Here is a 54,735-nt window from a genome sequence, read left to right as displayed (position 1 = left end):
GGGAGGTGGGCCTTTTCCGTGCCCGGCACCGCCGCGGGGTAGGAGGGCGAGGGCGGTCAGAAGGCGGCGGCTGGGAAAGAGTCCGCGCCATTGACGGCGTCACATTCGCTCGGTACCCAGAAGACAGGGCCCGCTTCCCCTCGGCCCTCTTCTGGAGGTGGCGTATGGCGGCTTCGGTGCGGCACGAGACGCGGGCGCTGCTGAGGGCCCACCTGGCGGCCGCCTCGTCGTACCGGCATCTGACCCGTCACTGTCCGGTCTGCCACCGGCTGCTGCGGCTGGCCATGGACTCCGCCCCGCACACCGCGGAGGCCCCCGAGGACGCCATGGAGGACCAGGGTCCCGTCGGCGCATGACGGTACGCCCAACGGCCGTTCCCCCAAGGGCCGATGGAGCGTGCGGCCCCTCTATCGCACCCGGGACAGTACAAACAACCCGTGCGGTATGTGACGGGTGTCACCGCATGAGTTTCCGAAACGACGCCACTTACCCCCTTCCTACAACTGGTCAATTTAATATGTGCAATTGCACCACCCTGCGGACCCGCCCGGGACGCCCTCCGGGTGCGTGCACAGCAGATCCGACAGCGCCGCCCAGACTCCGACAAGGCTGCTCACAGAGCCGCTGGTTACGGTGGGCCAAGGCCCCACAGGACCCCATGGACGCACAAAAAAGATCGCACTGGACCCGGCGGAGTCCAGCGCGATCTACGACGCACCCTGTGTCGCTTGCCTGAGAAGTTCTTGTCGGCCTGGGCGTGGGCCCTGTTGGGGCAGGTCCCGCGTCGCTTGGAGCTAGGGTTTCGGGCACCTCGGCCAGTTGGGGGACCGGTCGGTTTGCCCGCTATTCAGTTGGGTCAGGCCTCGCTGCGCTGCTGGGGGATGCCCGCCAGCAGGGCGCGCACCTCAGCCTCGCGGTAGCGGCGGTGTCCGCCGAGCGTGCGGATCGACGTGAGCTTGCCGGCCTTCGCCCACCGCGTGACCGTCTTGGGGTCGACGCGGAACATCGTGGCGACCTCAGCCGGGGTCAGCAGCGGCTCGGCATCAGGGGTGCGAGCGGTCATGAGCGGCCTCCTCGGGAGAACCGAACCTTCTCGGTTCTTTCCTCTAAATTCTGCACCTTGACCCGCGTTGCCCGAAATGGCGGACGCGAGTCGAGTCGGTTATAGGACGAACGGCTTGTCCTCGGCACTACAACTACACCATCTGTCCAGCCGCGTCGGCCAAACCGATGGAATTGCCCTCCCAGGTAGGCATCAGCCGCGGAAGCCGATGGACCATGCCATAGCGGACAGTCACGCCTCTGTGACGATCAGTCACAGGACGATCAGGAGTCACCAGACCCCCCAAAGCACGTAATGCTGAGAATCCGCCCACAGTGCACCACACTTGGACGGATGGAGCCTTCCCCGGACTCCTTGTCCTATTTTGGCACGAGGAGTGGCAAGAGGCGCAAGAGCCGTGTAAGTGCTATCCGTCACCCTTGACGCAAAAGCCCGGATCGAGATCCAACGTCCAGTGCGTTCACTGAAGTGCCGTCAACGTACGTTGTTTCATGGCTTCTGGGCCGTGATGTACATCACTCACCGCACACACGTCACGCAGGTGTCATCCGGTTGTAAACAGCATCAGACACCCCGTCACTCAGTACGGATCAGCGGGCATCAGTACTCAGACCCGCACTCAGACCGGCACTCAGTTCGCCGACCGGCGGTCCCGTACCGTCCGCCACCGCTCCACCAGCCGCCCGTACGCCTCCCCGGCCGCGGCCCCGTCGCCCTGGCGCAGCGCCTCGATGCCGGCCGCCACGTCGGCCGCGGAATGGTCGTCCTCGAGATCCCCGGCCGGCAGGGTGTGCACCAGACCGCCGTAGTCCAGCTCGACCAGCGAGCGCGGGTGGAACTCCTCCAGCCAGCGGCCGACGTCCACCAGGCCGTCGATCAGCGGCCCTTCCTCCACGGTGTCCTTGAGCGTGCGCAACGCCCGGGCCACCCGGCGCCGGGCCTGCACCATCGGCGTGCGGTAGCGCAGCATCGGCGGGATCTCCGCGGTGCCCTTCTCGTACCGGCGCTCCTCGTCGGAGACCAGCACGAACCAGTTCAGCGGCACCTGCCAGGTCGCGGTGCGGATCCAGGGCCGGGAGTCGGGGTTGCGGACCAGCCAGCGCTCGTAGTCCATGGCGGCCTGCCGGCGCACGACCGGCGGGAGCATCGCGTCCAGGACCGGCTTCGGCAGTTCGTCGGAGAGCTCCTGCAGGGCCTGCCAGCCGCGCAGCCGGGTCCGCCACGGGCAGACGCAGACGACGCCGTCGACCTCCAGGACGAAGGCGTCGCCGCTCTCCTGCACCGGCACCGCGACCGGCGGGGTGGGCAGCAAGTCGGCCAGGGAACGGCGGAGTTCGTCCTGGTACGAGGGGCGCTCCGGGCGGCGGGCGTAGCGCGTCCAGTGGTCGCGCTCCCGGTCCGGGAAGGCGGCCAGCGGCTCGTACACACGCAGGTACGTCGCGTAGGGGACGACCACCGAGGACACCTTGGGCACGCCTGCTCCCTCCCCATCGGACCGGGCTCGAAACCAGCGGAACCCACGGCGGAGCCATGACAGAGCCGGCCGGGGCCGGCCGCGGAAACCACAGCAAATCGTCCCACGCTCATACGTGCGCACACGGCACGGGAGAGTGATCCTGAACACTGCGCGGATGGTGTACGGGCAATGGCTCTACGCTCATGCCAGGCCCCCGCCACCCTTACGGGAGCCCCAGCTTCCACCCGCCGCGACACACGCGACACAACCGGGAGTCACCACAGTGACCGACGTTTCCACCGGCGTCCTGCACACCCTGTTCCACTCGGACCAGGGCGGTCACGAGCAGGTCGTGCTCTGCCAGGACCGCAAGAGCGGCCTCAAGGCCGTCATCGCCATCCACTCCACCGCACTGGGCCCCGCCCTCGGCGGCACCCGCTTCTACCCGTACGCCAACGAGGAGGAGGCCGTCGCCGACGCCCTCAACCTCGCGCGCGGGATGTCGTACAAGAACGCCATGGCCGGGCTCGACCACGGCGGCGGCAAGGCCGTGATCATCGGGGACCCGGACCGCGACAAGACCGAGGAGCTGCTGCTCGCCTACGGGCGGTTCGTGGCCTCGCTCGGCGGCCGGTACGTCACCGCCTGCGACGTCGGCACGTATGTCGCCGACATGGACGTGGTGGCCCGAGAGTGCCGCTGGACCACCGGCCGCTCCCCGGAGAACGGCGGCGCCGGCGACTCCTCCGTGCTCACCGCCTACGGCGTCTACCAGGGCATGCGGGCCAGCGCCCAGCACCTGTGGGGCGACCCCTCGCTGCGCGGCCGTGCCGTCGGCATCGCGGGCGTCGGCAAGGTCGGCCACCACCTGGTGGAACACCTCCTGGACGAGGGCGCCGAGGTCGTGATCACCGACGTACGCCCGGAAGCCGTCCGGCGCATCGCCGACAAGCACCCTTCCGTGCGCGTGGCCGCCGACACCGACGCCCTGATCCGGGTCGAGGGCCTCGACGTCTACGCCCCCTGCGCGCTCGGCGGCGCCCTGAGCGACGCGTCCGTGCCGGTGCTGACCGCCCAGGTGGTGTGCGGTGCGGCCAACAACCAGCTCGCCCACCCGGGCGTCGAGAAGGACCTCGCCGACCGCGGGATCCTCTACGCGCCGGACTACGTGGTGAACGCGGGCGGGGTCATCCAGGTCGCCGACGAGCTGCACGGGTTCGACTTCGACCGGTGCAAGGCCAAGGCGGCGAAGATCTTCGACACCACGCTGGCCATATTCGCACGTGCGAAGGACGACGGGATTCCGCCGGCCGCGGCGGCCGACCGGATCGCCGAACAGCGGATGCACGAAGCGGCAACGGCGGGTGGACGCTGACCTGACGCCGGGTTTCCGGACGGATTTCCGGTACCTGCCGGCGGACAGTTGGAGAGAACTCTCACGTTCGTCGGCGGGTCGTCCGCCAGGAAGTGGTTAAAATCGTGGTTGACCAGCGGGGACGGGGCGCCTCGCGGGTCATGGAGTCAGGCGCGTGGTGCGGGCGACGTACCGTATGGGCGCGGGCTCAGGTACCGTGGAAGCCCTACGGACCGGTCTCTCCGAGGAGAGTCCGTTCCGGATCATGAACGCGTGTCAGACTCTGGGGCCGTCGAGCCCCGTCACCGAGGGGGTCGAGCCATGGGGCGCGGCCGGGCCAAGGCCAAGCAGACGAAGGTCGCCCGCCAGCTGAAGTACAACAGCGGTGGGACTGACCTGTCACGTCTGGCCAGCGAGCTGGGCGCATCGACTTCGAGCCAGCCGCCGAACGGCGAGCCGTTCGAGGACGACGACGAGGACGAAGACGACCCGTACGCCCAGTACGCGGATCTCTATAACGACGACGATGACGACGAGGACGAGGACGACCAGTCCGGTCCGACGTCCCAGCATCGTCGCGGAGCTTGACGCACCACTCCCAGTGGGCTCAGCGGTTCTCGCAGCAACTGCACTTCACCCGGTCCGGGGTCCTACGCCGGACCGGGTTTCGTGCTGCCATACGGCTGACAGCTGTCCGTGAGGCCGCCCGTCAGGCGTAGTCCCCCACCAGTTCGGCTCCGGTGGTGTGCTCGCCGCGCTCGGTGATCTCGCCGGCCACCCAGGCCTCGACCCCGCGGTCGGCCAGGGCGGTCAGCGCCACCTCCACCGATTCCTGCGGGACGATCGCGATCATGCCGACGCCCATGTTGAGCGTCTTCTCCAGTTCGAGCCGATCGACGCTGCCGGTGCGGCCGACCAGGTCGAAGATCGGACCCGGGGTCCAGGTGGCGCGGTCGACGGTGGCGTGCAGGTGGTCCGGGATCACCCGGGCCAGGTTCGCGGCGAGTCCGCCGCCGGTGATGTGGCTGAAGGCGTGGACCTCCGCCGTGCGCATCAGGGCCAGGCAGTCCAGCGAGTAGATCTTGGTCGGCTCCAGGAGTTCCTCGCCGAGGGTGCGGCCGAGCTCCTCGATGCGGGCGTCGAGCGCGAGGCCCGCCTGGTTCAGCAGGACGTGCCTGACCAGGGAGTACCCGTTCGAGTGAAGCCCGGAGGACGCCATGGCGATCACCGCGTCACCCGTACGGATACGATCCGCGCCGAGCAGCCGGTCGGCCTCCACGACGCCCGTACCGGCGCCGGCCACGTCGAAGTCGTCCGCACCGAGCAGGCCCGGGTGCTCGGCCGTCTCGCCGCCCACCAGGGCGCAGCCGGCCAGCACACAGCCCTCGGCGATGCCCTTGACGATGGCGGCGACCCGCTCGGGGTGGACCTTGCCGACGCAGATGTAGTCGGTCATGAACAGCGGCTCGGCACCGCACACCACGATGTCGTCCATGACCATGGCGACCAGGTCGTGGCCGATGGTGTCGTACACACCCAGCTGCCGGGCGATGTCGACCTTGGTGCCCACGCCGTCCGTGGCGGAGGCCAGCAGCGGGCGCTCGTAGTTCTTGAGGGCGGAGGCGTCGAAGAGGCCGGCGAAGCCGCCGAGGCCACCGAGGACCTCGGGGCGCTGCGTCTTCTTCACCCACTCCTTCATCAGCTCTACGGCGCGGTCGCCCGCCTCGATGTCGACACCGGCAGCCGCGTAGGAAGCACCGGAAACAGGGCTCTCAGACATTGCCTGGGATCTTTCGGGTTGATGACAGGGCTTACGGGCGACGGATCGCGTCGGCCGCGGCCGTGGCTGCCGGACCGGCCGCCAGCTCGGTCTCCAGGAGCTGCTTGCCGAGCAGCTCGGGGTCCGGGAGCTCCATCGGGTACTCGCCGTCGAAGCAGGCACGGCAGAGGTTCGGCTTGGCGATGGTGGTCGCCTCGATCATGCCGTCGATGGAGATGTACGCCAGCGAGTCGGCTCCGAGCGAGGTGCCGATCTCCTCGATGGTCATGCCGTTGGCGATGAGCTCGGCGCGGGTGGCGAAGTCGATGCCGAAGAAGCACGGCCACTTGACCGGCGGCGAGGAGATCCGGATGTGGACCTCGGCGGCGCCCGCCTCCCGGAGCATCCGCACGAGCGCGCGCTGGGTGTTGCCGCGCACGATCGAGTCGTCGACGACGACCAGGCGCTTGCCCTTGATGACTTCCTTCAGCGGGTTCAGCTTCAGGCGGATGCCGAGCTGCCGGATGGTCTGCGAGGGCTGGATGAAGGTCCGGCCGACGTAGGCGTTCTTGACCAGGCCGTTACCGAAGGGGATGCCGGAGGCCTCCGCGTAGCCGACGGCGGCCGGGGTGCCGGACTCCGGGGTCGCTATCACCAGGTCGGCGTCGACCGGGGCTTCCTTGGCGAGCCTCCGGCCCATCTCCACGCGGGAGAGGTAGACGTTCCGCCCGGCGATGTCGGTGTCGGGGCGGGCCAGGTACACGTACTCGAAGACACAGCCCTTGGGCTTCGCGTCAGCGAATCGCGAGGTGCGCAGGCCGTTCTCGTCGATGGCGACGAACTCGCCCGGCTCGATCTCGCGGACGAAGCTGGCGCCGCAGATGTCGAGCGCGGCGGACTCGGAGGCGATCACCCAGCCGCGCTCAAGACGGCCGAGGACGAGAGGACGGATCCCCTGCGGGTCGCGGGCGGCATAGAGGGTGTGCTCGTCCATGAAGACGAGGGAGAAGGCGCCCCGGACCTTCGGCAGGACCGCGTGCGCGGCCTCCTCGATGGTCAGCGGCTTGCCGTCCTCGTCGACCTGGGCCGCGAGGAGCGCGGTGAGCAGGTCGGTGTCGTTGGTGGCGGCGACCCGGGTGGACCGGCCGCCCGGGTCCTTCGGGAGTTCGGCGACCATCTCGGCGAGCTGCGCCGTGTTGACGAGGTTGCCGTTGTGGCCGAGCGCGATCGAGCCGTGCGCGGTGGCGCGGAACGTCGGCTGGGCGTTCTCCCACACGGAGGCACCGGTGGTCGAGTAGCGGGCGTGACCGACCGCGATATGACCCTGGAGCGAACCGAGCGAGGTCTCGTCGAAGACCTGGGAGACGAGTCCCATGTCCTTGAAGACGAGGATCTGGGAGCCGTTGCTGACCGCGATTCCCGCGGATTCCTGACCCCGATGCTGGAGGGCGTAGAGCCCGAAGTACGTGAGCTTGGCGACCTCTTCGCCCGGAGCCCAGACACCGAAGACGCCGCAAGCGTCCTGGGGGCCCTTCTCACCGGGGAGCAGATCGTGATTGAGGAGACCGTCACCACGTGGCACGCCACCGAGTGTAGGCGAGATCGACCACTGGTCCGAATTGGGGATACACAGCCGTAATGGATCTACGCCCGCGGACGCGGTTGTGGGTTTCTCCATTTTCGCAGGTCAGCACGGTGAGAGGTTTCTCCAGGCGGCGTCGGTTCGTGCGGACCGGTGCCGGCGCAACCCCCAGACACGGTATCCCTGAGTGAGGTGTCGCACATCATTCGGGGGGCGGCACCCCTGTCGCGTGTCATGCCCTGGACAGCTGGACACGGTCGCCGCCGTCCGCGGTGAGGGTGAGTTTCCCGTCCTCGCCCTTCATGGTCAGCGGCCCGGCGGTGAGCGTGCGGGCGAGCGCACGCTCGAAGGTCATCCGGGCGTTGTCGCAGGCCATCCGGGTGGTGCGGGCATGGCTCAGCCGGATCCGGTCGTCCGTGATCTGAGCCGTGGCGCTGAACTGGTTGCACCCGAAGCTGCCGGCCGCCCGGCCGTCCTCGATCTTCACGTGGGCGCGCGCCGGGGCGCGGTGGGTGGTGCCGTCGACGGTCACGCTGTCGACGGTCCAGTCGATCCCGGTCACGGGCGGTTGACTCGCCACGGAGACACCTCTCTCACTGCCACAGGCCACCGCGAGCGGGACGAGCAGGGCGGCCGCTGCCGCCGTCAGGGTCATACGGCGCATGCGCTGTTTCAACCCGTACATGCCGTTTCGACGGCGCGCACCGGTCGATCGGTTCCCTCACGGGTTTCCTCACCCCATGACGGGCAGGTACGCCCCGAGGTCCGCCCGCTCCCCGCTGGCGCTGACCCTGGCGTCCGCCACGGCCTCCTGCCAGGCCAGCCGTCCGGCGGCCAGCCGGATCCAGGTCAGCGGGTCGGTCTCGACGACGTTCGGCGGGGTGCCCCGGGTGTGCCGGGGTCCTTCGACGCACTGCACCACGGCGTACGGCGGCACCCGCACCTCGGTGGAGCCGCCGGGCGCCTTGACGGCGAGCGCGTCGGCGAGCAGCCGGGTGCAGGCGGCCAGGGCCTGCCGGTCGTACGGCACCTCCAGCCCGGCCACGGCCGCGTTGAGGTCGTCGGTGTGGACGACCAGTTCGACGGCCCGGGTGACGAGGTAGTCGTCGAGGGAGAGCGCGCCGGCGCTGGTGGCGAGCAGCCGGGTGCCGGGGTGTGCGTCGAGCAGGGCGCGCAGGCCGGCGTCGGCGTCGGCGAGGTAGGCGCCGAGGTCGGGGTGGTCGGCGGCGAGGCGCCGGGTGAAGTCGGCGATGGCGGCGGCGTTGCCGGAGGTCCCGAACGGCCAGTCGAGGAGGACCGCGTCGGCCTTCGCCGGCTCCGGCTGGTCCAGAGCCCGGTGGACGGCGGTGACCGCCATCCCGATGTGGGCGGCGAGGTCCCGTACGGTCCACCCCTCCAGCCGGGTGGGGAGCGCGAGCTGCTCGGGGGTTAGGCCCTCGACGGCCGCTCTCACATGGCCGAACTGGGCGAGAACCGCGGCACGGGTCCTGGCCGGGTCGTAACTGCGGGCACGCTTCTTGGCCTGAGGCATGGCGGTGAGCCTATGCGACCCCCTCTCTGTCAGTCTGGGTTGACAAGGAAAGGGGTGTCAATCCAGACTGACACACATGAACGCAGGAGATCTCTCAGAACGCCTCAGGTCGCACGACCCCGCGGTGGGACTGCGGGCCGTGGGTGCCCTGCACCGGCTGGCCGAACAGGTCGAGGCGGCGGCGGTCGCGCGCGCCAGGGAACAGGGATGGTCCTGGGAGCAGATCGGGGACGCCCTCGGCGTGTCCCGGCAGTCCGTCCACGCCAAGTACGGGAAGTGAGACGACCATGTTCGAACAGTTCGCGGCAGAGGCCCGGGCGACCGTCGCATCGGCGCTCGAAGAAACCACGCTGCGCGGCGACCGCCGCATCGGTACCGAACACCTCCTCCTGGGGGTGCTGCACGATCCCGGCGCGGTCCGGGCCCTCGGCACCGATCTGGAGACCGCTCGCTCCGCCCTCGACGCCCTCGACCGGTCCGCGCTGGCCGTCGTCGGCATCGACGTCCAGGGGATCGAGCGGGCACCGGTTCCCGCCTCGCGCAAGCGCACCCCCTTCACCTCGGGCGCCCGCGCGGTCCTTCCTCGCGCCCTGGCCGAGACGAAGAAGGCCCGCAGCCGCCGCATCACACCGGAACACCTGCTGCTGGCCCTGCTCGACTGCGAGCGACCCGATCCCGCGGCGGAACTCCTGGCCGAACTCGACATCGACCGCACCGCTGTCCGGGCACGCCTGACGCAGCCGGGGTGATCACCCGTGGGTGTGATCCGCGGCGAAACCCGCCCCGCACCGCCGGAGCCTGACAACACTGGTCTTCGCCTGGAAGGGGGTGCAGCATGACGGCCGAGCGCGCGTCTCAGATGTCGGTGGAGGAGTTCGAAACGATCGCCTCCGCGGCTCCCGAGACCGTCACGTTGGAGTTCGCCAACGGACGGATCGGGGTCAAGAAGGCGGCGGACGGGGACCACAGCACCATGGTGTCCTGGCTGGCCCGGCGCTGTATGCAGACCAGGCCCGACCTGGACCTGTACTACGGCCGAGGGCTCCGGGTGGAGGCCTGTCGAGAAGGCAGGGCGAGGCCGGACGCAGTACTCGCGCCGGAGGCCCACTTCGCGGGACACGGCGAGTGGGCCGACCCGGACGGCGCGCTCATGGTCGTCGAGATCACCTCGTACGACTCGGACACGGACCGACGGGACCGGCACGAGAAGCCGACCGCGTACGGCCAGGCCGGGATCCCCCTGTACCTCCTGATCGACCGCGACTCCTGCACGGTCACGGTGCACAGCGGCCCGGACCGGCAGATCGGCGGCTACCGCGCCGTCCACACCGCGAAGTTCGGCGAGAAGGTGGTCCTCCCCGAGCCGATGGGCATCGAACTCGACACGGAGATCCTCAAGAACTACGTCCGTTGAGCCGAGAAGGCCCCGCCCAAAAACATCCGGGCGGGGCCTTCGTCGTCGTGCGGCCGGCTACGCCAGCAGCGCCTCGATCGTCCCCTCGTGTGCCTCACGGAGCTCGGTCAGGGGGAGTTCGAACTCGCCCTGGATCTCCACCGAGTCCCCGTCGACGACACCGATGCGGGTGACCGGAAGGCCGCGCGCGCCGCACATGTCGTTGAAGCGGACCTCCTCCGAGCGCGGCACCGCGACGATCGCGCGCCCGGCCGACTCGGAGAGCAGGAACGTGAACGCGTCGAGTCCGTCCGGTACGACCAGCCGCGCGCCCTTGCCGCCGAGCAGCGCGGACTCGACCACGGCCTGGATCAGACCGCCGTCGGACAGGTCGTGCGCCGAGTCGATCATGCCGTCGCGGGAGGCGGAGATCAGGATCTCGGCGAGCAGCCGCTCCCGCTCCAGGTCGACCTTCGGCGGCAGGCCGCCGAGGTGGTCGTGGACGACCTGGGACCAGGCCGAGCCGCCGAACTCCTCACGGGTGTCGCCGAGGAGGTAGAGCAGCTGGCCCTCCTCCTGGAAGGCGACCGGCGTGCGGCGGGCCACGTCGTCGATCACGCCGAGGACCGCGACCACCGGGGTCGGGTGGATGGCCGCCTCGCCGGTCTGGTTGTAGAGCGAGACGTTGCCGCCGGTCACCGGGGTGCCCAGCTGGAGGCAGCCGTCGGCGAGACCGCGCACGGCCTCTGCGAACTGCCACATGACCGCCGGGTCCTCGGGCGAGCCGAAGTTCAGGCAGTCGGAGACCGCGAGCGGCTTGGCACCGGTCGTGGCCACGTTGCGGTAGGCCTCGGCCAGGGCCAGCTGGGCGCCCGCGTACGGGTCGAGCTTGGCGTAGCGGCCGTTGCCGTCCGTGGCGATGGCGACGCCGAGGCCGGTCGCCTCGTCGACGCGGATCATGCCGGAGTCCTCGGGCTGGGCGAGGACCGTGTTGCCCTGCACGAAGTGGTCGTACTGGGAGGTGATCCACTTCTTGGAGGCCTGGTTGGGGGAGCCCACCAGTTGAAGGACCTGCGCGCGGAGTTCCGCGCTGTCGGCCGGGCGCGCGAGCTTGTTCGCGTCGTCCGCCTGGAGTTCGTCCTGCCAGGACGGGCGGGCGTAGGGGCGCTCGTAGACCGGGCCGTCGTGGGCGACCGTGCGCGGGTCGACGTCGACGATCTTCTCGCCGTGCCAGAAGATCTCAAGACGGTCGCCGTCGGTCACCTCGCCGATGACGGTGGCGATGACGTCCCACTTCTCGCAGATCTCCAGGAAGCGGGCGACCTTGGCCGGCTCGACCACCGCGCACATGCGTTCCTGCGACTCGCTCATGAGGATCTCCTCGGGCGAGAGCGTGGAGTCGCGCAGCGGGACGTCGTCGAGGGTGACGGTCATGCCGCCGGAGCCGTTCGAGGCGAGCTCGGAGGTGGCGCAGGACAGACCGGCCGCGCCGAGGTCCTGGATGCCGACGACGAGCTTCTCCCGGAAGGCCTCCAGGGTGCACTCGATGAGGAGCTTCTCCTGGAAGGGGTCGCCGACCTGGACGGCGGGGCGCTTGGACGGCTTGGCGTCGTCGAAGGTCTCGCTCGCGAGGATCGACGCGCCGCCGATGCCGTCGCCGCCGGTCCGGGCGCCGTACAGGATGACCTGGTTGCCCGCGCCGGAGGCCTTGGCGAGGTGGATGTCCTCGTGCCGCATCACGCCGATGGCACCCGCGTTGACCAGCGGGTTGCCCTGGTAGCAGGCGTCGAAGACGACCTCGCCGCCGATGTTGGGCAGGCCCAGGCAGTTGCCGTAGCCGCCGATGCCGGCGACGACACCCGGCAGGACGCGCTTGGTGTCGGGGTGGTCGGCGGCGCCGAAGCGCAGCGGGTCGACCACGGCCACCGGCCGGGCGCCCATCGCGATGATGTCGCGGACGATGCCGCCGACACCGGTCGCGGCGCCCTGGTACGGCTCCACGTACGAGGGGTGGTTGTGCGACTCGACCTTGAAGGTGACCGCGTAGCCCTGGCCGACGTCGACCACGCCCGCGTTCTCGCCGATGCCGACGAGCAGCGCGTCGCTCTGCGGCGCCTTCTCGCCGAACTGGCGGAGGTGGACCTTCGAGGACTTGTACGAGCAGTGCTCGGACCACATGACCGAGTACATGGCGAGCTCGGCGCCGGTCGGGCGGCGGCCGAGGATCTCCACCACCCGCTCGTACTCGTCCTTCTTCAGGCCGAGTTCGGCCCAGGGCAGCTCGACGTCGGGGGTCGCGGCCGCGTGCTCGACCGTGTCCAGAGGCGTCCGGCTCATGCGCCCACCAGCTTCTTGAGGATCGAGGTGAAGAAGGGGAGGCCGTCGGTACGGCCCGTGCCGATCAGCGGCTCGACGGCGTGCTCGGGGTGCGGCATGAGGCCGACGACGTTCCCGGCCTCGTTGGTGATGCCGGCGATGTCGCGCAGCGAGCCGTTCGGATTGAAGTCGACGTACCGGAACACGACCCGGCCCTCGGCCTCCAGCTTGTCGAGCGTGTACTCGTCGGCGACGTACCGGCCGTCCATGTTCTTCAGCGGGATGTGAATCTCCTGGCCCGCGCGGTAGTCGGCCGTCCAGGCGGTGTCCGCGTTCTCCACCCGCAGCTTCTGGTCGCGGCAGATGAAGTGGAGGTGGTTGTTGCCGAGCATCGCGCCGGGGAGCAGGTGCGCCTCGGTGAGGACCTGGAAGCCGTTGCAGATACCGAGGACCGGGAGGCCGGCCTTCGCCTGCTCGATGACGGTCTCCATCACCGGCGAGAAGCGGGAGATGGCGCCGGCCCGCAGATAGTCGCCGTAGGAGAAACCACCGGGAAGAACCACCGCGTCGACCTGGTGGAGGTCCTTGTCCTTGTGCCAGAGAGCGACAGGTTCCGCACCCGCGAGACGGATCGCGCGCTGGGTGTCACGGTCGTCGAGGCTTCCCGGGAAAGTGACGACGCCAATACGAGCGGTCACTTCGCCGCCTCCGCGACTTCCTCCACCTTGACGGTGAAGTCCTCGATCACGGTGTTGGCGAGGAAGGATTCCGCAAGATCATGGATGCGGGCGAGCGCAGCCTCGTCGACCGGTCCGTCAACTTCCAGTTCGAATCGCTTTCCCTGACGTACGTCGGAGATGCCCTCGAAACCCAGGCGCGGCAGCGCACGCTGGACCGCCTGGCCCTGGGGGTCGAGGATCTCCGGCTTGAGCATGACGTCGACTACGACGCGTGCCACTGGCACTCCCGGTGTTGTGGTGCTGACTGCTGAGCAGATACCCGTGATACCCGTCGGTGTCCCCGACCGGTGTCTTCAGACTACCCGCACAAAATTTCTACGCGGGTAGAGTTGTAGGAAACTACGTGAGCCGCATCACGATCGGGTGACGGCGGCGGATCCGCACGAAAAGTTCTGGGAAAGTTCCCCGGGTTCGCCCGTGACATCTATTGCGCCGGGACACGCCGGACGGATTTAGTCGGGCTTCACTTTGTATTGCCAGGCACTGTACAAATGAATTGGCAATAGCCGATACTCGGCACGTCATCTCCCGCCATCGCGGTCATCACCGATGTGCTGACGATGAGCTGTATAGACGTGCCACACGAAGGGACCGAATATTCGTGGCGCAGAAGGTCGTGGTCACTCTCTTTGACGACATCGACGGCTCGGAAGCGGCGGAAACGATCGCCTTCGGACTCGACGGCAAGTCGTACGAGATCGATCTGAATCAAGCGAACGCCAAGAAACTGCGCACGGCCCTGGAGCCGTACGTGGTCGCCGGCCGCAAGCGGTCGAAGTCGGGCAAGGCGTACAAGCAGACGGAGGTCGCCCCCGACCCGGCGGCCGTCCGCGCCTGGGCGCAGGCGAACAAGATGGATGTCCCGGCCCGCGGCCGCATCCCGAAGAAGGTGTACGAGGCGTTCAGCGCCGCCCAGTGAGAGGGCGGCCGGCTGCCCTCAGGGTGCGTCAGCCGCCCCTGGGGGCAGCCGACTTGCGCTACCCCCCTGCTGATCAGCTAATGTCTGGAGCACGCCGAGGGACACGGTCGAAAAGCCGGAGCCCACGGAGTACACGCGGGTGTAGTTCAGTAGCAGAACATCCCCCTTCCAGGGGGAAGGCGCAGTGTGCAATTCCTGTCACCCGCTCTGCACCGCCGGTCCTGAGCATGCTTGTGGATCAGGTAGGCTGGTGCTCGCACCGATCGGTGGGAGCCGGTCGGGAGCAGTGCGGACGTAGCTCAGTTGGTAGAGCGCAACCTTGCCAAGGTTGAGGTCGCGAGTTCGAGCCTCGTCGTCCGCTCCAGCTCATGGAGGAAACCCCAGTCATATGACTGGGGTTTTTTCATGCGCCCACCCGCACTGACATTTGTCATGGCGAGTGATGACACCGCGCACTGCTCCCGGGCCACGGCAGCGGAGACGCTGGAGCCATGGACTACGAACACGTGATTGAGGTCACAGATCTCCGGCGTGTCTACGGGGGCGGGTTCCAGGCGGTCCGCGGAATCACCTTCTCCGTGGCCCGCGGGGAGATCTTCGCGCTGCTCGGCACCAACGGCGCCGGAAAGACATCGACGGTCGAACTGCTGGAAGGACTCACGCCGCCGGACGGGGGCCGGGTGCGGGTGCTGGGCCACGATCCGCACCGGGAGCGGGCCGCCGTACGCCCGCGCACCGGCGTGATGCTCCAGGAAGGCGGCTTCCCCTCCGAACTGACCGTCGGCGAGACGGTACGGATGTGGGCCGGCTGTACGACCAGAGCCCGGCCCGCGGCCGAGGCGCTCGGCCTGGTCGGGCTCGGCGGCAGGGCGGAGGTCCGGGTCAAACAGCTCTCCGGCGGGGAGCGCCGCCGCCTCGACCTGGCACTCGCGCTGCTCGGACGGCCCGAGGTGCTGTTCCTGGACGAGCCGACGACCGGACTCGACGCCGAAGGGCGCCGGGACACCTGGGAGTTGGTGCGCGCCCTGCGCGATGCCGGGACCTCCGTCCTGCTCACCACGCACTACCTGGAGGAGGCCGAGGACCTCGCCGACCGGCTCGCGATCCTGCACGAGGGGCGCATCGCGGCCGCCGGGACACCGGCCGAGGTGACCGCGGGCCGGCCCGCGCGGATCTCCTTCGAACTGCCCAACGGGTACTTCCTCGGAGACCTGCCGCCGCTCGCCGCACTCGGCGTGTGCGGACACGAGGCCGAGGGCCGGGCCGTACGGCTGCGGACGCGCGAGGTGCAGCGCACCGCCACCGGAGTGCTGACCTGGGCCGAGCGGACCGGGGTCGAGCTGGGCCGCCTTGAGGTGCGGTCGGCCTCGCTGGAGGAGGCGTTCCTGGGAATCGCGAAGGAGGCGGCCGTATGAACGCGCCGAACGCGCCGGCTCTCGGGGGGATCCGGGCGACGGGCGCCGTGGTCCGTCGCCGGCTGGGCGCCCTCGCCCGTGCCGAACTGCTGCTCCTCGGCCGCAACCGCAGTGCGGTGCTCGTCGCGCTGCTCGTGCCGCTCTCCCTGCCGATCACCGTACGGCCCGCGATCGCCCAGTTCGACCTCAAGGGCAAAGGGCTGAACATCGGCATCCTGATGCTGACCGCCGCGATCGGCTTCTCCTTCCTCTTCGCCGTGTACACCTCCCTGGTGAGTGCCTACGTGGCCCGCCGCGAGGAACTGGTCCTCAAACGGCTGCGCACCGGCGAGCTGTCCGACGCGGAGATCCTCGCCGGGACCGCCCTGCCCGCCGTCTGCCTGGGCCTGGCGCAGGCGCTGGTCCTGACCGTCGGCTGCACGGTGCTGCTCCACGCGGGCGCGCCCGCGGCGCCGTACCTCACCCTGCTCGGACTCGTCCTCGGGCTGCTGATCAGTGCCGCGCTCGCCGCGCTCACCGCAGCCTTCACCCGGACCACCGAGAGCGCCCAGGTCACCGCGCTGCCCCTGGTCTTCGTCTCCATGCTGGGCTCGGGCATCGCCGTCCCGGCGGACGCCCTGCCCGACCGGGTCGCCAAGGCCGGCGAACTCCTCCCGCTCTCCCCGGCCGTCCGGCTGGTCCGGGCCGGCTGGACGGGCGAGCTGAGCGCGGACCAGACCCTGGTCACCGTCCTCACCGCGCTGGCCTGGACCGTGGTCGCGGTGTTTGCTGTACGGCGGTGGTTCCGCTGGGAACCTCGGCGCTGAGGGGAACGGGACCGGGATGAGCGGGGCAGGTGCCTGGTGGCGGGGGAAGACCACACCCGCCAAGGTCGAGACGTACACGCGGTGGTCGTTCCACTTCTTCGCGGTGGTCGAGGTCGCGGCGATCGGGCTGCCGGTCTTCGCGCAGGCGGGGGCGGACCTCGCAGGCTGGATGATGGCGATGGTCGTCGGCCATGCACTGCTCTGCGCGGTGACCGCCTCCCGGGCCCTGGACTGGACGCGGGGCCGCCGGGACCAGCCGGTGCGGCTGCTCTGGGCACTCGGCACGGCGACCTACGCCATCGCCGTCGTCGTGCTCGTCCTGCGCAAGCACGGCTCCGGCCCGGACCTGGGCGCCGCCGCCGGCACCGTCTTCACCGGGGTGCTGGCCTTCGGCGCCGGGACCATGACGCTGGGGGTGCGCAACCGCAGGCGCGTGCTGTCGCTCGTCGCGGGCTTCGCGTGCGGGGCGGGGGCCGTCTCCTTCCCGCTGGGCTATCCCGCGCCGACCGCGCTGGTCACCGCGTTCGTGGTGTTCCTCGGCAGTGCCTTCCTCGCCTTCACCGCGATCTTCTCCGTCTGGCTGCTGAACGCCGTCTACGAACTCGACGAGGCCCGGGAGACCCGCGCCCGGCTCGCCGTCGCCGAGGAACGGCTGCGGTTCGGGCGCGATCTGCACGACGTGCTCGGCCGGAACCTCGCCGTCATCGCGCTCAAGAGCGAGCTGGCCGTGCAGCTGGCCCGGCGCGAACGGCCCGAGGCCGTGGAGCAGATGATCGAGGTGCAGCGGATCGCACAGGAGTCGCAGCGGGAGGTGCGCGATGTCGTACGGGGGTACCGGGACGCCGACCTGGGGTCCGAACTCGCCGGTGCACGGGGGGTGTTGACGGCGGCGGGGATCTCCTGCGAGGTGACCGGCGACACCGGCGGGCTGCCCGCCGAGGTCCAGTCGGCGCTCGGGTGGGTGGTGCGGGAGGCGACCACCAACGTGCTGCGGCACGGGGACGCGGGGCGGTGCTCGGTGGGACTGAAGGTGCGGGAGGGGTGTGTGGTGCTGACGGTGGAGAACGACGGGGTCGTGGTGCGCGGGAGTGGCACGGGCCAGGACCGTGGCGGGAGCGGGGGCTCCGGGCTCGCCGGGCTGCGGGAGCGGCTCGCGGTGGTCGACGGGACGCTGGAGGCCGGGCCGGTGGGAGCGGACGGGTTCCGGGTGGTGGCATCGGTGCCGCTGTCCGGTCGCACGGCTGATGCGAGTGTGAGTGGAGTCACTTCATGACGTCTCCGGTACGGCTGTTGCTCGCGGACGACGAGCATCTGATCCGGGGCGCGCTGGCCGCGCTGCTCGGCCTGGAGGACGACCTGGTCGTCGTCGCCGAGGCGGCCACCGGCCCGGAGGCGCTCGCCATGGCGCGGGCCCATCGCCCCGATGTGGCGGTGCTCGACCTCCAGATGCCCGGCGCGGACGGTGTGAGGGTCGCCACATCGCTGCGCACCGAACTGCCCGCCTGCCAGGTGCTGATCGTCACCGGTCACGGGCGGCCCGGCCATCTGAAACGAGCGCTGGCCGCCGGTGTGCGGGGGTTCGTCCCGAAGACGGTGAGTGCGCAGCGGCTCGCGGAGATCATCCGGACCGTGCACGCCGGAAACCGCTACATCGACCCGGAGTTGGCCGCCGACGCGATCTCCGCCGGGGACTCGCCGCTGACCGCGCGGGAGGCCGAGGTGCTGGAGCTGGCGGCCGACGGGGCACCGGTCGCGGAGATCGCCGAGCGGGCCGCGCTGTCGCCGGGGACCGTGCGGAACTATCTCTCCTCGGCCGTCACCAAGCTCGGTGCGGAGAACCGTCATGCGGCAGTGCGTCTCGCGCGGGAGCGAGGTTGGGTATAGTTGCTCTCGCGCCACGGCGCATGCGGACGTAGCTCAGTTGGTAGAGCGCAACCTTGCCAAGGTTGAGGTCGCGAGTTCGAGCCTCGTCGTCCGCTCAGAAGAGAAGGCCCCCGGTTTCCGCCGGGGGCCTTCCGCGTTCACGACCAGGTGTTGCCCGTCAGCCGCTCGTACGCCTCGATGTACTTCGCGCGGGTCGCCTCGACCACCTGCTCCGGCAGCGGCGGCGGGGGCTGCTCGCTCCTGCGGTCCCAGCCGGACTCCGCCGAGGTCAGCCAGTCGCGCACGTACTGCTTGTCGAACGACGGCTGGGCGCGGCCCGGCTGCCACTCGTCGGCCGGCCAGAAGCGGGACGAGTCCGGGGTGAGGACCTCGTCGGCGAGGACGAGGGTGTCGTTGTCGAAGCCGAACTCGAACTTCGTGTCGGCCAGGATGATCCCCCGGTCCCGGGCGATGTCCCGGGCCCGCCCGTACACCGCGAGGGTGGCCTGGCGCAGCTGGGCGGCGGTCTCGGCGCCGACCTGGCGGGCGACCTCCTCGTACGACACGTTCTCGTCGTGCTCGCCGACCTCGGCCTTGGTGGCCGGGGTGAAGATCGGGGCGGGCAGCTCGGAGCCGTCGACCAGGCCCTCGGGCAGGGCGAGGCCGCAGACCGTGCGGGACTCCTGGTACTCGGCGAGGCCCGAGCCGGTGAGGTAGCCGCGGGCCACGCACTCGACCGGGAGCATCTTCAGGGACTTGCAGATCAGGGTGCGGCCCGCCCAGTCGGCGGGGGCGCCCTCGGGCAGCTCCGTGCTGATGACGTGGTTGGGGGCCAGGTCGGCGAGCTTGTCGAACCACCACAGGGAGAGCTGGGTGAGCACCCGGCCCTTGTCGGGGATCTCGGACGGCAGCACCCAGTCGTACGCGGACAGGCGGTCGCTGGCGACCATCACGAGGTCGCCGGCCGTGTTCTGGTACAGCTCGCGCACCTTGCCGGTGTGCAGATGCACCAGACCCGGCACCTCCACGGGCTCGGGCTTTTCGACGAATCCGGACACGGTTCCTCCCCGTGGTTCTGTACAGGTGCCCTCGATTCTCCCGTATGCCGGGTTGCGCACGGACACGGGGGCCACGCGGACGCCTGTGCGGGTCAGTCGTGTTTGCAGATGCGGTCCAGGAGGTTGGCTGTGGCGCGCTGGACGCGGGGGTCGACATGGCCGGGGCGGTCCAGGGCCGGGGACCAGGCGAAGGTGCCGGAGGCGAAGACCAGGGCGCCGGAGGGGGCGCGGTAGAGCGAGGTCTCCTGGTGGCGGAGCGCGCCGTCGTTGTCGGTGTAGGGGGAGTGGGCGAGCAGGATGCGCGCCTCGTGCTCGGGCAGCGCGGTGCGCGGGAAGTAGCGGTCGGCCTCGCCGGCCACCAGGCCGGGGAGCTCGTCGCGCTCGTGCGCGCCGGTGGCCTCCCAGAGCCAGTGCCCCGCGTTGCGCACGATCAGGGGGTACGGCTCGGGCACCCGGCCCGCGTACTGGATGCCGACCGTCTGCTGTTCGGGCCGGTCGATCTCGCGCCAGAGCACGGGCTTTCCCGGGCCCCTGCGTTTTCGGCAGGTCAGCAGGCGGTTCGCGACCCCGGACGGGGAGGGGCCCAACTCCACCTGCCAGTACATGGTGTTGGCGGAGAGGAAGACAAGGCTCGTGCCGCTGTCGCGGGCCAGTTCGACCGTGCGGCGCATCTGCGGGGACCAGTACTCGTCGTGGCCCGGGAAGACCAGGCCCCGGTAGCGGGTGGGGTCGACGCGGCCGGCGTGCAGGTCGCGGGCGTCGGCGTAGGCGAGGTCGTAGCCGTAGCGCTCGGCCCAGCGGATGAAGTCGTAGGCGTGGCCGACGTGCAGGGGCAGGCCGGCGCCGGCGTACGGCCGGTCGAAGGAGACGGTGGTCGCCGCGTCGGCCTCGCCGAGCAGCCGGCCCCGCTCGTCCCAGGCGTGGTAGAGGCTGGCCCCGGTGTGGCCGTCCTCGGGGTAGAGGTTGTACGCCTGCCAGGTGATGTCCGGCAGCAGGAGCAGCAGGTCGGCCGGGTGGTTGTCGCGGATCGTGAAGGGCACGTGGGAGCGGTAGCCGTCGGCCGTGGTGAGCACGGCGACATACGCGCCGATGCTCCAGTACGACGGAACCTGCAGCCGCCAGGACAGCCACCAGTGGTGGCAGGAGACCGTGCGGTCGGCGGCCAGCGGCGGGGGCTGGACGATGCCGGACAGCCGGGGGCTGGTGGTGATCTTGGATGCGCCGTCACCGCCGTAGTGGCCGATGCGGTAGACGTCGACGCTGAATTCCTGCGGCGGGTCGACGGTGATGTGGAAGTCGACGGCCTCGCCCGGGGCGACCGCGCCGGTCGAGGTGAACCCCTTGATCTGGCGGTGCACGTCGTCCGCCGAGCGCGGGCCGCCGACGGCGGTGCGCGGTGCGGGGACCCTGGGGTTCTCGCCGGTGGGCTGCGGCCGGCTGGGGTCCACGTACCAGGGGACGACATGACCGGTGTCGTCGAAATAGGTCTCGCTGCCACGCAGCCAGGGGACGGGACCCTGGCCGAAGGGGTCCGTGACGGCGTGCGCGAGTGCTCCCGACTCCCAGCGGCGGATGTGGTCCGATGCCATGGTGGCTCCCCTCCCTCGTGCCCCCGTGAAGTGTGCTGATCCGAGCCGATGTGCGATGTGTGCGTGGTTCTTTCCCGTTGTGCCTGGTTGCGCCTGGTTGTGCCTGGTTGCGCGCGGTTGTGATCCGGGGCGCGGCGCCGTTTCGCGCTGTGACTGTGGCGTCTGTCTTATGTCGGACGCGCTTGCCACATCCGCGAACGGTCCCAGCACATCACATAACGCACGCGTCCGGTCACGGTTCGTTGCGAATTTGCCTGAAGTGGAACACTTCGCTCCGCCAAAGCGTCGAAACGCCGAGGTCAGACGAGTCGGACCGGTTTCTCGGGACGTATTCCGGACTCGACCAGCCAGGCCCGCAGCGGGGCCGGGTCTCCCTCCTCGACGAGGCTGAGGACTCTGGACGTCAGGTCGGCGGCCCGCTCGCCGTCGACCAGCAGGGACGGGCCGTCGAGCCAGTCCAGGCCGGGAGTGGCTCCGGCGGTGTCCACGGCCGCGCAGCACACCATCGCCTTGACGTGGTCGGCGAGGAGCTCGCGGGCGGTGCGCGGGGGCTGGAGCGGAAAGAGGGGCAGTGCGCCGTCGTCCCAGAAGGGGCTGCCGGAGCCGGCCTGGCCGGCCGGGGCGGGGCAGCCGGGGCGCGCGGCGTCGGCCGCTTCCGCGCGCTCCTCGCGGGCGAGGGCCGCGGTGAGGCCGGCGGCGAGGGTGGCGCTGCGTTCGGTGCCGGTGGGCTCCTCCGCTTCCTCGTCGTAGCCGGGGGTGCGGGGGTCGTCGTCGTACGCCGGAGGGCACGGGCGCCTGCCGGGGGCGGACGGGTCGGTCAGGTGGTCCAGGACACGGGCCAGGGTGGGGCCGCCGGGGTCCGGGGCGGCGGGGTCGAGGGTGGCACGGACGCCGAGGGCGTCCAGGACGCGGTGCAGGCGGGCCGCCTCGGTGCGCCAGGTGCGGTCGACGACCTCGTCCGGATACTCCAGCCAGTCCACCGGCGACCAGGCCGGTCCGGGCTCGGCGGGACCGCCGTGGAAGAGGCGGGCGGCGAGCAGCGAGGCGGCCTCGTCCACCAGGCCCGGCTCCTCCAGCAGGTCGCAGGCGGGCCGCTCGCCCAGCCGGGAGGCGAAGCCCTCGGCCAGCCGGTCGCGCCGGGACAGCTCGGTGAGGGCCGCGACCACGCCCGCGTCCAGCCGGGAGGGCCAGCGGCCCATCCGCCAGGCGGGCAGCGCGACCCGGGTGAGCAGGCGGTCCCAGCCGGCGTACGCGAGACCGACCTGTTCCTGGGCGACGATCCGCAGTCCGTAGTCCACGGCCTGGGCCCGCTCGGCGGCCGCCGCGGCGACCCCGCGCTCCATCAGCGCCGCGTGCTCCCGGCAGCCGCGCAGCAGCAGCCGGGCCACCCAGCCGACACCCGCGCAGAGCAGGCGGGTGCCCGGACATCGGCCGGGCGTCGCGGAGACGGCCACCGCCGCGTCCAGGCCCCGTACGAAACGGCGGGCGGCGGCTATGTCCGGTTGCGCCGAGGGTCCCGTGCCGGCGACGACCGGGGCGAGGACCGCGCGCAGCTCGCCGACGCGCATCCACCACAGGAACGGGGAGCCGATGACGAGGACGGGCGCGGCCATGGTGCGGCGGTGCGGGCCGGGGGTGCCGAGCTCGTCGCCGCCCTTGGGCGCGGGCGGGCCGTGGGCCGGGTGGGTGCGGTCCTCCAGCCAGCTGTCGCAGTCCGGGGTGAGCGCTATGGCGGAGGGCGCCGGCACGTCCAGGCGGTCGGCGAGGTCGCGCACCATCCGGTACAGGTCCGGGGCGGACTCCTCCGGGATCGGGACCGTGGGGGTCACGGCCGGGCGGGCGCGGGACACGACCAGGGCGATGCCGGCGGCGGCCAGCAGCACGAGGGCGGCGAGGACGGCGACGATCCAGCGGGCGGTGTCCCAGCCAGGGCCGACGAAGTGGCCGGTGGAGCCGCCGGTCAGCAGGATCACCGTGGCCGCGGCGGGGAGCAGCGCCACGGCCAGGGCCCGGCCGCGGATGCGCAGCACGGCCAGGGCCCGGGTACGCGCTGCCTGCGCTCCCGCCTCCGCACCGATACCGGTACTGGTCACGTCCGGACCTCACCCCCTCCCTGCTGTCCTCGGCCTGTCCTGGCTGTTGCTCACTCCCCCACTGTGGCACCCGCCAGTGACATCGCAATGCCGGTGGGCCAAGTGCCGGAACGCCTGCGCCGCACCCTAGTTGGGGCCTCGGCCCCCGTCAGCCGGATGGGGCATCGGTCACTCGATGGAATGGCTTTGGTCAGAGGTGATCGACAGACAGCAACGATCAGGCCCCGGATTTCGGGTCCGGGGCCTGATCAGGAACAACAGGAACAAGGGGCTGCGGAAAAACTCTTCGTCGGCGCTCAGGCCTCCGCCGCCGCCTTCGCGGCGATGTCCGTACGGTGCTGGGAGCCGTCGAGGCCGATCCGCGCCACCGCCGCGTACGCCCGCTCACGGGCCTGGGTCAGGTCCGCGCCGGTCGCCGTGACCGAGAGGACGCGGCCGCCGGCGCTGACGACGTCGTCGCCGGCGCGCTTCGTCCCCGCGTGCAGGACGTAGGCGTGCGGCGCGTCCTCGGCGGCGATCTCGTCGAGGCCGGTGATGGGGTCGCCGGTGCGCGGGGTGTCCGGGTAGTTGTGCGAGGCGACGACGACGGTGACGGCGGCGTCGTCGCGCCAGCGCAGCGACGGAAGGTCGGCGAGGGTGCCGTTCGCGGCGGCGAGCAGGACACCGGCCAGCGGGGTCTGCAGGCGGGCGAGGACCACCTGGGTCTCCGGGTCGCCGAAGCGGGCGTTGAACTCGATGACCCGCACACCGCGCGAGGTGATCGCGAGGCCGGCGTAGAGCAGACCGGAGAACGGGGTGCCGCGGCGCTGCATCTCGTCGACGGTCGGCTGCAGGACGGTCTCCAGCACCTCGTCGACGAGCTTGGGGTCGGCCCAGGGCAGCGGGGAGTAGGCCCCCATGCCACCCGTGTTCGGCCCCTCGTCGCCGTCCAGGGCGCGCTTGAAGTCCTGGGCGGGCTGGAGCGGGAGGACCGTCTCGCCGTCGGTGATCGCGAAGAGGGAGACCTCGGGGCCGTCCAGGAACTCCTCGATGACGACGCGGTCGCAGGCCGCGGCGTGCGCCTTGGCGGCGTCCAGGTCGTCCGTGACCACGACGCCCTTCCCGGCGGCGAGGCCGTCGTCCTTCACGACGTACGGCGCGCCGAAGGCGTCCAGCGCCTCGGCGACCTCCTCGGCGTTTGTGCAGACGTACGAACGGGCGGTGGGGACTCCGGCCCCCGCCATCACGTCCTTGGCGAACGCCTTGGACCCTTCGATCCGCGCGGCCTCCCCGGAGGGGCCGAAGACCGGGATGCCCGCCTCGCGCACGGCGTCGGCGACCCCGGCGACGAGGGGGGCCTCCGGGCCGACGACCACGAGGTCGGCGCCGAGTTCCAGGGCGAGCGAGGCCACGGCCCCGCCGTCCAGGGCATCGACCTGGTGCAGCTCGGCCACCTCGGCGATGCCGGCGTTGCCGGGGGCGCAGTGCAGCGCGGTGACGTCGGAATCGAGGGACAGAGAGCGGCACAGGGCGTGTTCGCGGGCGCCGCTGCCGATGACGAGGACCTTCACGGGGGCCAGCGTAGCCGGGTGGGCCGACTGGAGGTTCCTCCAAGGGGGCTCAGCTGGGTGTTGCCGCCTGCTGAGGTGGCCGCTCTTGGGGGCTGCCGCCCCCAAACCCCCGCTTCGGCCTGAACGGCCTCGTCCTCAAACGCCGGACGGGCTAGGGGGTGGTTGCTGCCTCACACACCAAACGGGCTGGGGGGTGGTTGCTGCCTCACACGCCGGACGGGTTGGGCGGTCGAGGGGGTCTCGCTCTCCGACCCCGGATGCGCCGAGAAACCCAGGGGCGCGGGGAACTGCGCGGGGAACCCCCGCCGGCCCGCGGCCTCCGAGCCGTCGGCGCCCGCCACGCGTCACTCGTTCTGGATCTCCTCCACCACCGTCGCCCCCAGTTCCTTGACGATCAGTTCGTGGCCGGAGAGGGCCGACTCGTCGAGGTCGGGGTCGTCCTCCTCGGGGATGTCGTCCTCGGGGGCCACCGGCGGCGGCTCGGGCGCGGCGGGTGCAGGGCGGGAGGGGGCCGTCGGAGTGGGCGGCGGCGGGCTCTGGGCGGGGGCCGCCACCGGAGCCTGCTGGGCGGGCGCAGGGCGGGCCGGGGCCGCGGGAGCGGGGGCGCCGTAGCCGGACGCCGCGGGGGCGCCGTAGCCGCCCGCCTGGCCGCCGCCGTACCCGGTGCCGGGCGGAGCCGCACCGCCGCCGCCCGTCGGGTCGACGATCGCCTCGACCCGCCACTGCACGCCGAACTGCTCGGTCAGCGCCTGTCGCAGCACGTCCTCGCTGCCGCTGCTCGCGAAGTTGTCGCGGGCGCCCGCGTTGACGAAGCCGAGCTGGAGGGTGGTGCCGTCGAAACCGGCCACCTGGGCGTTCTGGCTGAGCAGGATCCAGGTGAAGCGGCGACGGTTCTTCACCGCCTCCAGGATGTTCGGCCAGAGCACACGGGGGTCGAGGCCACCGGCGGGGGCGGGAGCAGAGGCGGGAGCCGCAGCCGGGGTCGGAGTCGGGGCCGGGTGGGCTGCCGGGGTCGCCGAGGGCGGCGGGGGCGGCGGGGCCTGTTGGGCCGCCGGAGCTCCCGTGGCCGTCGGCCAGCCGCCGGGACGGCGGGCACCGCCGCCACCTGCGGGGGCGGCGGTCGGCCAGGCACCGGGCGCGGCGGCGGCCGGAGCGGCGGCAGCGGGCGGTGCGGCCGGAGGAGGGGTGGGCGCGGCGGCCGGAGCCGGCGGCTCCGGAGTCGGGGCCGGGGCCGGGGCAGGTGCCGGCGCAGGTGCGGGGGCCACGGCCGGGGCCGGGGCCGGGGCCGCTCCCCCTCGTACGGCCGCCCGGGCCGCGGCCGGACCGCCGCCCTGCGGGACGGGACCCGGAGCCGGCGCCGGGGGCTGCGGGTGCGCCTCGGGGCCGGGGACGTACCCCATGGCGGGCGCGCCGCCCCCGCCCGAGAAGTTGACGCCCCGCTCCAGCCGGTCGAGGCGGGCCATCACGGACCGTTCGTCGCCGTACGCCGCCGGCAGCAGCACGCGGGCGCAGATCAGCTCCAGCTGGAGGCGCGGGGAGGTGGCGCCGCGCATCTCGGTCAGGCCCGCGTTGACGAGGTCGGCGGCGCGGCTGAGCTCGGCGGCGCCGAAGGTGCCGGCCTGGGCCTGCATACGTTCGAGGACGTCGGCGGGGGCGTCGAACAGCCCCTTCTCCACGGCGTCCGGGACGGCGGCGAGGATCACCAGGTCCCGCAGCCGCTCCAGCAGGTCGGCGACGAAGCGGCGCGGATCGTTACCGCCCTCGATGATCCGGTCCACGACCTCGAAGGCGGCGGCGCCGTCCCCGGTCGCGAAGGCCTCGACCACGGAGTCGAGCAGCGAGCCGTCGGTGTAGCCGAGCAGCGAGGTGGCCATGGCATACGTCACACCCTCCTCGGTGGCCCCGGCGAGGAGCTGGTCCATGACGGACATGGAGTCACGCACGGAACCGGCACCGGCCCGCACGACGAGCGGGAGCACGCCCTCCTCGACGGGGATCTTCTCCTTGCCGCAGACCTCGCCCAGGTATTCCCGCAGAGTCCCCGGCGGCACCAGCCGGAACGGATAGTGGTGGGTACGCGACCGGATGGTCCCGATGACCTTCTCGGGCTCGGTCGTGGCGAAGATGAACTTGAGGTGCTCCGGCGGCTCCTCGACGACCTTGAGCAGCGCGTTGAAGCCGGCCGACGTGACCATGTGGGCCTCGTCGATGATGTAGATCTTGTAGCGGCTGGCGGCGGGCCCGAAGAAGGCCTTCTCGCGCAGCTCACGGGCGTCGTCCACACCACCGTGAGAGGCCGCGTCGATCTCGATGACGTCGATGGATCCCGGGCCGTTGCGCGCGAGGTCCTGGCAGGACTGGCACTCCCCGCAGGGGGTCGGCGTCGGGCCCTGCTCGCAGTTCAGACACCGGGCGAGGATCCGCGCGCTGGTCGTCTTCCCGCACCCACGCGGCCCGCTGAACAGGTACGCGTGATTGACCCGGTTGTTCCGCAGCGCCTGCTGCAGCGGGCCGGTGACATGCTCCTGCCCGATGACCTCGGCGAACGACTCCGGGCGATAGCGGCGGTACAGCGCGAGAGACGACACGCATACGAGGTTATAGGCGCCCACTGACAACCAGCCCCGCCCGCAAACGCAAGCGCCCCCCACGCACCCGCCAGAGCCAACCTACCCTTGCTGCCTTCCGGCCCTGGGGGAGTTCAGTCAGATAGCGCCGCGTGAGGGGCTCCGCAAAGAGTACCCGACGTCAGGGGGTGGGAACGAGTTCGCGAGCACTCCTCTCGGTCATGTAATGTTCCGAGCGGAGGATTCGCCTAGAGGCCTAGGGCGCACGCTTGGAAAGCGTGTTGGGGGCAACCCCTCACGAGTTCGAATCTCGTATCCTCCGCCAGTGCCTCACCGGGCACGATGTCGAAGGGCCCCGCTGTTCACAGCGGGGCCCTTCGACGTGCGTGGTCTCAGTTTTGGTCTCAGTTCCCGGCTGGGACGACTGCGGACCTGGGCGGATGGGCTGTAACGTCCGTCCCGTCGTACAGGTCGCAGTGTCGAGCCCGGGCCTCTTTCAGCAGGCCACCACGGCAGGGCAACCCGACGCTCCCGGCGTAAGCGCCGGCAGATCCGACCGGGGGCTCGATCCGGGCCAGGAGAGCCCGTGCCACCAGGACCCAATCGACATCCTCGACCAATCGCTCTTCCGCTGGTCTACTCAGTCGTACACGAGTTCTTGCAGATGCGGGTCGCTGACACCAGTCCACCCGTTGTAGCCAAAGCCTTCCTTGTCAGCCATGCGCACCAGGAGCTTCAGGCTCTCCTCCAGCAGCTCAGGGCTGCCATCGAAGAGCGCCTGGCGCATTCCAGCGTCGCGGGTGATAGCGACCAGTGCAGGCTCGGTGCGCTGTGTCATGTACCGAGCGAAATTCGTATAGAAGTTGCGGGTTGCCGCCTTACCCGTTGCCCCCATGACGACCAACGCGCCGAGCGCATCGAACTGGCACAGGCTGTTGAGCACGGCGTCGTCGTCAGGTGAGGCGTCAGGATGAAGGGCCGGCACTTCCCGGACCGTGTTGTGGGCTGCCGCGATCAGTCCCGAGCTGTGCGAAGCACCGGAGGCGAGTAGACCGGCGCGGGAAGCCGTCGTCAGCCCGTGGCGAAGCCAACTGCCGAACCAGTCGAAGCCCTGGTTGGTTCCCCGTCGGTCGGCGAGTATGCGGACCGCTGGCCAGTCTTGAAGCCGAACGGCAAGACCGCCAAGCCCGTAGACCCGCTCCAGCACGGACAACCACAGTCGCGGCCCAGTGAGGGAATCTTGGGCGGACTCGGGAAGGTCGTTGCCGAGGTTATAGATGGAGAGCAAGGAGTCCGTGCCCTTGGTGGCCCACTGCGTTCGCTCATGGACGAGGCTCAAGGCAGTGAAGCTGGTCACGCGATTCAGCAGGGTGGGCAGGTCCTCAGGCATGGTGGTGAGAAGCTCGCGGGCCTGTGCCGGGGCATACAGCAAGAACTGCCGAAGCGGGATGTCGTCCTCGGCGCGCAGGTACTCCAGCACCGCAGCCTCGAACACTTCCTGGTCGAGCTGCCAGGTGAGAGCCGAAACTGATCGTTGACGTACGTGCTGAGCAGCCGCTCCGATAGCTCCCTGGGCTTCGAGTTCCTGGCGCAGCTCCCGCCGCCAGGTCTCCTTACGAGACGCAATGGCCCGCTGCCACACGCCGACCACGTCACTCTGCTTCCACCGCTCACTGGAAGTGCCGTGTCGCACAAAGACGTCACCAGCACGAAAGACGGTGACCTGCTTCTTGCCGTCCTGGTAGGTGCCTTCAACGTGGAAGACACAACATCCATCCGCGCTGGGGGCGACGTAGAGCAGAACGAGCCACTTCCCGTCGAGACAGTGGGCAGCCGTGTGGATCGTGAGCGTCGGGATGTACTTCTGCAACTTAGGCCGCAGCGTCGCCTCGTCGAAGCCACGAGTCTGGTCCTCGGAGAGCCGACCAGTGGGGTTGCCGTGATCGTCAGCGCCGATGACGAGGTATCCACCACTGGGCTCGGCCTGCATAGCCGCAACGTCCTTGGCGATATCCACGAGGTCACGCCGCTCGGACAAGTCGAGGGCTTCTTTGTAGTCAAGAGCTTTCTGCTCCGACGCCTCCGCCAACAGCTCCCGGAGCTTCTCCTCAGTCACCACAGGCTCTACAACTACAGCCACGCGCGAGCCCCCATCTGCACAGTCCAACCGCCGCATGTAAAGGGACTCATCGTAGGAGCACCAGGGCTCAGAGTGGCTCGACGCCAACGCAACTCGTTCGTGGACGGAGTCCGTGGCCAGATTCCTCCCTAGTAGGGTCGGGAGCGTGGCCACTCCTCTGCTCTCTGACACCGACCTGCACGCGCTTCCCGCCCTTCCCACGGAGGTTGTGGAGCACGGCGAGGTCTTCACGCGACGCTGGGTGGTCGACCTGATCCTCGACCTCCTCGGCTACACGGCCGACAAGGACCTCTGTGACGCGAAGCTCGTCGAGCCGGCCTGCGGCACAGGTGCGTTCCTTACCGCCGTCACCTCGCGAATCAGTGCCTCGTGCCGCACGCACAATCGCCCGCTCGAAGATGCGCTCGCAGCGGTCCGAGCTCTGGATCTACTGGATCGCAACGTGGAGCAGAGCCGTGTAGTCGTCGAAAAGCAGCTGGCGGAAGAGGGGTGGCAAACCGAGGAGGCCCGGCAGGTGGCAGCCGCCTGGGTCGAACAAGGTGACTACCTTCTCCAGCCCGATGCAGACCACCGAGCCGACTACGTGGTCGGCAATCCTCCGTACATCCGCCTTGAAGACGTCCCCGACGATCGGATGGCGGCCTACCGCGGAGCCTGCTCCACCATGGGTGGCAGAGCGGACATCTATGTCGGCTTTTATGAGTTCGCACTGCGAAGCCTCAACCCCGGAGGACGACTGGGCTTCATCTGCGCCGACCGCTGGATGCGGAACCAGTACGGCCGTCGGCTCCGCCAGCTGGTGACCAGCCACTTCAGCATGGACCTAGCCCTGGTCATGCACGACGTGGACGCCTTCGAAGACCAGGTTTCGGCCTATCCGGCGATCACGATCATCTCGGACCGGCCCCAGGGCGAAGCAGTGGCAGCCGACACCACTCGGGCGTTCGGCAGAATCCAAGCCCGCGAGTTCGCCGACTGGTATGCAAAGCCCGCATCGGAGTCGGTCACCACCACGGCGTTCCAGGCCGCCCGCATGCCGCACTGGTTCCCGGACGAGGACTCATGGCCAGCGGCCTCGCCAGCCAGACTGGCGGTTCTGGAGGAACTCACTGAGCGCTTCCAGCTTTTGGAGGACGACAAGACCGGGACGCGTGTCGGTATCGGCATCGCCACCGGCGCCGACAAGGTCTTCCTCACGAAGGATGAAGACTTGGTCGAGAACGACCGGCTGCTGCCCATGGCCATGGTCCGCGACACCACGAGCGGCACCCTGGACTGGAACGGTACCTACCTGGTCAACCCGTGGACCGCCGAAGGCGACTTGGTCGCGCTCTCCGCCTACCCACGGCTCGCCGCGTACTTCGAGGAGCACGGGGCCGCCCTGCGGAAGCGCTACATCGCGGTCAAGCAGCCTAAGCGCTGGTTCAAGACGATCGACAAGGTCGATCACCGTCTGACACGACGCCCCAAGCTGCTGTTTCCGGACATGAAGCTGACGATCCATCCGGTCCTGGACGAAGGCCAGCTGTACCCTCACCACAACCTGTACTTCATCGTCTCGGATGTCTGGGACATGCGTGTACTCGGTGGCCTGCTGCTGTCCAAAGTCGCGGAAGCGTTCGTGGAGGCGTACGCGGTCAAGATGCGAGGGGGAACGCTCCGCTTCCAGGCGCAGTACCTTCGCAAGATCCGCGTGCCCGATCCTGAAGCGATCAGCGAGAGCGACAGGGCCGCCCTCGCGGAAGCGTTCGACAAGCGCGACGTGAAGGCTGCCACGGAGGCTGCCTTGCGTGTCTACGGGCTCGTCGAGCTGCCCGACTAGGGAGGGAACGGATCTTGACGGTCACCCGCCAAGACTTCGAGGACGCTATCGCTCAGTACTGGGGGGCCAAAGCGTCACAGAACGATCTGTCAGCCATCAAGGATGCTGTTGGTGCCGGCACTGCGGGGTCTGTCCGTGGCGGCAAGCACTTCGACAGCGTGGCCGGTCTGATCGCCAAGTTCTTCCTGGAGGCGGGGTACCCGAAGGAATCGATCCGTGTAGACAAGGATCTCGAACTTCCAGGCCACTACCGCCCGTTGAAGAAGTGGGACATAGTCATCGCCCACGAAGGAACCCTCGTCGCCGCCTTCGAACTCAAAGCTCTCGGTGGCCCCTCCTTCTCGAACAACTACAACAATCGGGTCGAGGAAGCGCTGGGGAGCGCAGTCGACCTGCAACGTGCAGCCCTCACGGAGTGGTACCCCGGATCACGACCTTGGCTCGGCTACTTCTTCATCATGGAGGACCACCCCAAGTCAAGGAACGCGGTTCGCCTGGCCTCGAACCCTGCGTACCCCCCGGAGGACATCTGGCAGGGCACGTCTTATCAAGACCGCTTCGCGATCTTCTGCAAGAGGCTGCTGGACGAAGGGCTCTACAACACGGCCTGCTACATCACGTCCTCCAGGGACAACCCCAGCCCTGGAGAGCCCGATGAAGCGTTGGACTGGCGCCACTTCTCGGCAGCGATCACGGGTCGACTCGCAGAAATGAAAGCGCTGGGGATCCCCGCACCGAACGCCAGCCAACAGCACACTGACGGACTGTTCTGATCTGGCCGATACATGGCTGGCCCGGAGCGCGACCTGTCCCGGGCCAGTGTCAGTCCTCGTCTGTAGCCTTCTAGGGCGATGGCCGTGATCAACACTCAGCGGGGGTAGCCAGGTGGCCGAGGCGCTAAGGGAAGCAGCTCGAACCTTCTGGGCAGACGCGAGTAGGCGTCGTGACATACGCCACAGCGCTACCGGCCCGGATGGCTCCCTAGCCAGTGCCGGGACAGTGCGGCACCCCTGGGCCCGTCTCACTGAGTATGTGATCGAAGCCCTCGTCGAGCGTGGCGTCGATCGTTCTTGGATCCAGGTCGGCCGCGAGGCCACGCTACCGGGAGCGTACGGCCTGAGTGGTTCGGCATGGGACCTGGTGGTTCGCAAGGACGGCATTCCGCTCGCAGCCGCTACTTTTACGCAGCTCGGCGGGCAGGCAGGATCCATGAATAATGTCAATAATCGAATCCAAGATCTAACCTCGATCGCCTTTTCCGTCAGGCAGCACAACGATGATGATTTTCAACCTTACCTCGGACTCTTCTTCATCCTCGAAGAAAGCGACCGCGTAAACGCCCCAAGGCGAAGGGCGGGAGAAAGCGGTGCCGCACGCAGGGGACCGTCACACAAGCAGCAGCTAGCCGAGACCTTTGCACAGTTTTACAGCGACGGACTCTACGACAAAATCGCCTATGTCTCCTCCACCAACGGAGAGAATCCATCGCTCTACGAACCTCGCGCCGATATGTCCATCGAGGGCTTCATCGAGGGCTTTGCAAAGAGAGCACTTTCGCACTCCTTCAGCCCCCTCCTGAAGTTGTGGGGCGATCTGACAAAAGTTCCACCGCACCTTGACCGTTACCGAGAGGTGATTCGAGAAGGGCGGGGCATAAAGAAGGACTACAGCCTTGACCGCGTCCCCATCGAAGAAGGCGGCCAGGCGGCGGTATTCCGCGCCTCACATAAGACTTCGGGTGCCGAAGTAGCCTTCAAGCGGCGACTATCCCAACGGGAAAACCCCAGCGCTCGAATGCGCAGAGAAATCGATATAGCCGAGCTACTGAATGACCACCCGAACTATATGCCGATCCTTGATTTCGAGCAGGATCACAGATGGTTCATTATGCCACTGGCTGAAGCGACGGCCGAGGAGAAGCGCGAACAACTGCGAGAATCTGATCACCTGCGTGAACTGATAGATTCCATGGGTTCCATTCTGGATAAGGCGCACCAACAAGGCTGGGTGCACCGCGACATCAAGCCCTCAAATATGCTCCTCCTCGACGGCCGGTGGACCCTCGCAGACTGGGGAGTGGTGCGGCGACCAAGAGGGCAAACGACCAAAGTCGGCCGGACGGCCCACTTTATCGGCACCGAAGGATTCGCAGCCCCCGAGCTCTTCATAAAGCCTCACGAAGACGCCACGGCTGCCAGCGACATCTACAGCCTCGGGCGAGTGATCGCATGGGCTCTCACCGGCGAGATGCCCCAAATGAATGTTGAACTGCTTCCTCCGCCCGGACCCTGGAGGAACATCGTCAGAGCCGCTACGCAGCAGGAAGCCGAACGTAGGCCACAAAGTATCGACGAGCTGCTAGATCTCATCGATCGCGAATTCAGCGAACCTCATGAGCCAGCCGTAGCACGTGCCGAAAAACTGCTTGATGCCGCCAATTCCGGAGAATCCCATACCACCGACGCATTCCTTGAACTCATCGCTAACCACCCGGACGACTACGATCTGCACCTAGATGTTCTGCCTCGGCTGCAGCCAGAGCTCGCAGCACCATCGATGTCTCGCAACTCCAGGCAAGCCATCACTCTATTGAGAGCATTGGCCAAGCACGCGGATGGCAACGGAACCAAACCGGTGCAATTTGGTGAAGCAGCGCGTGCCGTAACCTGGCTTCACGGAATAGCTATTAGTGCGGCCAGCAGCAACGAATGGGACCTCCTCGATGAATCCATCCGCGCCATGTGCGAATGGGACGGAAACTGGGATCAATGGCGCCCACAAGACGCCATCAGATCTTGGCTGCGCACGGTGAGCGGAGACGTCGCGAGGATCGTGGCCCCTGCCTTTCGCGATCATCCGGATTCCGCGCGTCATTTCACCGAACTGGCGGACGATCGCGCTGTGGATCTAGGAATACGCCAAGCCATTCGTGCAGCCGCTGAACGGCAAAATTAATTGCAGTCTGGCAAGAAAGAAGCCTCGCCGATCCGGCCGTGCAAACTCACGGCCGGATCGGCGACGAAAGTTAGCGACCTACCACATCGCCGTACCTGGCGGGATTCCTCGACCGATCCACAGCCTGTGCACATGCCTCGGCGTAGGCCGCACAAACGGCGCCCTTGTCCGTACCACGAACCTGGGCCTCTACTTCCTGGCCTGGGCGCCGTGTGGTGTGCCACCGGACCGGCAGGTCCGTGTACAGGTCGGTCTCGAACTCCCAGGCCAGCACGGACCATTGCTCATCGCGGCCAATGTTGAGGCGTTCACCACCGGGCAGAAACACGGCGTAGGCATGATGAACGAGCCGACGGTCGGGAATCCGGTCACGGATAGCCCGGACGGCGCCAGGTCCCTCGTGCTCCCACTGTGGCCGATCCCACTCCTCCACGTGAGCAGGCTGGCCGGGGTGATCGGGGCCCCACTGCGAGACCACGGCCTGGGCATGCTCGTGGTGGAGGAACGGAACATACCGCTCACCGAGACAGGCCACGTACACCACCGGCTCCGCTGGTTCGGGGCTCTGGCTCAAGCCAGGCACGGAGCCTCCAGGTGTCGACGGAAATTGGTGACGTGGTGAGCCCCAGATCAGGGCGCCGACCTTCGCGGCGGTCTGCTGGAGAACGGAACTGGTGAGGTGCTGGTACCGGCTGCGCATCCGGGCGGACTTGCCGGGCTCCCAGCCCATAATCCGGTCAACAACCGTGTCTGGGACACCAAGGAGGAGCAACACGGTCGCCGCAGTATGACGGGCGTCATGGAGGCGTCCGTCACGGACATTCGCCGCCTTCAACAGGTCCTTCCACTTGTGGAAGTCGGTGTTGGGGTTGAGCGGCTCGCCGATCGGCGAGGTGAACACATACCCCTTCTCCTCCCACAGGTCGCGGGCGAGCGTCCGCTCTCGCTCCTGTTCCTCCTTGTGCCGCCGCAGCAACTTGAGCAGTTCCTCGGGCATGCCAATAGGGCGCTTGCCGGCGCGGGTCTTGGTGTCCTTGGTCTCGCGCCGAATGTTGATCTTCTGCGGGCAGTAGCCCGGCTTGCTCCGTCCGCACTTGTCGCCGCAGCCGTGGTTGTATCGGGGCCGCAGGCGTCCTCGGCGTACGAGGATCACACCGCTCTCGAAGTCGACGTCCTCCCACTTCAGGCCAAGAACCTCGCCTTGGCGCAGGCCGAGCGCGAGTGCGATGACCCAGCGGGCGGTGTTGCGCTGCTTGCCCGCTTCGAGGAGGAGGCGCTGGACCTCCTCGACCGTGTAGGGCTCGACCTCCTCCTCTTCGAGCTTGGGGGCCTTGGCGATGGAAGCCGGGTTGACGGTGAGGTGGCGGCGGCGTACAGCCTCGTTGAGCGCGGTGCGGACCGTGCGGTGCGCCTGGTGGGCGGTGCCGGCCGCGCTGCCGTTCGCCTGCATCTTCCGGTAGAAGCGCTCCAGGTGCTCGGGCTCCAGCTTCTCCAGGCGGTGGGCGCCCAGGCCGGGGATGAGGTGGTGGTAGACCGCCACGCGGTAGCCGTCGATGGTGTTCTCACCGACGCTGGGCGCGGCGATGTTCTCGACCCAGTGGGTCAGCCACGTTTGAACCGTCCAGGTCTGGCCAGCCTTGGCAACACCGGTGGAGTCGCGTTGCTTCTCCAGCTCGCGCACAACCTTGGTGACCTCGGCACGCGTCTTGCGGCTGACGTGGCGACGGTCAGGGGTGCCGTCGTCCTTGACGCCGACGGTGACGCGACCGTGCCAGCGTCCGTCTTTGCCGAGGTAGATGGACGAGGCGCCGTTGGGCTGGCGGGACGTGCTGGGCTTCTTGGACTTTGCCATGCGCGCCCGCCTCAGGCCGCAGCGTCGAAGTCCGAGGCCCGAAAGCGGCGGGCTAGAAATTCACCGACCGCCTCAGCAGGTATGCGGCGCAGGCTGCCGATCTTGACGGAACGTATCTCCCCGGAGGAGATGTACTCGTACAGCTTGGTGCGGCCGATGCCGATCCGGCGGGCGGCCTCGGCGACGGTGAGGGCGGCCAGGGTTGTGTCGCCGGCGGATCGCCGTTCGGTCATCAGGGTGCGCAGGGCGTCTTCGGGGACGTCCAGGAGCTGGGCTATCTGGGATATGGGCAGGGCATGTTGCGACAACGGGTACTCCTCCCGCCGGCCTCGCGGCGTCGCGGGAGCGGCAACTCCCGTCGGCCTGGCCGGTGGCGTCGTTCAGGGATGGATGGGTGATCGTCGACGGCGGGGGTCGCCGCGCTTAGGGGTTCCTCGGCGTTCGTAGCGCCGTGGGTGGGGCGACGGTCGGCTACTCGTCGGCGGGTGGCTGCCCCTGGTTTCGCAGGTGTGTCTGGGAAGGGTGCAGGCTTCTCATCGCGGCTTGTTCTTCGAGCCGGAGGAGTTCGTCGACCTGTCCTCTCTGCTCGGGCCCCTTGTCCCCGTAGGCGTCGAGTTCCACCTGGATCTCGTGCAGGTGCATCTGGTTCCGGTCGATCGCCGCTCGCAGTTGACGGTACTCCAGCGTCATCTGGACGTACGTCTGGGCGAGCTGGCGGATGCGGGGCGTGGCCAGCTCGCCTGGCGGTCCGGTGAGGTCCTGCATGGTGATGTCGAAGACCTTGCAGAAGCCGAGCGCCTCGTCGAGGTTGACTCTGCGACGGGGTTTGCCGCTCTCGATGCGCCAGATCGCCGACTGGTTGATCGGATGGCCGACAGCAGCCATCTCCTCGGCGAGCTTCACCGTGCTCCAACCGCGGACCTCGCGCTCCAGCTTGATGCGTGCGGCGGCGTGATCCTCCGGCACCGGACGACCCGGGCCAGCGCGCTCCGCACCTTCCTCACCGCTCATTCGCACCTCCCTTCACACGACAGCGGATCCACCGGGGCCAGCGTCCACAACTAAACATCATTGCGGAGTGAAATGCAAGGCGTTGCGCTTCCAAAAATTTCGGCTATGGTCGTAGTCCGCCGTACAGCGGTGGGCGGATCCGCACACGCAAGCGGCCCCGGTGCTACGAACACCGGGGCCGAGGTAGAGGCTCCGCCGCACAACCATCCATCCCTGAACGATCGAAACCGGCACCGGCCGGGGTTGCCGCCCCATAGTGGCCTGCCGGGTGAGGAGCTCTGTGACTCAGGGTACGACCCTGCCGCCCGAGATGCCATCCCGCTTCGACGAGGGCCCCGTGCCGATGGAGCCTCCGTACAACGTGGACGCCGAGCGCGCGGTCCTCGGCGCCTGCATGCACGAATCCGACATCGTCGACGCGGTCCGGCCCATCCTGGGCGAGGACGCCTTCTATCGCCCCGCGCACGAGACAATCTGGCGCGCGCTCCTCGCCCAGCAGCGCGAGGACAGGCCGACCGACCCGATCGTCCTCACCGAACTGCTCCAGCAGCAAGGGGACCTGCAACGCGTCGGTGGCCGTCCGTACCTGCACCAACTCGCCGACGTGCACTACGGCAGCGGCAGCGCGGAGCACCATGCGGAGATCATCCGCGAGAAGGCAAACCTCCGCCGCCTACTTGCCTCCGCGATACGCACCGTCCAACGCGCCCAGGAGCCCGGCGCCGACCCCGAGGCGATACGCAGCGAGGTCGAAGCGGAGATGCGGGCCGAGCGCGAGCGGGCCCTCGCCTCGGGCCAGGGCCGTCTGAACCGCTTCGCCACCGACGGGTGGTCCTTCGTCAAGGAGACCGGCGCGGACGCTGAGCCCTTGTGGGGCACCCGAGAGAAGACCGTCTGGGCGCCGGGCGAAAGCCTGATGATCGTCGGCGCTCCTGGCGTCGGCAAGACCACCCTGGCCCACCAGGTGATCTTCGCCCGCCTCGGCCTGTCGGAGACCGTCCTGGAGATGCCGGTCGCCCCGAGTAGGCGGGTGCTCTACCTGGCCATGGACCGGCCCAAGCAGATCGCCAAGGCCATGGCCCGCCGCGTCTTCGACACCGACGAAGCGATCCTGCGCGACCGACTCGTCGTCTGGGAAGGGCCACTGCCCGCCACCCTCGACAAGGAACCCGACCTCCTCGCCGACCTCGCCGCCGCACACCAAGCCGACACGATCGTGATCGACAGCCTCAAGGACGCCGTCAGCACGATGGTCGACGACAGCCTCGCCGTCGCCTTCCACAACGCCCGCATGCGCGCCCTGCGAGGCGGCGTGGAGATCCTGGAGCTGCACCACCAGCGAAAGGCCACTGCCGACGCCCCGCGCGGCCAGCGCCCCAGCCTGGACCAGGTCTACGGCTCCACCTGGATCACCGCCGGCGCGGGCAGCGTCCTGTTCGTCACCGGCAGGGCAGGCGACCCCGCCGTCACCCTGCACCACCTCAAGACCCCCACCGGTGAGGTTGGCCCGCTGGACGTCACTCACGACCACAAGCGCGGCACCACCACGGTCGACCCGACCAAGGATCCCGCCGTCCTGCTGCGCAACGCCCCAGGCGGCCTGACCGCCCGCGATCTGGCGGCCATCTTGATCGGCGGCGGCGACCCCGAGCGCGCCGACGTCGAAAAGGCACGGCGCCACCTCGCCCGCCTCGTCGACAGCGGCCTGGCGACCAGGGCCGACGGCACCGCCGGAGGAGCCGGAGGCGGGCAGCAGACCCGCTACTACGCCTCCGCCCGCCACCTCACCGCCGTCGGCTGAACCCCCAGCCGGTCGGCGCGAAGCGATCACGCGACCGTACACGCGGCCCTCACGCGAACACACCGCCGTGAACCGCCCACAGCGCTCACGCTCACCGCAAAACCGCAGGTCAAGCGATCACGCGAGCGTCCACGCCGTTCACGCGCCCAAGCGATCACGCGCGGGGCCCCCTTTAGAAGGGGGCCCCGCGTGAACGCCCCCTACGTGAACGCCCCGCACTCCCACCCCACAAGCCTCACTTCCCCGCCCTGGAGCCCGCCCTTGCCCTCCCCTGCCCCGAGCGTCCCGGCAGCCATACGCGGCAGCCGAAGCATCCGCTCCGGCATCGCCCTGCTCCCGCCCGCCCCCGCCACCGAGCACTCACACCAGCTGGGGGTCGTCGCGTGAACCGCCTGGGACGCATCACACTCGTGGTCGGCCTGTTGGCCGTCGTCCTCATGGCCTTCCGGGTTTCGTGGAACGCGCTGTCCGACGTGGCCCGCGCCATCGGCGCCGACTCCACCGCCGCACTGCTCTACCCGATCGTCGTCGACGGGCTGATGGCCCTCGCACTGGTGGCCACCCTCGTGCTGACCGGTACCGACCGGAAGTTCGCGCTGAGGGTCCTGGCTACCTACACGATCGCCAGCCTCCTGCTGAACTACGTGCACGGCCTCATGCCGACTCTGCACACCACGTCGATCCAGTGGGGCCGGTTGGCCGACTGGGCCCCTGCGAACTGGGCCCTTGTGCTGCTGGGGACCTCGCTCCCGGTCGGGTCGATCTACTTCGGGTCGGACCTCGTGGCGAAGGTGTTGCACCACAACCCCGAGTCGGCTGACTCTGCCGAAGCCGCCTGTACCGAGTCGGGCAGTCAGCAAGCCGACGAGCAGGCCGCACGGTCGGGGTCTGACCAGGCCGCATCGGCCCCCGAGCCGCTGACCGAGTCGACCTCCGTGAAGGTCGCCGAGGCGCCCGTGACGAGGCCGACTGTGGCCGACGGGTCGGTACCCGCTCCCCGACCGCCTCGGTCGGCCACCGCGGCGGAGTCGACCGGAGCCGCTCCGCGTCGGGCGACCGCTCGGGTCCCCGCCACCGCCAAGTCGACTACCGACCGCACGCGCACCGACGCCGAAGTCCTCGACGAGGCCCGGCGCCTGACCGCCGACTGGAGCGACGACCGGCTGAGCGCCGAACGTCTACGCAGCGCACTACGGATCGGCCAGAACCGCGCCCGCGCCCTGCGCGACCAACTCCAGGCCGAGCGCACTGGCCAGACCGAGCCTCTCGACGGACTCGACGAAGCCACCTCACAGCGCCAGAGGGAACTCGAAACAGCCCCCGTCGGCACCGCCTGATCCCCGTGAACGCACCCCGATCGCACCACCCCTCCGGGTCCCCGTGCCCCGCGCAGAACAACACAGGGCACGGGGGCCACGGAGCAAAACACCCGGCACCAACACCCCACGGAGCACCGATCCATGCACGACCCGCACCACGAAACCCCCGACGCCCAGCAGGCAACAACCACCACCCCAGCCCCAGACAGCACAGCAAGTTGGAGGTTCGGACACTCCCCCGTAGGGGGAGCGCCCGAACCCGACCCCGCCCCGGGGGTGGCGGGGCCCGTCCGGCACCAGGGGGCGCCGGACGGGGAGGCTGCGACCGAGGGCGGATCGCAGCCGGGAAAGGCCGGCCGTGCACGCCGGACCACGATCAAGGGGAAGGCGCGTCCGCGCGCGAAGAAGCAGCGTCCCGCTCAGAGCGTCCGCCTCAGCGATCACGAGCACGGCATCATCCAGGCTGGCGCCGATGCCGTCGGCATGAGCCTGGCTGGCTTCCTCGCGCACTCCGCTCTTGCCGCCGCCCGCGACCAGTCCCGCACCGCCGCCACCGAACGCGACGTGCTCACGGAGCTGTTCGCCATGCGCCGCCAGCTCGGCTGGGCAGGCAGCAACCTCAACCAGGTGGCCAAGGCGCTCAACTCCGGCGGCGAAGTGCCCTACCTCAAGGAAGCACTCGCCGACATCCACCGCGCGGCCCACGCGGCGAAGAAGGCCGTCGACCGGGTGGCCAACCGCCAGGATCAGGAGGGTGAGGCGGCTTGATCCCCAGCATCCACCGGCAGGGCAACAGCACCCTCGGCCTGCTCCACTACCTCTACGGCAAGGGCACGCTCGAGGAACACGTCGACCCCCACCTCGTCGCCTCCTTCGACCACATGGCCCCCGACCCCGGCCGCGACCCCTCGGCCACGAAGAAGGACCTCGCGCACCTCCTCGACCAGCCCCTCCATCTGCTCGACGCCGACCAGCGACCCGAGAAGCACGTGTGGCACTGCTCGGTGCGCGCCGCCCCCGACGACCCGATCCTGACCGACGACCAGTGGGCCGACATCGCCCGCCGCATCGTCGCGGCCACCGGCATCGACCCCGGCGACGGCGCCGGCTGCCGCTGGGCCGCCGTCCGCCACGCCGACGACCACATCCACATCATCGCCACCCTCGTCCGCGAAGACGGCCGCCGCCCCGACCACCACCGCTCCGGCAAACGCGCCCAGGCCGAAGCCCGCCTCATCGAAGCCGACTACGACCTCCACCGCGTCACCCCCGGCGACGGCACCGCCGCCAAGCGCACCACCAGCGCCGAGCGGCACAAGGCCGAACGCCTGGGCTGGGACCGCGCCGCGCGCGAGGAGCTGCGCGAGACCGTGCGCCGCGCGGTCGCCGGCGCCACCTCCACGGACGAGTTCCTCGAACGCCTCAAGGACGCCGGGCTTCTCGTGCGTACCAGGGTCCTGCCTTCCGGCGACGTGCAGGGCTACAACGTCGCCTTGCCTGGTGATCGCAACGGGGACAAGGAGCCGATCTACTACGCCGGCTCCACGCTCGCCCCTGACCTGTCCCTGCCCCGCATCCAGGCACGCTTCACCACTGACTCCACCCCGCCAGGGACCGCCGATAGCGAGCGGCCGGAACGCTCTACCGCGTCCTCGGCACCCGCCGCGGCACGGCGCACGACCGCCCATGCGGCCTGGGCGGCAGTACTCGTCCTCGACCACAGCAGCGACGACGGCACGGCTGCCGCCCAGATCGCCGCCACCGGCGAGGTCCTCGATGCCCTCGCCAAGACCTCGGCCCTCCACACCCGCAACGAACTGCGGCAGGCGGCCTGGGAGTTCGAGCGCGCTTCCCGCTCCCATACCCGTGCCGAGTTCCGCCACGCGCAGGACCTGCGCCGGTCCGCCCGCGACCTGGTCAACAGCGGAAGCGCATTCGGCCGGGGCGAGGACGGGGCCGGCACCGCGATGGTCCTGGACACGCTGGTCTTCCTCGCTATCGCCGCCGCCCACTGGCACGCCCAGCGGCAGCACGCCCAGCAGGCCGAGGCCGCCCGCCGAGCCGCAGCACACCTTCGGGCCGCCTACCAGCAGGCAGCCGCCGAACCCCTCATGGTGCTGCGCGAACGTGGCCGCCGTATCGCCCCGTCCCTGCGCCACCACCACGCCACCACCGTGCGCGCCGCGCTACCCGACCTCGCCGATACTGTCCTGGCCGAGCCCGGCTGGGACGCCTTGGCCGCCACCCTCGCCGACGCCGCGCAGGCAGGCCACAACCCGCAGGTTCTCCTCGCAGAGGCTGCCTCTCGCAGGGAACTGGGCACCGCCGAATCCATCAGCGACGTCCTGGTCTGGCGCCTGCGCCGCATGGCTGGCCTTCCCGCCTACGCCCCGGCTCCGGAACCAACCTGGGTCAACCACCTCACAGACCGCCAGGCCATGGCACCGCGCCTCGCCACACCTTCCGCATCACGCGCACCGCGGCGCTGATCCTGGCGATGGTCCCTAGGCCCGCGACCAGGTGGAACTAGCCGCCAAGACCCGCCGCTCTTTCCGCAGACGCCAGCGCCAGCCGCACATCGTTCGCGGCTACTTCGGCGGCCCGCACGTCCTCTACCCCCTGGACGAGAACCCCATGAGTTTCTGATCAATAACAGTCCTACTGGGATTCCTCGGAACCGTCCTCGCTCGCCCCAACGAGCTTGCCGCCGACGAACACCACGCCCAGCCCGAGGGCAGCTGCACCGGCGGCTGCCACCACCTTCATCCCCGCCCCCAGGAACTGCTTGCTCTCGCTGTCCTTCTCGCCCACCCGCTGTACGTTTTGGTCGAGGCGGTCGTGGAGGGCCTCCCGCTGTGCCCAGCTGAGGTCGTCCCGACCGAGGTCGTCCCGCAGAGCGTCCCGCTGGTCCTGCGAAGCCTTGTAGAAGTGGTTCTGACTGTTCTCGTTGGCTGCGAGAGTGGACTTGTGGGCCTCTGTGACCGCATCGATGTCGGCCTTGCCCAGGTCCTTGAAGGCGGGGAACTGCTCGATGAGCTTGAGCCGCACCTCGGTGGCCATCTCGGGCATCGCTGCCGCGAACTTGAGCACCTTGTCCTTGGACAGGTTCCGCCAGTTCGGGATACCCAACTTCCGCTTGACCGCTGATTCGTTCACGTCGCCCATTTCCTGACTCCGCTCGTCGTCCCGTGAGGCATCCCGGATAGTAGCGGTGCCCACCGACAAGCCCCTCTTCCTCGTCCTCGGTCTGCTCGCCATGACTCTGTGAGCCGTATTCGGGGGGTCAGATACACCCACTGCGCACTCAGGGATCACTATTTGGCCTTGTCAACGGCCTTCGCCATGCAGGCATTAACCAGGTCCGCGCTGGCAGAGGGCACTACGACTACCCTCCCAATACGGACGGCCGTCTGCTTGATCACGCTGCTGCGTCCCCCGGTAGTAAAAGTCAGCAGGTGGGGATCCACCTCTCGTCGCCCAGCTTCGGGGTGGGCAGCTTCTGCGATGTAGCCGTGGAACGGCGCGAGTTCCCAGAATCCTGAGCCCCGAAGCAGAGGAACCCGTAAGTGAACCCCGCATCTGCCCTGGAGACGCGTACGGGTTGGCTTACGGGGTCAGGTCGACCTCGGGGCAGCGCTGCCGTGGCACCACGTGTGGCCGGCCCCTTGGCACGAAGAATTGGCGGAGCCCGGGTGCGCGCGGCGATCGCACCAACCTCGGCCAGCACAAAGTCGTCCGCTACGCGCATCCTGTCGCACCGCCGCCCAAGGCTCAGAAACCTGCGGTTGCGTAGGGCAATTGGCGGTTGCAGCGTGGGAAGATTCGAACATGCGCGTGGAGGACGGACAGTACCCTCATCCCTTCGGCCAGGATGCGGTGGACGCGTTTAAAGACCTGCTCGGCGGGACCCTCCGCCCCCGCCTGCGCCGCGATTTTCCCGCCTGGGTCCTCAAGGCGCCTTTCGTCGAGGCGAACCGAGGCGTGTTCATGTTGCGGTTCATGCCGAAGTGGCAGGAATGGGCTGCCGCCGAGGTGCAGCGGATCGGCATCGACACAAGCGATGTCCTGGCGGGCGAGGCCGGATGGGACCAGTTGACCCTGCTGCATGACGCGCTGCGTGTTCAGTTGCGGCAGATCACTGACCGACGTTCCGCGTTCAGCTGGCTGGTGATTACGCGTCGGATCAACCCTACGGATCTGCTGCCTGCCGCCCGTGCCTCGATCTCCGCGGCCGTGTTGTCGTTCGCCCTGAGTGAGGTGGGGTCCAGCCGTCGCCCGTCCAGGTCGGCCGAGCTGATCACGAGCCGGTGGTGGCTTGCCCCCCAGGCCCTGACCGACCTGGACGAGCTGTGCTCGGTCGGGATGCTGCTGTTCAACGTGTACAACGCCCGTAGGCGCGTGGCCAAGGGCCAGAGCCTCAGGCTCCGTGGACCGCACCTGATCCCGGAGGTCACCGACACGGACGACACCGTTGAGCGTGCGATCTGGCTGTACGACGGCCGACTGAAGTTCGCCGGAGGCCGCGGTAACGACCTGGGCTCGTTCCCGAGTCCGGTCACGGACCGCCGCGAGTCTGCGAACATCATCACCTGGGCGGATCTGCGCGGCCAGGACCTTGTCTCGCGCGATGACGTCGCACGACTCCTTCAGAAATACGGCCCAGTCTTCCCGCTCGGCACGAACATCGAGGACCTGGCGCCCGCGGCCTTCTCCAGCGGAGTCGGCCTGACCCTGGAGACCCAGGCCGCCGCCGCAGTCCTTTCAGCGGCTTGGACCTATCTCGCGGATCGCGGAGCCACCTGGAAGTCCGTTCCAGGCGAATGGTCCCAGTACGGCTATCTGCGCTGCCCGCGCGACTGGCTCATCGCTCGCTTGGAGGAGGGTCCGGCGCTGCCCGAACTGCTCAGCTCATCCTGGCGGGCGGGCGCGACGGTTCGCGAAGTGATCACGCTGCTGGCCCGCAAGCAGGTGGTGCTGCCGGTCGGGCGCTACTTCGTCATCGATCTCATGGGCGCCACCTCGTTGCTGATGCACAGCTTCGAGCGGGCCAAGGAAGGGGCCGCAGCCAACGAATGGGGCAGCTCGTTCGAAACCGCCGTGCAGGCGGCGATCGACACCACACCCTGGAAGCCGACCGGCGCACTGCGTTCGGTGATCGGCAAGAAGGTCAAGGACGAGAACGGCAATGTGATCACGGACATCGACGCCGTCGCCTTCCACTCAGGGACCCTGTGGCTGATCAGCGCGAAGGCATTCCAAGCCGGGCCCGACTACGCGGTTGGTGCCTACGACGCCATCAGGAGGATCGCGCGCAAGGCGGTGGCGGCGAGCGAGCAGTGGAACGGCTACCTCAAGAGGATCCGCCGGCGTCCATCCGCGCTCGGGGTGGACCTGCCTGACGGATGCACGCTCGAAGGACTGGTCGTAATGCCCTTCGTCCCGTACGTGCCGATCGGCTCCTCAGCCGCACAGCCGGTAGGTGACCTCTGCCACGTCTCCAGCATCCATGAACTCATCGCCGTGGCCTTGCGGGCGTAGAGCCGTCCGGATCCCGGCATCCGCCGCGCCACCGACGTCAAGCTGCGCGACCACGATAATCAGAGGTCGGACTGGATCCGCGGGGCGGGTCGCGCCAGGACGCGCGCTGCGGCCTCGGAGTAGGAGCTGTTGAGCCCCAGGGCGGTCAGGTCTGTGATTGCCGGCGGCTTTCGTGGTGCACGTCCTGGCTCAGACGCGCCCTTGACCAAGGTCTACGAGGACTGTTCCGTTAGGGAAGTTGGGGGCGTCTTACTCGGGGGTTGCCGTCGTGACCAGGTCGGTTGGCAGTGCGTGGTATCTCATCAGCCGCACCCGAGGGGAATCGGCCGCTCCCCCGGCTGCTGGGCTCTCCGCATGAGACTCCGGCGCGGGATCGCGATAGCCGTAATCGCCGGAGGCGGCGCTGTGACCACGCTGCTGGTCGGGCTCGTCACGAACGCCGTGTCCAATGAGTCGCGGTGGCCCGGCTGGCTGGGGTGGTTACAGGAGCATGCCTGGCTCTCGTTCGTCGTATTGGGCGTGACGATGGCGGGGATGACGGCTCTGCTCGCCGGGCTTTCGGAGGCGCGGCCTCCCGCGCCGTCGGCGAGGTCGGCGGATGGAGCGGGGCCGCCGGGGGCCGCCCAGGTGCTGCGTTCGTTGCCACGCGACACCGCAGCGTTCACCGACCGTACCGCGGAGCTGGAATTGCTGGTGGGCTCGGTGCGGGCCTCACAGGAGCAGGGCGAGGGACTTCCCGTTCATGTCATCGACGGGATGCCGGGGGTCGGGAAGACCACTTTCGCCGTGCATGCCGGCCACTTGCTCTCCGAGCGGTTCCCCGACGGACAGCTCTTTGTGAACCTCAACGGGTACACGCCGGGGCGTACTCCGGTGCAGGCCGGCGAGGCGCTCGCCTCGCTTCTCGCGGCCGCAGGCGTGCCGACACAGCAGATCCCTGTCGGGGACGACGTCGGAGCGGTCACGGAGGCCCGGGCCGCCATGTGGCGGAGCCGGCTCGCGGACAAGAAGGCGCTGCTGATCCTCGACAACGCGGCCAGCTACCGGCAGCTGGAGCCGCTGCTCCCCGGCGGGAGCGGCTGCCTGGTGCTGGTGACCAGCCGAAGGCGACTGGTGGCGAACGAGGAGGTCGTCATGTCGGTGGACGCGCTGCCGCCGGATCACGCGGTCGACCTCTTCGTGCGGCTCAGCGGGCGGCCGACCGATGCCCTGGACCGGGGTGTGGTGGACGAGCTGGTCCGGCTGTGCGGGTGCCTGCCGCTGGGGGTGTCTCTGCTCGCGGCACGGCTGCGACATCATCCGTCCTGGACCGCTGAGGACCTGCGCGGGCGGCTGCTGGCAGCGCGGGACCGGCTGGGAGAGCTGCGGGCCGGGGAGCGCGCCGTCACCGCGACGTTCGATCTCTCCTACCGAGATCTCGCGCCGGAACGGCAGCGCTTCTTCCGGCAGCTCGGCTTCTTCCCCGGCAGCGATCTCGACCCGTACGTCGGCGCGGCTCTTGGTGAGGTCTCGGTCGTGGTGGCTCGTGGGCACCTCGAAGCGCTCTACGACGACCACCTGATCGACGAGCAACCTGGGAGTCGCTACCGGCTGCACGATCTCCTGCGCGACTACGCTCGCGGTCTCGCCGCCGAGGGGGACAGCATGGACCACGTACAGGCCGTACAGCGTGTGTGCACCTACTACCTGGCCGCTCTCGCCGTCGTAAACGGGCACATCGGGCGCAGTGGTGCGGTAGTGCCACCGGCACCAGACGGCGCCTCGCGGGTGGAGACGCCGGCCCTGGAGTCGCGGGCGGACGCTGTGAGCTGGCTGGAGACCGAGCGGGCCAACATCCTCGCCTGTGTCCGGCGGGCAAACGGCCTCGCCCTGTACGACCTCGTCGTCCGGCTCGCCGCGGCCATGGCGCCCTTCCTGCGCCAGGCCGGTCCCTGGGACCAGGCCGTCGGGCTCCACCGGACTGCCGCCGAGGCCGCCCGCCATGCCGGCGACCAGCGGGCCCGCGGTGGCGCTCTCGCCGAACTCGGTGTCGTGCGGCGCTTCATGGCTGCCTACCCGCAGGCAATCGAGTCCCTCGGCGACGCCGTGACGGCGTACGAAGCGGTCGACGAACGGCGCGGTAAGGCGGACGCACTCAACCAGCTCGGCATCGTCTGGTACCTGACTGCGGACAACGAGGACGCGGCCCGCGCCCAGACGGAGGCCCTCGCCCTCTACCGAGAGCTGGGCTACCGGCTCGGACAGGCGAACGCGCTCGCCGATCTAGGCATGACGCACCGGCAGATGAGCCGTTTCGACGCTGCTGTGGAGGCACAGAGCGAGGCCCTGACGATCTACCGCGAGCTCGGGGACCGGTACGGGGAGGCCAACTCCCTGCGAGACCTGGGCGTCGTGCACCGCCTCATGGGCGTGTACGACCTGGCCACACGGCATCACCAGGAAGCGTTCGACATCTACCTGGAGCTGGACGACCGTACACACCAGGCTTACGCGCTGAACGAGCTGGGCGTCGTCCGACGGCAGACCGGAGACATTGAAGGAGCGCGGACGGCACACAGCCAGGCACTGACGCACTTCACCGAGCTCGGTGAACGGTTCGGCCAAGCGACCAGCGTCCGCCACCTTGGGGTCGTGGACCGCGTTTCCGGGAATGCGACAGAGGCGATCCGGCATCTGGAGGAAGCCCTGGATGCCTACCGCGAACTCGGCAGCCGCGGGGGTGAGGCCGCCTCGCTGAGCGAGCTGGGCGCGGCGCTCGGCGTCGTCGGTGAGCGCGACGGCGCGATCGAGGCGTTCCAACGCGGTTTGGAGATCCTGCGGGGCCTGGGCGACCGGTGCGGCGAGGCAGAGGTACTGAACCACTGGGGGATGCTGCTGCTCACCTCCGAAGAACCGACGGCCGCCCGCCGGCACTTCGATCAGGCCCTCACACTCGCGCGGGACATCCGCTGCCGGCTGGAGGAGGCGCGGGCGCTGGAGGGAATAGGCCGCTGCGACTGGACGGTTGACGGACCTGGTCACGGTGCGGGCTCGCTGCGAGCCGCCCTGACGGTGTATCGGCGGCTGGGCGTGAGCGCGGCCGTGGACGACCTCGAACGGCTGCTGGTGCCACGGTCTGGCTGACACCGACCATGTGGCCGAATTCCCCGTGCCGGCTAAGTGGTTGAGGATGCTACGTTTCCGGCTGATCTGTCGCTTCAACCCCGTCGCACCGTGCCGCCTCCGGCACGTACCTCACGAGGAGCGTTGAATGCCGTCACCCACGTCCGCCACCGAGCCACGCACCATTCCGCCCGTCGGCCAGACGTCCGCAGAGCCGACGATAGCCGGCGCCGCTGTCCTGGACCGTGTGGCCGCCCGCGTCCGGCAACGGCTGGAGGCAGAGGAGGGCGCGACGGGCCGGTTCGGCGACGGAGCCCACGCGGCTTCGCTCATCTGGCCCTGGCCGCTGTAGGCGCATCTGCTCGATGACAGAACCCGAAGACCCCGTTCCTTTCCGGACGTTCATCCTCAAGGTCGCCAACCGCTGCAACATCGACTGCGACTACTGCTTCGTCTTCAACTCCAGGGACCAGGCGGCGCGGCACCTGCCCGCCCGGATGGACCTCGCTGTGGCCCGGGCCGCGGCCCGGCGGATCGGTGAGCACGCCTCCACACACGCTCTTCGGACCATTCACGTCGTCCTGCACGGCGGAGAGCCGCTCCTCGTCGGCGTCCAGCACATGGCCGAGCTACTGGAGGTCGTTGGGGACAGTGTGCCGACCGGGACGCGGGTACTTTTCGAGCTCCAGACCAACGGGACCCTTCTGTCCGGGGCCTGGCTGGACCTCTTCGAGCGGTACGAGGTCGCGGTGGGTGTCAGCCTCGACGGACCGCCGCGTGCCAATGACAGGCATCGCCTGACCCACGCCGGGCGGTCGAGCGCCGCGTCCGCCGTGCGCGGCATCGAACTCCTGCAGTCACGGCCGCACCTGTTCGCAGGGCTTCTCGCCGTCGTGGACCTGGCCAACGACCCAGTGGAGGTCCACGACTACCTGGCGGCGTTCGAACCGCCCGTGATCGACTTCGGCCTGCCGCACGCGACCCATGACGACCCGCCGCACCGCGCCGACCCGAGCGTGCCCGAGTACGGGCTGTGGATGAGCAGGGTTTACGACGCGTGGCTCGCCCGGCCCGAGTACGGGCACAGCGTCCGGATGCTGGAGGACATCGTGGCCCTCAGCTCCGGCGTGCGCGGCTCGGTGGAGACACTCGGCCTGGCCCCGCCGACGAGCGTCGTGATCGAGTCCGACGGCTCCATTGAGGCGGTGGACACCCTGCGGTCGGTTGAGGAGGGCGCCTCCTGGCTCGGGCTCGACGTCCTCCGCCATTCTTTCGACGAAGCCCTGTCGCATCCGAAGTTGCTGCACCGGCAGCACGGCAAGGATGCGCTCGCCGAGCAGTGCCGCACCTGCCCCCTCGTGGACGTGTGCGGCGGTGGCTACCTCCCACACCGCTTCAGCGAAGCGCAGGGCTACCGGAACCCGTCTGTCTACTGCGCGGATCTGGAGTACCTCATCCGACACGTGCAGGGCTCCCTGCGGCAGCACGGCTGGAATCCGTATGCGCGGGCCGCCGCGTCGCCGTAGGCGCGTGTGCCGTACCGCCAAGAGGGGATCACGCGTTGGAACGAGCGAATGCAGCAGCGACCGAAGCAAGCGAGGAAGGACAGGAGGCGCCGATGACCGCGACGATCCGTCCCGCGGAGAAGCGGGACGTCCCGGCACTGGCCGAACTGATCGAGGAGATCGAGCGGTTCTACGGGGCTACCGACACAGATATCCAGCCGATCGAGGAGCGCCGTCTCCAAGTGGAGGAAGCCCTCTTCGGCGCGCCACCACTGGCTTACGCCCTGCTCGTCGAGGACGAGACCGGGGACATCGTGGGCCTCGCCGCCTATTCCTACCTCTGGCCGGCCGCCGGATCCTCGCACTCCTTGTTCCTGAAGGAGCTCTACGTCCGTGACACCCTGCGTCGGCAGGGCATCGGTGCTCGCCTCATGGGTGAACTCCGCTCCTTGGCCGCCGCGCGCCCCGGGTGCAGCCGAGTGGAATGGATGGCTGACCGCGACAACCCAGGCGCACCCGCCTTCTACGAGGCTCTCGGGTTCACCGAGTCCGACGGGAAGATCGTCTACCGGGTCGACTCCGGCACCGCGTGAGGGCGAGTGGGACTGTGAAAGTGGAACGCTGCGAGGAGTGCGGCAGCCAGATCGTCATCGGGCTTGGGTGTGACTGCCGACCGGGTTCGTCCGCTTCGGCGGCCCCTCGTTCGGTGAAGACGTCCGTGAAGAGGGAGTGGCGTGCTGATCCGGATGACACGATCCTGATCTCTCCAGGGCAGTGCGCGCACCTGCCCGGCTGGTGCGACCACATGACCGAGGACGATGTGCGACCCCCGCAGTGGGGGTGGATCCCGAACCCTCCGCACGGGCTCTGGGAACGCCTGAGCAGTGCCTTTCCGGCGACTGCGACTGCGGGCAATCCGAAGCGGATGGCCGTGCGGCGGCGCACCACCTGTGAGGTGAACCTCGCCCAGGGCTGACCACCGACCTCCAGCACCACTCTGCTCCCGCTCCGGTGGGCGCGGTCGTACCTGCCGACAGCCGCATCCGCGTGCGCCGGGAACAGCAGGGTGACAGGGATGGTGCTGGTGAGCTCGCGTATTCAGCTGTCGCCGGTTCTCGGGATGGTCGACTCTTTCGGTGACCGTGTGTGAACTCGTCGCGAGGGGCTGTGACCATGCGGTGAGGATGAAGGTGTCACGATAGTAGACAGCACCAACGACCAGCGTTCGCGGCTCGCTGGCGGGCTTGGGCACGGGTAGCCACCTGGGGCTGGAAGCCCGGGTGTGGTTTGCGCGCCTCCCGGGAGCAGCAACGCGCCAAGGGCAGCGAATAATGGCGGTCATGATGCGCCGAATTCCTGCTGCCAAGGTCGGCAGCGAAGGAGTCACTCACACCCAGCTCGCTGTTCAGGATGAGCTGGGGTGGCTGTTTCGAGAGCAGCCGACCGAGGACTACGGGATCGACGCCCACGTCGAAATCGTGGACACGGAAGAGGTGCTGGGTAGGCTGCTCGCGCTGCAGATCAAGAGCGGCGAGAGCTGGTTCAAGGAGACGACTCAAGGCGGCTGGTGGTTCCGGCCTGATGCCGAACACGTCCAGTACTGGCTCAACCATTCCCTGCCGGTCGTAGTGGTCCTTTACGAGCCGGAGGTCCAGGTCTGCTACTGGCAACTCGTCAGCCGCGAGACTTTGCAAAGATCCCGCCGGGGCGGTTGGAAGCTGCTCGTTCCCAGCAACCAGATCCTCGACAAGGATGCTGCTTCGGTGTTGCGTGAGGCCGCCGAGGGCGACCCATATGTACTACGCATCCGTGATCTGCAGCTGGCCCGGCCGTGGATGGAGCGACTCGCAGCTGGCGAACGCCTCGTCATCGACATCGAGGAATGGGTCAACAAGACCTCCGGGCGGGGCGAGATCATCCTCGGCGTCGACAACGAGGACGGCCACCCGCCCACCGAGCTCGCGAGCTGGCCCATCATGCTCGGACTCTCCAGCTACGCCGATGTCGTACCGACACTGTTCGCCTGGGCCGAAGTCGGTCTCCACGAGGAGACCTACGACGAAGCCGACTGGGACCAGTACGACACTGAATGTCGCGTTTGGGACAGTGAGATCACCTTTTATTCGGAGGAGTACAGCGATTGGAAACAGGGCCGGTTTTCCGGGCTGCGTCCCTATACCGACGACGGTGAGGTCGCGTTGTGGCGTCTGGAACTAACTCTTAACGATCTGGGCACTGCCTTCATGGTGGTCGACCGATTCGGAGCCACAGGCAAGCGTCAGCTTGTGCAGTAAACCGCGCCCCGATGTAGCGGTGCCCAGGAGGCGTTCCTGTGCCGGTTAGGCGACCATGAGACTGGTGAGCTCGCATGTCTACCCAGGTCAGTAGGCGATGACGAGCCGCACGGAGGGGCGGTCGATCACGGCTCCGTCGGCGAGGTCGCTGTCCGGTGTGTCCGCGGGGTAGGCGGTGATCGCGGGTTCGACGGTCCTGGCCGGGCTCCAGGCACGGATCTGCGCGCAGATCCGCTCGGCAAGTTCGGCGCCGGCCGGGCCGTAGCCGACGGCTCCCAGCCGGAACCGGGGTTCGGTGGCTAGCGGGTCGGCGGTGCGCTCCAAGGTGAGGTAGGCGATGGAGTCAGCCTCGACGAGGGCTGGGCTCAGGGCGGGTGAGGCGGGGCGGTGAAGGCCGGCTTCCAGTGCCGCGGGCTTTGCGGTGATGCGGCAGGTCGCTCGTTCGGTGGCGCTCAGGCGCAGCCAGACGCCGTCGAAGGACTCGACGGAGCCGACCGTCGCGTCCGTCCAGACGACCGACTTCGGGTGGGTGAGGGCGTCGCGCAGCAGGTCTGGGGCGATGGGCTGGTCCTCGTCCCAGTAGAGCCTGACGAGTCGGTTGTCGTCGATATAGCCGTTCCGCTCGCCGTCCTGGCCGATCACCGGGAGGAAACCGCACATCCTGACGGAGTCGGACCACATCCGGTCCTTTTCCCGTCGGAACGCCACGGACCTGGACAGCCCGCGCCATCGCAGCGGGACCACGAGTCGTCCGCCGACCGCGAGCTGGTCCCACCAGGCCGCGGGGAGGTCCCACATGCCGACCGCCGCGATCATTCGGTCGTAGGGGCCGAACTCCGGGGCGCCGAGGGCGCCGTCCCTCGTGACCACGCGAACGTCGGCGTACCCGGTCGCGTCCAGCATCCGGCGGGCGTAAGCCGTCACGTCGGGGGCGATGTCGCACGTGGTGACCTGACCGGACTTGCCGGTGAGGTGCTTGAGCAGGGCGGCGTTGTAGCCGGTGCCGGCCCCGATCTCGAAGACGTGGTCGCCTTCGCGGACGGCGAGCTGGACCAGCATGAAGTGCACGACGTCGGGCTGGGAAGCGCAGCTCAGTGGGAGTGCGTCCTCGTCGGGGTTCTCCTTGATGGTCACGCTCTTGTTGGCGTACGCCTCCTGGAGGGGCGCGTCGGGGAGGAAGGCGTGGCGGGGCACGGTCCGCATGGCGGTTTCGACGCGTGCGTCGCGGGGGCCGGAGACGTCCTGCTGCAAAATGGCGTCGACCAGGCGGTTGCGCAGGTCCTCGGGGGAGGCGCCGGTGGTGGTGTTCATCGCGTCCTTCCGGAAGGTGCCCGGCCGTGCGTACGGCAGGGGCAGATCGTACTCAGGTGATCTGGTGCGGGGTGCGGTTCGCGAGCGTCATCCCGCCAGGAGCAGGCAGCGGTCCCAGGGGGCGGTGGCCGCCGTGTTGACGGGGTCGGTGAGACGGACCAGATGAATGCCCGACGTACCGTCCATCAGGCCGACGCCGTCCGGCAGTCCGCTGTGGTCCAGGTGCTCGTCGAGCCGGGCCCGCAGACGGGGCAGATGGGCCGCGAGTTCGTCATCGACGGCGTCGGCGGCGGCACGGGAGGCGGTCTGTACGAGCCCCGCCCACCCGTGGCAGAGGGATGCGTCGGTGAGTTGGGCGAGCTGCTGGTCGTCGGCCAGGCATCCGGCAAGGGCCTGTTCGGCCCGGCGTTGCCGGTCGCGGTCGCCGAGGGCGATGCCGACGAGTTGTTGGGCACGGGCGATGCCGGGGGTGCCGTAGCACCAGGACGGACGTCCCGGTACCGAATGCTGGAGAGCGCCGCGTCGGTGTTCGGCCCGGGTGACCAGGCCCGGCCACCAGGCGCGCGAGCCCGTACCGTCGCGCCACTGGTCGAGCCAGCCGCATATCCGGATGATGGCTCGTTTCTGTCCGGGCACCGTGTGGCCGTGGCGCACGGCGATGGCCAGCAGCGCGAGGGGTCCACTGATGCCGTGGGCCAGACCGAAGTTTCCGTGTCCGCCGGGCCACCGCGGCGACGGGCGCAGGTCGGGGCTGTCGCTGCTCCACCAGCCGGGCAGGAGCTGGGACTCGACGGTGATCGGTTCGGTCAGCCGCACTAGATAGGCGAGGACGTCTCGTAGTTCCGTCCGGTGACCGCGGTGGAGGTGGTAGACCCCCAGGCCGGTCAGTCCGCTGATGAGGTCGTACTCGCCCAGGCTGGGCGGCGCGCCACGTTCGATGCGTGCGTTCGCCCGCTTGAGGCGGTCGCGAGTGACGTCGGCGAGGTGTGAGTCCAGGGTCGCCAGGGCGCGGGTGCCGGTGTCCGTGTGCG

General features: G+C 69.1%; 44 protein-coding genes, 4 tRNA genes, 1 other RNA gene and 1 pseudogene (1 of these 50 cut by a window edge). 28 read left to right on the top strand and 22 right to left on the bottom strand.

The window, feature by feature from the left end; all coding sequences use genetic code 11:
• Nucleotides 1–164: 164 nt before the first annotated feature.
• Nucleotides 165–356, top strand: a complete 192-nt coding sequence (locus SSP29_RS12805) for a DUF6274 family protein (protein ID WP_089100657.1) — start codon at nucleotides 165–167, stop codon at nucleotides 354–356.
• 500 nt (nucleotides 357–856) lie between these two features.
• On the opposite strand, the gene bldC is transcribed toward SSP29_RS12805, so the two are convergent.
• Both bldC and SSP29_RS12795 read right to left on the bottom strand, forming a co-directional pair.
• Entirely contained in the window at nucleotides 857–1,063 is a 207-nt protein-coding gene (bldC, locus tag SSP29_RS12800; RefSeq protein WP_003949541.1) for a developmental transcriptional regulator BldC, read from the bottom strand.
• Between the two features lie 631 nt (nucleotides 1,064–1,694).
• Nucleotides 1,695–2,537: a DUF8083 family protein gene (locus SSP29_RS12795; RefSeq protein WP_089100656.1), complete on the bottom strand. Its 843-nt coding sequence runs from the start codon at nucleotides 2,535–2,537 to the stop codon at nucleotides 1,695–1,697.
• A gap of 265 nt (nucleotides 2,538–2,802) precedes the next feature.
• Between SSP29_RS12795 and SSP29_RS12790 the strand changes: the two genes are divergently transcribed.
• Both SSP29_RS12790 and SSP29_RS12785 read left to right on the top strand, forming a co-directional pair.
• Nucleotides 2,803–3,894 carry a Leu/Phe/Val dehydrogenase gene (locus SSP29_RS12790; protein WP_089100655.1) on the top strand — a complete coding sequence of 364 codons (1,092 nt, stop codon included), beginning with the start codon at nucleotides 2,803–2,805 and terminating at the stop codon, nucleotides 3,892–3,894.
• 300 nt (nucleotides 3,895–4,194) lie between these two features.
• Nucleotides 4,195–4,461 carry a DUF3073 domain-containing protein gene (locus SSP29_RS12785; RefSeq protein WP_089100654.1) on the top strand — a complete coding sequence of 89 codons (267 nt, stop codon included), beginning with the start codon at nucleotides 4,195–4,197 and terminating at the stop codon, nucleotides 4,459–4,461.
• A 121-nt stretch (nucleotides 4,462–4,582) separates the two neighbouring features.
• Here the strand turns inward: SSP29_RS12785 and purM are convergent, their stop codons facing one another.
• The 4 genes from purM to SSP29_RS12765 form a co-directional block, all read right to left on the bottom strand.
• Nucleotides 4,583–5,653 (bottom strand): phosphoribosylformylglycinamidine cyclo-ligase, encoded by a 1,071-nt coding sequence (purM, locus tag SSP29_RS12780; protein ID WP_089100653.1) that lies wholly within the window; start codon nucleotides 5,651–5,653, stop codon nucleotides 4,583–4,585.
• Between the two features lie 31 nt (nucleotides 5,654–5,684).
• A complete protein-coding gene (purF, locus tag SSP29_RS12775) occupies nucleotides 5,685–7,214 on the bottom strand; it encodes an amidophosphoribosyltransferase (protein WP_089100652.1) in 1,530 nt (509 codons plus the stop codon).
• A gap of 232 nt (nucleotides 7,215–7,446) precedes the next feature.
• On the bottom strand, nucleotides 7,447–7,878 hold the full coding sequence (locus SSP29_RS12770; RefSeq protein WP_245883078.1) for an META domain-containing protein: 432 nt from the start codon (nucleotides 7,876–7,878) through the stop codon (nucleotides 7,447–7,449).
• A gap of 69 nt (nucleotides 7,879–7,947) precedes the next feature.
• The gene (locus SSP29_RS12765) at nucleotides 7,948–8,745 is read right to left on the bottom strand and encodes a maleylpyruvate isomerase family mycothiol-dependent enzyme (RefSeq protein WP_089100650.1); all 798 of its coding nucleotides are present in this window, start codon (nucleotides 8,743–8,745) and stop codon (nucleotides 7,948–7,950) included.
• 76 nt (nucleotides 8,746–8,821) lie between these two features.
• On the opposite strand from SSP29_RS12765, the gene SSP29_RS12760 reads away from it, so the two are divergent.
• From SSP29_RS12760 to SSP29_RS12750, 3 genes are all read left to right on the top strand, one after another.
• A complete protein-coding gene (locus tag SSP29_RS12760; protein ID WP_089100649.1) occupies nucleotides 8,822–9,025 on the top strand; it encodes a helix-turn-helix domain-containing protein in 204 nt (67 codons plus the stop codon).
• A 7-nt stretch (nucleotides 9,026–9,032) separates the two neighbouring features.
• Nucleotides 9,033–9,494: a Clp protease N-terminal domain-containing protein gene (locus tag SSP29_RS12755; RefSeq protein WP_089100648.1), complete on the top strand. Its 462-nt coding sequence runs from the start codon at nucleotides 9,033–9,035 to the stop codon at nucleotides 9,492–9,494.
• An 86-nt stretch (nucleotides 9,495–9,580) separates the two neighbouring features.
• On the top strand, nucleotides 9,581–10,159 hold the full coding sequence (locus SSP29_RS12750) for a Uma2 family endonuclease (protein WP_150134048.1): 579 nt from the start codon (nucleotides 9,581–9,583) through the stop codon (nucleotides 10,157–10,159).
• A 57-nt stretch (nucleotides 10,160–10,216) separates the two neighbouring features.
• On the opposite strand, the gene purL is transcribed toward SSP29_RS12750, so the two are convergent.
• From purL to purS, 3 genes are read right to left on the bottom strand one after another with little or no spacing between them, the layout of a single operon-like run.
• Nucleotides 10,217–12,475, bottom strand: a complete 2,259-nt coding sequence (gene purL / locus SSP29_RS12745) for a phosphoribosylformylglycinamidine synthase subunit PurL (RefSeq protein ID WP_089100647.1) — start codon at nucleotides 12,473–12,475, stop codon at nucleotides 10,217–10,219.
• A complete protein-coding gene (purQ, locus tag SSP29_RS12740) occupies nucleotides 12,472–13,152 on the bottom strand; it encodes a phosphoribosylformylglycinamidine synthase subunit PurQ (protein WP_089100646.1) in 681 nt (226 codons plus the stop codon). The genes purL and purQ overlap by 4 nt, the downstream gene beginning before the upstream one ends.
• Nucleotides 13,149–13,412: a phosphoribosylformylglycinamidine synthase subunit PurS gene (purS, locus tag SSP29_RS12735; RefSeq protein ID WP_015659417.1), complete on the bottom strand. Its 264-nt coding sequence runs from the start codon at nucleotides 13,410–13,412 to the stop codon at nucleotides 13,149–13,151. The genes purQ and purS overlap by 4 nt, the downstream gene beginning before the upstream one ends.
• A gap of 383 nt (nucleotides 13,413–13,795) precedes the next feature.
• Between purS and SSP29_RS55505 the strand changes: the two genes are divergently transcribed.
• The 8 genes from SSP29_RS55505 to SSP29_RS12695 all read left to right on the top strand — a co-directional run bounded on the left by SSP29_RS55505 (nucleotide 13,796) and on the right by SSP29_RS12695 (nucleotide 18,313).
• On the top strand, nucleotides 13,796–14,113 hold the full coding sequence (locus SSP29_RS55505; RefSeq protein WP_046733685.1) for a histone-like nucleoid-structuring protein Lsr2: 318 nt from the start codon (nucleotides 13,796–13,798) through the stop codon (nucleotides 14,111–14,113).
• Nucleotides 14,114–14,248: 135 nt separating this feature from the next.
• A tRNA-Gly gene (locus SSP29_RS12725) sits at nucleotides 14,249–14,320 on the top strand.
• An 81-nt stretch (nucleotides 14,321–14,401) separates the two neighbouring features.
• A tRNA-Gly gene (locus SSP29_RS12720) sits at nucleotides 14,402–14,477 on the top strand.
• 127 nt (nucleotides 14,478–14,604) lie between these two features.
• Complete coding sequence (locus SSP29_RS12715) at nucleotides 14,605–15,528, top strand: ABC transporter ATP-binding protein (RefSeq protein WP_089100645.1); 924 nt, start codon at nucleotides 14,605–14,607, stop codon at nucleotides 15,526–15,528.
• A complete protein-coding gene (locus SSP29_RS12710) occupies nucleotides 15,525–16,334 on the top strand; it encodes an ABC transporter permease (protein ID WP_089100644.1) in 810 nt (269 codons plus the stop codon). The genes SSP29_RS12715 and SSP29_RS12710 overlap by 4 nt, the downstream gene beginning before the upstream one ends.
• Before the next feature lie 16 nt (nucleotides 16,335–16,350).
• Entirely contained in the window at nucleotides 16,351–17,607 is a 1,257-nt protein-coding gene (locus SSP29_RS12705; RefSeq protein WP_089100643.1) for a sensor histidine kinase, read from the top strand.
• The gene (locus SSP29_RS12700) at nucleotides 17,604–18,218 is read left to right on the top strand and encodes a response regulator transcription factor (RefSeq protein ID WP_089100642.1); all 615 of its coding nucleotides are present in this window, start codon (nucleotides 17,604–17,606) and stop codon (nucleotides 18,216–18,218) included. Before SSP29_RS12705 ends, SSP29_RS12700 begins: the two co-directional genes overlap by 4 nt.
• Before the next feature lie 22 nt (nucleotides 18,219–18,240).
• Nucleotides 18,241–18,313: transfer RNA gene (locus SSP29_RS12695), tRNA-Gly, on the top strand.
• Between the two features lie 42 nt (nucleotides 18,314–18,355).
• On the opposite strand, the gene SSP29_RS55500 is transcribed toward SSP29_RS12695, so the two are convergent.
• From SSP29_RS55500 to ffs, 6 genes are all read right to left on the bottom strand, one after another.
• Entirely contained in the window at nucleotides 18,356–19,255 is a 900-nt protein-coding gene (locus tag SSP29_RS55500) for a phosphoribosylaminoimidazolesuccinocarboxamide synthase (protein ID WP_089100641.1), read from the bottom strand.
• Nucleotides 19,256–19,347: 92 nt separating this feature from the next.
• On the bottom strand, nucleotides 19,348–20,844 hold the full coding sequence (locus tag SSP29_RS55495) for a N,N-dimethylformamidase beta subunit family domain-containing protein (RefSeq protein WP_089100640.1): 1,497 nt from the start codon (nucleotides 20,842–20,844) through the stop codon (nucleotides 19,348–19,350).
• Between the two features lie 299 nt (nucleotides 20,845–21,143).
• Entirely contained in the window at nucleotides 21,144–22,937 is a 1,794-nt protein-coding gene (locus SSP29_RS12680; RefSeq protein ID WP_089100639.1) for a M48 family metalloprotease, read from the bottom strand.
• Nucleotides 22,938–23,233: 296 nt separating this feature from the next.
• Complete coding sequence (gene purD, locus SSP29_RS12675; RefSeq protein WP_089100638.1) at nucleotides 23,234–24,487, bottom strand: phosphoribosylamine--glycine ligase; 1,254 nt, start codon at nucleotides 24,485–24,487, stop codon at nucleotides 23,234–23,236.
• 344 nt (nucleotides 24,488–24,831) lie between these two features.
• On the bottom strand, nucleotides 24,832–27,075 hold the full coding sequence (locus tag SSP29_RS12670; protein WP_089100637.1) for a DNA polymerase III subunit gamma and tau: 2,244 nt from the start codon (nucleotides 27,073–27,075) through the stop codon (nucleotides 24,832–24,834).
• A gap of 45 nt (nucleotides 27,076–27,120) precedes the next feature.
• An RNA gene (ffs, locus tag SSP29_RS12665) (signal recognition particle sRNA small type) lies at nucleotides 27,121–27,219 on the bottom strand.
• 72 nt (nucleotides 27,220–27,291) lie between these two features.
• On the opposite strand from ffs, the gene SSP29_RS12660 reads away from it, so the two are divergent.
• Nucleotides 27,292–27,379 (top strand) — tRNA-Ser (locus tag SSP29_RS12660).
• A gap of 315 nt (nucleotides 27,380–27,694) precedes the next feature.
• On the opposite strand, the gene SSP29_RS12655 is transcribed toward SSP29_RS12660, so the two are convergent.
• Nucleotides 27,695–29,170: an AlbA family DNA-binding domain-containing protein gene (locus tag SSP29_RS12655; protein WP_167449906.1), complete on the bottom strand. Its 1,476-nt coding sequence runs from the start codon at nucleotides 29,168–29,170 to the stop codon at nucleotides 27,695–27,697.
• Nucleotides 29,171–29,339: 169 nt separating this feature from the next.
• Here SSP29_RS12655 and SSP29_RS12650 point away from each other — a divergent pair, with 169 nt between their 5' ends.
• From SSP29_RS12650 to SSP29_RS12640, 3 genes are all read left to right on the top strand, one after another.
• On the top strand, nucleotides 29,340–31,016 hold the full coding sequence (locus SSP29_RS12650) for an Eco57I restriction-modification methylase domain-containing protein (protein WP_089100635.1): 1,677 nt from the start codon (nucleotides 29,340–29,342) through the stop codon (nucleotides 31,014–31,016).
• A gap of 14 nt (nucleotides 31,017–31,030) precedes the next feature.
• Nucleotides 31,031–31,789, top strand: a complete 759-nt coding sequence (locus SSP29_RS12645) for a PaeR7I family type II restriction endonuclease (protein WP_089100634.1) — start codon at nucleotides 31,031–31,033, stop codon at nucleotides 31,787–31,789.
• A gap of 259 nt (nucleotides 31,790–32,048) precedes the next feature.
• Nucleotides 32,049–33,971, top strand: a complete 1,923-nt coding sequence (locus tag SSP29_RS12640) for a serine/threonine-protein kinase (protein ID WP_167449905.1) — start codon at nucleotides 32,049–32,051, stop codon at nucleotides 33,969–33,971.
• Between the two features lie 610 nt (nucleotides 33,972–34,581).
• Here SSP29_RS12640 and SSP29_RS12635 read toward each other — a convergent pair.
• From SSP29_RS12635 to SSP29_RS12625, 3 genes and pseudogenes are all read right to left on the bottom strand, one after another.
• Nucleotides 34,582–35,823 (bottom strand): annotated as a pseudogene (locus SSP29_RS12635) (tyrosine-type recombinase/integrase); the annotation flags it as partial.
• A gap of 11 nt (nucleotides 35,824–35,834) precedes the next feature.
• Nucleotides 35,835–36,131, bottom strand: a complete 297-nt coding sequence (locus SSP29_RS12630; protein WP_089100631.1) for a helix-turn-helix domain-containing protein — start codon at nucleotides 36,129–36,131, stop codon at nucleotides 35,835–35,837.
• 163 nt (nucleotides 36,132–36,294) lie between these two features.
• A complete protein-coding gene (locus SSP29_RS12625) occupies nucleotides 36,295–36,834 on the bottom strand; it encodes a helix-turn-helix transcriptional regulator (RefSeq protein ID WP_150134040.1) in 540 nt (179 codons plus the stop codon).
• Nucleotides 36,835–37,114: 280 nt separating this feature from the next.
• On the opposite strand from SSP29_RS12625, the gene SSP29_RS12620 reads away from it, so the two are divergent.
• The 4 genes from SSP29_RS12620 (at nucleotide 37,115) to SSP29_RS12605 (ending at nucleotide 42,443) form a co-directional block, all read left to right on the top strand.
• On the top strand, nucleotides 37,115–38,635 hold the full coding sequence (locus SSP29_RS12620; protein ID WP_089100629.1) for a DnaB-like helicase N-terminal domain-containing protein: 1,521 nt from the start codon (nucleotides 37,115–37,117) through the stop codon (nucleotides 38,633–38,635).
• Between the two features lie 383 nt (nucleotides 38,636–39,018).
• Nucleotides 39,019–39,972, top strand: coding sequence for a DUF2637 domain-containing protein (locus SSP29_RS12615; RefSeq protein WP_089100628.1), 954 nt, complete (start codon nucleotides 39,019–39,021; stop codon nucleotides 39,970–39,972).
• A gap of 123 nt (nucleotides 39,973–40,095) precedes the next feature.
• Nucleotides 40,096–40,722: a plasmid mobilization protein gene (locus SSP29_RS61540; protein WP_150134039.1), complete on the top strand. Its 627-nt coding sequence runs from the start codon at nucleotides 40,096–40,098 to the stop codon at nucleotides 40,720–40,722.
• Nucleotides 40,719–42,443: a relaxase/mobilization nuclease domain-containing protein gene (locus SSP29_RS12605; RefSeq protein ID WP_089100626.1), complete on the top strand. Its 1,725-nt coding sequence runs from the start codon at nucleotides 40,719–40,721 to the stop codon at nucleotides 42,441–42,443. Before SSP29_RS61540 ends, SSP29_RS12605 begins: the two co-directional genes overlap by 4 nt.
• A gap of 169 nt (nucleotides 42,444–42,612) precedes the next feature.
• Here the strand turns inward: SSP29_RS12605 and SSP29_RS12600 are convergent, their stop codons facing one another.
• Nucleotides 42,613–43,179 carry a hypothetical protein gene (locus SSP29_RS12600; protein WP_145968886.1) on the bottom strand — a complete coding sequence of 189 codons (567 nt, stop codon included), beginning with the start codon at nucleotides 43,177–43,179 and terminating at the stop codon, nucleotides 42,613–42,615.
• A 603-nt stretch (nucleotides 43,180–43,782) separates the two neighbouring features.
• On the opposite strand from SSP29_RS12600, the gene SSP29_RS12590 reads away from it, so the two are divergent.
• The 6 genes from SSP29_RS12590 to SSP29_RS12560 all read left to right on the top strand — a co-directional run bounded on the left by SSP29_RS12590 (nucleotide 43,783) and on the right by SSP29_RS12560 (nucleotide 52,393).
• A complete protein-coding gene (locus tag SSP29_RS12590; RefSeq protein WP_089100624.1) occupies nucleotides 43,783–45,492 on the top strand; it encodes a hypothetical protein in 1,710 nt (569 codons plus the stop codon).
• Between the two features lie 354 nt (nucleotides 45,493–45,846).
• Nucleotides 45,847–48,615, top strand: coding sequence for a cyclophane-containing RiPP biosynthesis TPR protein HaaT (gene haaT, locus SSP29_RS12585; protein WP_150134038.1), 2,769 nt, complete (start codon nucleotides 45,847–45,849; stop codon nucleotides 48,613–48,615).
• Between the two features lie 127 nt (nucleotides 48,616–48,742).
• Nucleotides 48,743–48,946 (top strand): HaaA family cyclophane-containing RiPP peptide, encoded by a 204-nt coding sequence (gene haaA / locus SSP29_RS12580; RefSeq protein WP_089100623.1) that lies wholly within the window; start codon nucleotides 48,743–48,745, stop codon nucleotides 48,944–48,946.
• Nucleotides 48,947–48,959: 13 nt separating this feature from the next.
• Nucleotides 48,960–50,120, top strand: coding sequence for an FxsB family cyclophane-forming radical SAM/SPASM peptide maturase (locus SSP29_RS12575; protein WP_089100622.1), 1,161 nt, complete (start codon nucleotides 48,960–48,962; stop codon nucleotides 50,118–50,120).
• Nucleotides 50,121–50,212: 92 nt separating this feature from the next.
• Nucleotides 50,213–50,692, top strand: coding sequence for a cyclophane-containing RiPP N-acetyltransferase HaaN (haaN, locus tag SSP29_RS12570; RefSeq protein ID WP_089100621.1), 480 nt, complete (start codon nucleotides 50,213–50,215; stop codon nucleotides 50,690–50,692).
• A gap of 747 nt (nucleotides 50,693–51,439) precedes the next feature.
• On the top strand, nucleotides 51,440–52,393 hold the full coding sequence (locus tag SSP29_RS12560; protein WP_245883076.1) for a DUF4365 domain-containing protein: 954 nt from the start codon (nucleotides 51,440–51,442) through the stop codon (nucleotides 52,391–52,393).
• Nucleotides 52,394–52,480: 87 nt separating this feature from the next.
• Here the strand turns inward: SSP29_RS12560 and fxlM are convergent, their stop codons facing one another.
• Both fxlM and SSP29_RS12550 read right to left on the bottom strand, forming a co-directional pair.
• A complete protein-coding gene (gene fxlM / locus SSP29_RS12555) occupies nucleotides 52,481–53,704 on the bottom strand; it encodes a methyltransferase, FxLD system (protein WP_089100619.1) in 1,224 nt (407 codons plus the stop codon).
• 87 nt (nucleotides 53,705–53,791) lie between these two features.
• A protein-coding gene (locus SSP29_RS12550) for a lanthionine synthetase C family protein (RefSeq protein ID WP_150134036.1) crosses the window boundary here: on the bottom strand, nucleotides 53,792–54,735 show its 3' portion. It continues 232 nt past the right edge of the window; the window shows 944 of its 1,176 coding nt (coding positions 233–1,176); its start codon lies beyond the right edge, outside the window — the gene reads right to left on this strand; it ends in the stop codon at nucleotides 53,792–53,794.

Source organism: Streptomyces hyaluromycini (assembly GCF_002217755.1).
GTDB classification, from domain to species: Bacteria; Actinomycetota; Actinomycetes; order Streptomycetales; family Streptomycetaceae; genus Streptomyces; species Streptomyces hyaluromycini.
The sequence above is the reverse complement of the archived record's forward strand: the minus strand, read 5'-3'. Positions and strand labels throughout refer to the sequence as shown.

What these genes read in the sequence shown, in the direction of transcription:
- purL (WP_089100647.1), bottom strand. Translation starts at nt 12,475, where the DNA reads ATGAGCCGGACGCCTCTGGACACGGTCGAGCACGCGGCCGCGACCCCC.
- SSP29_RS61540 (WP_150134039.1), top strand. Translation starts at nt 40,096, where the DNA reads ATGCACGACCCGCACCACGAAACCCCCGACGCCCAGCAGGCAACAACC.
- SSP29_RS55495 (WP_089100640.1), bottom strand. Translation starts at nt 20,844, where the DNA reads ATGGCATCGGACCACATCCGCCGCTGGGAGTCGGGAGCACTCGCGCAC.
- SSP29_RS12700 (WP_089100642.1), top strand. Translation starts at nt 17,604, where the DNA reads ATGACGTCTCCGGTACGGCTGTTGCTCGCGGACGACGAGCATCTGATC.
- SSP29_RS12785 (WP_089100654.1), top strand. Translation starts at nt 4,195, where the DNA reads ATGGGGCGCGGCCGGGCCAAGGCCAAGCAGACGAAGGTCGCCCGCCAG.
- SSP29_RS12770 (WP_245883078.1), bottom strand. Translation starts at nt 7,878, where the DNA reads ATGCGCCGTATGACCCTGACGGCGGCAGCGGCCGCCCTGCTCGTCCCG.
- bldC (WP_003949541.1), bottom strand. Translation starts at nt 1,063, where the DNA reads ATGACCGCTCGCACCCCTGATGCCGAGCCGCTGCTGACCCCGGCTGAG.
- SSP29_RS12590 (WP_089100624.1), top strand. Translation starts at nt 43,783, where the DNA reads ATGCGCGTGGAGGACGGACAGTACCCTCATCCCTTCGGCCAGGATGCG.
- SSP29_RS12765 (WP_089100650.1), bottom strand. Translation starts at nt 8,745, where the DNA reads ATGCCTCAGGCCAAGAAGCGTGCCCGCAGTTACGACCCGGCCAGGACC.
- SSP29_RS12575 (WP_089100622.1), top strand. Translation starts at nt 48,960, where the DNA reads ATGACAGAACCCGAAGACCCCGTTCCTTTCCGGACGTTCATCCTCAAG.
- fxlM (WP_089100619.1), bottom strand. Translation starts at nt 53,704, where the DNA reads ATGAACACCACCACCGGCGCCTCCCCCGAGGACCTGCGCAACCGCCTG.
- SSP29_RS12715 (WP_089100645.1), top strand. Translation starts at nt 14,605, where the DNA reads ATGGACTACGAACACGTGATTGAGGTCACAGATCTCCGGCGTGTCTAC.
- purM (WP_089100653.1), bottom strand. Translation starts at nt 5,653, where the DNA reads ATGTCTGAGAGCCCTGTTTCCGGTGCTTCCTACGCGGCTGCCGGTGTC.
- SSP29_RS12750 (WP_150134048.1), top strand. Translation starts at nt 9,581, where the DNA reads ATGACGGCCGAGCGCGCGTCTCAGATGTCGGTGGAGGAGTTCGAAACG.
- SSP29_RS12710 (WP_089100644.1), top strand. Translation starts at nt 15,525, where the DNA reads ATGAACGCGCCGAACGCGCCGGCTCTCGGGGGGATCCGGGCGACGGGC.
- SSP29_RS12805 (WP_089100657.1), top strand. Translation starts at nt 165, where the DNA reads ATGGCGGCTTCGGTGCGGCACGAGACGCGGGCGCTGCTGAGGGCCCAC.
- haaT (WP_150134038.1), top strand. Translation starts at nt 45,847, where the DNA reads ATGAGACTCCGGCGCGGGATCGCGATAGCCGTAATCGCCGGAGGCGGC.
- SSP29_RS12755 (WP_089100648.1), top strand. Translation starts at nt 9,033, where the DNA reads ATGTTCGAACAGTTCGCGGCAGAGGCCCGGGCGACCGTCGCATCGGCG.
- SSP29_RS12625 (WP_150134040.1), bottom strand. Translation starts at nt 36,834, where the DNA reads ATGAGCGGTGAGGAAGGTGCGGAGCGCGCTGGCCCGGGTCGTCCGGTG.
- haaA (WP_089100623.1), top strand. Translation starts at nt 48,743, where the DNA reads ATGCCGTCACCCACGTCCGCCACCGAGCCACGCACCATTCCGCCCGTC.
- SSP29_RS12760 (WP_089100649.1), top strand. Translation starts at nt 8,822, where the DNA reads ATGAACGCAGGAGATCTCTCAGAACGCCTCAGGTCGCACGACCCCGCG.
- SSP29_RS12560 (WP_245883076.1), top strand. Translation starts at nt 51,440, where the DNA reads ATGATGCGCCGAATTCCTGCTGCCAAGGTCGGCAGCGAAGGAGTCACT.
- haaN (WP_089100621.1), top strand. Translation starts at nt 50,213, where the DNA reads ATGACCGCGACGATCCGTCCCGCGGAGAAGCGGGACGTCCCGGCACTG.
- SSP29_RS12705 (WP_089100643.1), top strand. Translation starts at nt 16,351, where the DNA reads ATGAGCGGGGCAGGTGCCTGGTGGCGGGGGAAGACCACACCCGCCAAG.